The organism is Paracoccus sp. (in: a-proteobacteria), from assembly GCF_047973135.1.
Classification (GTDB): domain Bacteria; phylum Pseudomonadota; class Alphaproteobacteria; order Rhodobacterales; family Rhodobacteraceae; genus Paracoccus.
The window spans coordinates 1-45,635 of record NZ_JBKEBL010000241.1; the positions used below are offsets into that span (position 1 = coordinate 1).

Below are 45,635 nucleotides of genomic sequence, written 5' to 3' on the forward strand. Positions count from 1 at the left end.
ATGGCAACCGCGTCGCAGTCTATCTTGCCGGTGGGCCGCCCCTCGCCGGACTGATCGCACAGGATCACCCCCTCGACATGCCGCCAGCCCCTGACGTTGGCGATGGCACTGCCGGTATGGATCGCGATCCCCAGATCGCGCACGGCGCGCGGCAGATCGCCATCGGCGCGCGGGCGGGCGTCGATCACCGTGACCTCAAGCCCTGCCTCATGCCCGGTCAGCGCGGTACGATAGGCGTCGTCGTTATTCGTGACGACAACGATCCGCCTGCCCGGCGCGACACCGTAACCGGCGATGAAATCGCGCATGGCCGAGGCCAGCATGACGCCCGGCACATCGTTGCAGGCGAAGGACAGGGGGCGTTCCAGCGCGCCGGTCGCGGCGATCACATGGCCCGCACGGATGCGCCACAGCCGCTGACGCGGGATGCCCGCATCCGGGTCGTGATCGGCCAGCGCCTCGCGGGCCAGCAAATAACCGTGATCGTAAAGCCCCGTCGCCATGGTATTCCGGCGCAGGGTCACGTTATCGCGGGCGCGCAGATCGGCCAACAGCGTTTCGATAAGCGCCGCGCCCCCGGCATGATCGACCGGCGTGCGACCGCCCCAGACCGGATCCTGTTCCAGTACCAGCACGCTCAGCCCCCGGTCAGCGGCATTCCGCGCCGCCCCCAACCCTGCGATGCCGCCGCCCACAACCGCCAGATCGGCAAAGCCGTAAGCCTGTTCATAGCTGTCAGGGTCAGGGTCAGCCGGGGCGCGACCAAGGCCAGCGCTGCGGCGGATCATCGGCTCGAACAGGTGTTTCCAGAACGGGCGCGGATGGATGAAGGTCTTGTAATAGAACCCCGCCGGCAGCATCGGCGACAGCCAGCCATTGACCGCGCCCAGATCTGCCTCAAGCGAGGGCCAGCAGTTCTGGCTTTGCAGCACCATGCCCGGCACAAGCGGCGTGGTGGTGGCGCGCTGGTTCGGTTCGAACCGGCCCGCCTGCCCCAGACCGAACAGCGCGTTCGGCTCTTCGGCCCCCGAGGCGACCGGGCCGCGCGGGCGGTGATACTTGAACGACCGGCCCATCAGCATCTGGCCATTGGCCAGCAGCGCCGAGGCCAGCGTGTCGCCCTGAAGCCCGCGCAGATGGCGGCCCTCGAAACGGAAGGGCACCTGAAAGGCGCGGTCGATCAGGCGGCCGCCCTGTGGCAACCGGAAAGGGGGCGTGCGGGTCATTCGGCGTTTGTCCGGTCTGGCATCCAGTCGGGATGGGTCTTGCGAATCGCGGCGACAACATGATCGGGCGGGTGCGGAATCTGGGCCTTGTAGGTGCCAAAGACCTGCAAACTCGCCGTGTCACGCGCGGCCAGAAACCACTTGCCGCAGCCATAGGCGTGACGCCATCGCTCGAAATGCACGCCCTTGGGATTTCGACGGGCAAACAGATAACCCTCGAACTCGTCGTCCGAGCCCTCGGGGCCGACCCGCTTCAGATGCGCCTCGCCACCCGGTTGCAGCTCGGACTCTTCGGCGGGGATACCGCAAAACGGGCAGGTCAGGATCAGCATATGTTACTCCTTCACAGGCAGGTCGTCAGCGTTTTCAAGGGCAAACATCAGCAGCGTCGCGCGCAGATCGTCATTGGCCTGCGCCTCGTCCGCAAGCATGACAAAGCCGCCCATGACCCGCCCGCCATGTTCCATCAGCAATACGCCGGGTATCGCCAGCGCCCGGTCCTGCCGGGGCTTGCCCACGCGATACAGCAGCGCGCCCGTGGACATGATCCCGGTCAGCATGTTGCCGCGCAACATGAAACCCATGCCGCCGAACATCTTCTTTTCGGAAATACCGTCTATGGCAGCCAGATCGCCGCGCATCAGTTCCGCCGCGCCGGGATCAATCGCCATGACATCCCCCGCGCATGCGAAAGGCCGGGGGCTGGTTGCCCCCGACCGTCTGCCGGTTCGTCAAATCCCGTGCGGGCAGCGTCAGCCGCCCCAGGGCCGCTGTCTCAGTTGCCGCTGTCTCAGTTAGCGGGTGCAGGCGCGGCAGGATCGGCAGGAGCCGCAGGATCGGCCGGCGCGGCGGGATCGGCCGGAGCCATGTCGGCATCTGCGGGTGCCGACTCGGTTGTTTCGATCGCGGCATCCGTTCCGGCCTGTCCGGCGGTGTCGTCGCCGCTTCCTGACATGAACAGGAAGATGAGCACAACGACGATAACTGCGACGATGATGTAAATAAGACTTTTACTACCAGCCATGTTTGATCCTTTTGGTACGAATACACCTGTGGGTCTAACACAACTGTCCGGAAATGCGTTCCGCCGCATTGTCGCATTGGCAATATGTCGCTTGGCAGAACTTTGCGCAAAGCGGTGCCGACGGCCCGCTTCGCCGTTTGTCGCGGGAACGGGATCATGATCGCCACCCCGCGCAAGGCATCGGAAAATCGCCGCCTGTTGCTGGCTGGCCCAGACCATCCCGGACCCGCAATACCCCAGGGTCCGGCACCTGTCGGCAGGCCGCAAAACAGCGCCGCGGCAAACCCTGCCGCAACGACCGCGATGATCGCAAACCACGGTGGGACGACGCGCAGAACGCGAAAGCGAATATCGCCTCGGGACAGGAAAAAAACGCCTCGGAACCGGCATTTTTCCGTTCAAACACCTTGGCAGAGGCCCAGGTTCCGTATGCTGTCTGAACCATCGTTTCGGACCTAATGCGCCACGCCCGCCGCAACGGATTCGTCGATGAACCGCCCCTCGCGAAAACGGTTCAGCCCGAAAGCAGAGGCCAGCGGGCCGGGCTGTCCTCTGGCGATCAGTTCGGCCATCGCCCAACCCGATCCGGGGATCGCCTTGAACCCCCCCGTGCCCCATCCGCAATTGACATAAATTCCGCCGACCGGGGTGGCCGAAAGGATCGGCGAACGGTCGCCGGTCATGTCCACAATGCCCCCCCATTGCCTCAGCATCTTGAGCCGGGACAGTATCGGAAAGGTCTCGACCAGCGCGCGGACGGTTTCCTCGACATGGTGCCATGACCCGCGCTGAGTGAAATTGTTGAACCCGTCCGTGCCGCCGCCGATCACCATCTCGCCCTTGTCGGATTGCGAGATATAGCCGTGGACAGTGTTGGCCATCACTACCACGTCAAGGCAGGGCTTGACCGGTTCGCTGACCAGCGCCTGCAACGCCACGCTTTCGATGGGCAGCCGGAACCCCGCCATATCCGCCAACTGGCTGGAATGCCCGGCCACGACCAGCGCCAGCTTGTCACAGCCGATACGGCCCTTCGCGGTGTTCACCGCCTGGACCCGTCCGCCTTCGGTCTCGATCCCCGTGACCTCGCAATTCTGGACGATATGCATGCCCATGGCACTGCAGGCCCTCGCATAGCCCCAGGCCACCGCGTCATGCCGCGCCGTACCGCCCCGCGCCTGATACAGGCCCCCAAGAACCGGATAGCGCGGCCCCGCAAGGTTCATGATCGGCACCAGTTCCCCGACACGTTCGGGCCCGATCCATTCGGTCGCGACGCCCTGAAGGTGATTGGCATGGACGGTGCGGCGATAGCCCCTGACCTCGTGTTCGGTCTGGGCCAGCATGATCAGGCCACGCGGGCTGAACATCACGTTGTAATTCAGATCCTGCGACAGGGTTTCGTACAGTTTCAGTGCCTTGTCGTAAATCGCTGCCGAAGGATCCTGCAGGTAATTGCTGCGGATGATCGTGGTGTTCCGCCCGGTATTGCCGCCGCCCAGCCAGCCCTTTTCGATCACCGCGACATCGGTGATGCCGAAATTCCGCCCAAGGTAATACGCCGTGGCCAGCCCGTGCCCGCCCGCGCCGACGATGACGACGCGATAACGGGCGCGGGGCGCTGGGCTGGTCCACGCCTTACCCCAGCCCGAATGCTGACGCAGCGCCTCGCGCGCAAGGGCAAAAACGGAATAGCGGCGCGGGCGCGGCGTCACGGTCATGGGAACCCCATCCTCATTTGCAGCCAGCATGGCGGGCTGCCCGGACCCTGACAACCTGCATTGCGGCCTTCTTGCGTCAAAATGCGACACCCCATCGCAGGCTTGTCAACGCAGGCAGGCTTTCGCCATGCAAGGAAACAGGCTAACCCGGTTGCGCATCACCAAGGAGGCCCGATGTTCTGGTTGCTCTGCGCGCTTGTGACCCTGATCATCGGCACCGCGATTGCCGCGCCGCTGCTGCGACGTGACCGGTCCGGGGCCGAGCCTGCCGCCGCCTATGACCTGCGCGTCTATCGCGACCAGTTGCGCGAGGTCGAACGCGATCTGGAACGCGACGTGATTACCTCGGACGAGGCCGGGCGGCTGCGCAACGAAATCGGGCGCAAGGTGCTGGATGCCGACCGGCGCATGTCCGGCGAGGGCGCGGCCTCGGACCATGGTGCGGGTCTGGCCGCCATAGCGGTGCTGGCGGCGCTGATGGCGGGCGCCGTTGGGCTGTATCTGCGCGAGGGTGTGCCCGGCGCGCCCGACCTGCCGCTTGCCGAACGCCTTGCCATGGCCGAACGCGCCTATGCCGCGCGCCCCGCTCAGGCCGAGGCCGAGGCGCAGGCACCGGCGCGCCCCGCGCCCGCGCCCGCGCCCAATCCAGTATATGCCGCGCTGGTCGAAAAGCTGCGCGAGGCCGTGGCAAAGAAACCCGACGATCCGCAGGGCCTGACCCTGCTGGCCACCAGCGAGATGCGCCTGGGCAATATGGTTGCCGCCCGCAAGGCGCAGCAGCATCTGGTCGAACTGCGCGGCAAGGATGCCAGCGCCGGGGAACTGATGCAGCTCTCGGCGCTGATGATGGAGGCGGCTGGCGGCCTGATCACGCCCGAATCCGAACAGGCGCTGGCCCGATCGCTGCAAAAGGATCCGGCTCAGCCGCAGTCGCTGTATCTTCTGGGCATGCTGCAACTGCAGAACGGACGGCCCGACCGCGCTTTTCCGATCTGGCGTCAGTTGCTGGAACAAGGCCCCGAGGACGCAAGCTGGATCGCCCTGGTCCGCAACCGGATGCCCGAACTGGCCTGGCTGGCAGGGCAGCCCGACTACGTCCCTCCTGGTCCACGTATGGCCGCCCTGCCCGGCCCCGACGCCGCCGCTGTCGAGGCCACGCAGGACATGACCCCCGCCGAACGACAGCAGATGATCGCGGGCATGGTCAGCCGGCTTGAGGACCGGCTGGCCAGTGAGGGCGGCTCGCCCGAGGAATGGGCGCGGCTCATCTCGTCTCTGGCGGTCATCGGCAATGCCGGTCACGCGCACGAAATCTGGACCGAGGCGCAAACCCGCTTCGCCGACAAGCCCGAGGCGCTGGCGACGGTCCGCGCAGCGGCACAACAGGCGGGGCTGACAGAATGATCCATGACGACATCGCTGGTTTCGCCGCAGCCCTGCCCCGGACGGGCGCAATTGCGGGGCTGGATCTGGGGACGAAAACCATCGGCGTGGCGGTCAGCGACGGGCTGCGTCACGTCGCCTCGCCCCTGACAGTGGTCCGGCGGCGAAAATTCACGCTGGACGCCGCCGAGCTACTGCAAATCGCTTCGCAGCGGCAACTGGCCGGGCTGATCCTCGGCTTGCCGCGCAACATGGATGGCAGCGAGGGCCCGCGCGCCCAATCCACCCGCGCCTTCGCCCGCAACCTGTCTGGGCTGACGGACCTGCCCATCGGATTCTGGGACGAACGCCTGTCCACCGTCGCCGCCGAACGCGCCTTGCTAGAGGCCGACACCTCGCGCCGCCGCCGCGCCGAAGTGATCGACCAGGTCGCCGCGGGCTATATCCTGCAAGGCGCACTGGACCGCCTGCGTCATTTGGGCTGACCGAAACTTCCTGATTTTTCTTCGTAATATCAACGACACTGACGATAACCCCTATCTACCCCGGACACGAGGCTGATCCCTTGCCAGCCATTCCGGACACAGGGCCAGATCGCTGCGAAAACACCGCGCGAGTCTTCTCGGGCCAGTTTCAGGCCGGAATTATAGCTGATGCCAGAGCCGCGCGCTCGCACGTCCGGTTCGGCGAGGGGGGGGGAAGAAACCTGCCCCGGCAACGGGACAAGGCGCCTCATCCCTACGCTGCCGGAAATCCCGCCGGCACTTTAGCTCTCAAGAGGCGCAACGCCAGAGGAAGCGCGCCGGGTCTGCAACCCTCTGCGCATGAAAGCGGCCAGAAAGAGGGCCGTCAGGATCAGCATGATCGTCGGCGCGGGCGCACTGTCGAGGAAAAAGCTGAGATAAACCCCGGCCAGCATCGAGATCATGCAGACCGCAACCGAAACCGCCAGCATCTTGCCGAAGCTGCGCACCAGAAGGAAGGCGATTGCTCCGGGGGTGATCAGCAGACCAACGGCAAGGATCAGCCCCGTGGCCGAAAGGGTCGCCACGATTGTCAGCGACAGGATGGTCAGCAGGCCGTAGTGCAACAGCCCGACCGGCAGCCCCGAAGCCCTCGCCTGCGCCGGATCGAATGCGTGCAACATCAGATCCTTCCATTTCAGAAGCAGCGCAACGGTGACAACGGTCGAAATCAGTCCCGCCGTCCACAGATCTTCTGCGCCCACGCCCAACATGTTCCCGAACAGAATGTGGTCGAGATGCACATTTGTGTGGATCGAGACATAGAGAACGATCCCCAGCCCGAACATGCCCGAGAAGACCACACCCATGACGGTGTCCTGCTTCACGCGACTGTTCTCGGAGAGATAGCCGGTGGCGAGAGCCGTCACCATGCCAGCGCCAAACGCCCCTACGATCAACGGGAAGCCAAGGATATAGGCCAGAACGATGCCAGGCAGCACCGCATGGCTGATGGCATCCCCCATCAGGGCCCAGCCCTTGAGAACCAGAAAACACGACAGCAGCGCCGTTGGCACGGAGACGATCAGCGAAATCCAGAAGGCGTTCTGCATGAAACCGAACTGGAAGGGCAAAAGAAGCGTATCCATCATCACATACCCTCCGCCTGAAGCGCCGCCGCCGCCTTGCGTCGCGCAGCCAGAAGCCCGTGCTTGGGCGACCAGATGAACACGCCCAGAAAGATCAGCGTTTGCAACACGACAATGACCCCGCCAGTCGCGCCGTCGAGGAAATAGCTGACATAGGCACCGACGAAGCTTGTCACCGTGCCGATGGCGACAGATGTGACGATGAGCCGTGGAAAACGATCGCAAAGCAGATAGGCAGTGGCACCCGGCGTCACGACCATGGCGATCACCAGAAACGCCCCGACCGTCTGCATCGCCGCCACCACGCAGGCCGACAGCAACACGAAGAACACGGCCTTCAGCAAGCCGGGGCGCAGCCCGATCGAGCGCGCGTGGCTTTCATCGAAAAAGACGACCATGAGGTCTTTCCATTTCAGAAGCAGGATACCCAGCGAGACGAACCCGATGATCGCCAGTTGCAGCGTGTCTTCTGGCGTGATCGCGAGGATGTTACCCATGGTGATGGTCTGGATCGAGACCGACATCGGATTGACCGAGGCCATGAACAGGCCCAGCCCGAAAAAAGAGGTGAAGATGATCCCGATGATCACATCGACCTTCAGCCCGGAGCGGTCCGACAGGAACAGCATCGCCGCTGCCGCCAGCCCACCGGAAATGAAGGCGCCGAGTGCAAAGGGCAGGCCAAGGATATAGGCCCCCGCGACGCCGGGTACGACCGAATGAGAGAGCGCGTCACCGATCAGCGACCAGCCCTTGAGCATCAGGTAGGACGAGAGAAAGGCGCAAACCCCGCCAACCAGGGCCGAGACCCACATTGCGTTGGTCATGTATCCATAGGTGAACGGCTCAAGGAGAGTGGTCATTTCCGCTCCTCCGCAAGCTTTGTCTTTTCACCGTATTGCACGAAGGGCCGTTCGTCGTCGGTCAGAATCGACAGCTTGCGCGCATCGCCGTCATCGTGCAGATCCGCACCGCCCAAGGTGAAGTGCCGCAGCACACCCCCGAAGGCTGCCTCAAGGTTTTCGCGGGTAAAGGTCGTCTCGGTCGGACCATAGGCCAGCACCGTGCCCTTCACCAGGACAGTCCGGTCGCAGAATTCCGGGACGGTCCCGAGATTATGGGTTGAAACCAGCATCACCCTCCCCTCGTCGCGCAGCTCGCGCAGCAGCGCAATGATCTGCTCTTCGGTCTTCACATCGACCCCTGTGAAGGGCTCGTCGAGAAGGATCACCTGACCGTCCTGCGCCAATGCACGGGCAAGAAAGACCCGCTTTTTCTGCCCGCCGGACAGCTCACCGATCTGGCGGTGGCGATAGTCCTGCATGTTCACGCGCCCAAGCGCTGCGTCCACGGCCTTCCGATCAGCCTGACCGGGGCGGCGCAGGAAGCCCATATGCCCGTAGCGGCCCATCATCACCACATCCTCGACCAGCACCGGAAAGGACCAGTCAACCTCTTCGGACTGCGGCACATAGGCGACGAGATTGCGTTTCAGCGCCTGTTTCACGCTGAGACCGACGAGCCGGATGTCCCCCTTGGCCACCGGAACGAACCCCATGATCGCCTTGAACAGGGTGGATTTTCCGGACCCGTTTACCCCTACAAGGGCCGTCACCGTGCTGCGGGGGATCTCGAACGAAGCGTTGCGCAAGGCCGTATGGCCATTGCGATAGGTCACGGTAACGTCCCGCGCCTCGATACCGCCCCCCGGATCGCAATTCTTCTGCGCCATTGATCCGTCCATCTGCTTGCCTTGCTTCATATCCTGTTTTCTGCCGGAAAGGTTGGTGCCTGAAACGGCAAAGACCTGTCTGGCGGATACCGCGCCCGACAGGTCGCTCGGTCAAGCAGGGTCTTAGTTGGTGCCCGCTGTCAGACCATCGGCCACGATCTGTGACGTGACCCTGAGCAGATCGAGATAGGTCGGGACCGGACCATCGGGTTCCGACAGGCTGTCGACGTAGAGAACACCGCCATAATGCGCGCCGGTTTCACGCGCCACCTGCTCGGCCGGTGCCGTATTGACGGTGCTCTCGCAGAACACCACGGGAATGTCGTTCTCGCGCACACCATCAATGACCGCCCGCACCTGCTGCGGCGTCCCCATCTGATCGGCGTTCATCGGCCAGAGATACAGCTCCTGCATGCCGAAGTCACGGGCAAGATAGCTGAAGGCGCCTTCGCAGGTCACAAGCCAGCGCCGCGCCTCGGGGATTGCGGAAATCTCGGCTCTCAGAGGCTCAAGGGTGGCACGCAATTCGTCCTTGTAGGCCGTGGCGTTCGCGACATAGGTCGCAGCATTCCTGGGATCGTGCTCGACCAAGGCTTCCAGGATGTTGTCAATATAGATCAACGCATTGTCGAGGCCCATCCAGGCGTGAGGGTTGGGAAGCCCTTCATATGCACCCGCAGCAATTGGAATCGGGTCGATGCCCTCTGTAAGCGTGGCCGAAGGCACATCGCCCAAGTTGGTGAGGAACTGTTCGAACCACAGCTCAAGGTTCATGCCATTCCACAGGATGAGATCTGCATCCTGCGCTCGGACGATATCCTGAGGGGTGGGCTCATAGCCGTGAATCTCGGCGCCGGGCCGCGTGATCGAGACGACATCCGCCGCATCACCGGCCACATGCTGAGCCATATCCGCCAGAACCGTGAAGGTGGTGACCACCTTCATCCGGTCCTCGTCAGCGAAGGCGGCGCCTGCCATCAGCGCGGTTGCAGCCAGCGCCCCCATCAGCCGCGTCATCGTCAAAGTCATAGCCGGATCCTTTCCTGGTTTTCCTGCTCCAATCCAATCTCGGACACCCGCTTGCAGCACACAAACTGCGAGTGAATCGCAATAGTGATACCCTATCGCCTCAACTTTGCAACTGCAATTCATTCGCAATAAAAGCCTGACGCCGCCAGCCTTCCCCGACACCATATATTGCGAATCACTCGCAACAAATGGGATTTGCGATGACGCTGTGCCATGATACCCGCCCCACCCCTGAGGACGCGCGCCGCATCCTGACGGATGCCGGGCTGCGGGCCACCCGGCAGTGCATGGCGATCATCGACATCCTGTCCGGCAAGGCGCCCCGCCATGTTTCGGCAAAGAAGCTTTATGACGAAGTGCGCCGACACGGTGCCCTGGGATCGTTGAGCCGCGTCTACGGCCGTCTGAAACATTTCTGCGCCGCCGCCTCCTCTGCCGGGTGCCGATCTATGGCAACACGGCCTGGCATGAAATCCGGGGTGAGGATCATCATCACTTCCATGTCGAGGACGAAAACCGGTTGGTCGATATTCCCGCAGAGATGATCCTGCTCGGAGACCTGCCCCCGCCTCCGGCAGGGTACATGCTTTCCGGTGTCGATGTGCTCTGCTTTTCGCTCGAAGTTGGTAGACCCCACATATTTTTCGGGGTTCTGAGAAGCTTACACGCAAGAATGCAATCGCCTGCGAATGAAGAGCCGTGCTGGAATTTCAAGTGCTGACAGAGGTGACTCGCCACACCATCGAACCGGGCAGAAAGGGCCTTGCTCATCGCGCTGTCAACCGGCTTGATCGGATCGACACCAGAACAGATACCGTCAAACCCGTCCAGGCGGCTTGACGGCTTTCCCCACAAGGAATTGATTTTTCTGGATTATTTTTATAAATTGGCGGACCCGGAGCGATTCGAACGCCCGACCCCCAGATTCGTAGTCTGGTGCTCTATCCAGCTGAGCTACGGGTCCGTTGTAGGGCGGCATTTAGACCTGCGGTTCGGGGGATGCAAGGGGCTATGCGCAAATAGATCCAAAAAAATGGACGGGTCTGCCGGGGCGATTACAGCGCGCCCATGTCGTCATGCAGGTGGATCATGAATTCGCTGCCTTCGGCATCGCTGCGCAGCAGTTCCAGCCGACCGCCATGGCCGCGAATCAGGTCGGCGGCGATGCTGAGGCCCAGTCCCGTGCCGCCCTTGCGGGCGCTGCCGGTGAAGGGCTGGAACAGGTATTCGCGGGCCTTTCCGGGCAGGCCCGGCCCGGTATCTCCGACGCGGATCCACCATCCGGCATCGCTGTCCCCGGCACCGATTTCGATCGTGCCGGGCTGGCCGGTTCCCTCGATCGCCTGTCTTGCGTTGCGGGTGAGGTTGCTGATGACGCGGTAAAGCTGGTCACGGTCGGCGCGGATGATCAGGTTCGGCGGGATGTCGGTCAGAAACTCGACCTGCCCCGCCGCCTCGCCGGCCAGCGTCTCGGCCTCGACCACCTCGGCGACAAGCCGCGACAGGCTGAAGCGGGTCAGCGAGGGGGCGGGTTCCTCGGCTTTGCCGAAGGCCAGCGTCGTCTCGCACAGGGTCACGGCGCGGGTGATCGAGTTCACCAGCTTGGGCGCGGCGCGGCGGACCTTGGGGTCGGCGCTGTCCTCCAGCCGGTCGGCAAAGATCTGTGCCGTGGTCAGGATGTTGCGCAGGTCATGGCTGATCTTGGCAACCGCCTGACCAAGCTGGGCCATCCGTTCCTTTTGCTTCAGCGACGAGGTGACGGTCTTTTGCATTTCCTCCAGTGCGGCCTCGGCCTCGCGCAGTTCGGCCAGCCGTGCGTCGGGGCGGATGATGTGGCGCGGATCCTCGGGTGCGCTGGCATAGGCAGTCATGTGATTGATCACGCGCCGGATCGGGACCAGGATCAGCCGCTGTGCGGCAAGGTTCAGCAGGATCGCGGTCAGGACCGAAAAGGCCGCAGACATGGTCAGCAGGCGCAGGCCGAAATCGATCATGCCGTCGCGCAGGGGCGCGGTCTCCATGGTGATCTCGATCAGTTGCCCGGCCTGATTGACCGGCGCGCCGATCACCCGGATCACCCGGTTCTCGCGGTCCCACAGCGCCGCCACGGCGTCCTGGACGGATTGCCACAGCGTATGTTCGCGCAGGTCATAGGTTGCCGCGACCGGCCCCGGAATGGGCGAGGACAGAACAAGCTGGCGGATATCGTTGCGGCGCAGCACGACGTTGAACACCCCGGCATTCTGCAGCAACTCGGATTCCAGATCGCTGGCCAGCGATTCATCGGTGGCCAGCAAGGCGAGGCTGGCGATCTGGGCGCGTTCCAGCCGCGATTCCAGATAGTCGCGGCGAAACCCGGCAAGGGCGGGCAGCAGGATGAACAACTCGGCCAGCACGACGAAGATGATCGTCAGTGCAGCGAATCGGCCGGAAATCGTGTTCAATCGCATCTTGCCCCGGTTCTCAGCTTCTCTGACCCGCTTTTCAGCCGGACGAGGCATATTTTGCACATCAAACGAATGTGATCGCCAGCCGGTTTCCCGTCACGTTTTGTTTCGCGAACGCAATGTTTGTCCTGCTTTCGGGCCGGTATCTTAGCGGTTGACGGCACGGGCGGTCTGCACTATCCACCGGGCTTCGAACAAACCGGCGCATTCGCGCGGGGTCGTGATGTTATTGTCATGACGCCGCCGGTCGCCACCCGCAAGCATACGATCCGGAGACCTGACCATGAAGCGCACCTTTCAACCGTCGAACCTCGTTCGTGCGCGGCGTCACGGCTTTCGTGCCCGCATGGCCACCAAGGGCGGCCGCCGCGTGCTGAATGCCCGCCGCGCCAAGGGCCGCAAGCGCCTGTCGGCCTGATCTTCCCTGATCGCCCCGGCGGGATGCCCGCCGCAGAAATGGCCCTGCCCATGCCGCCCCTGCCTCATCCCAAAGCTGACAGCCAGCCCGAGGATGCCGGTCGGGCGGCATTTCGCATGCCTCCGGTCATAAGCAAACGCGCAGATTTCCTGGCCACCGCCAAGGGGCGGCGTCAGGGGACCGATGGGTTTTTGCTTCAGGCCCGCGACCGGGGCGACGATCTGCCCGCGCGGGTCGGATTCACCTGTTCGAAAAAGGTCGGCAATGCCGTCATGCGCAACCGCGCCAAGCGGCGGTTGCGTGAAATCGCGCGGCTGCATCTGGTCCGGACGGCGCGTCCGGGGTGGGACTATGTCCTTGTCGGGCGGCCGGGCGCAACGGTCAGCCGCGACTTTGCCGCGCTTTGCGACGATTTGTCCCGCGCCCTCCGCAAGGTGCACGGATGAGCCCGCTGGCCCATATCCTTGCGCTGCCGGTCAGGGCCTACCGGCTGGTCGCCTCGCCCTGGGTCGGGCACGGCTGCCGGTTTCAGCCGACCTGCTCGGCCTATGCGCTTGAGGCGCTGGAGCGGCATGGCGCGATCCGGGGCGGCTGGCTGGCGATCCGGCGTATCGGTCGCTGCCATCCCTGGGGCGGGCAAGGGTTTGATCCGGTTCCTGGGGCAACCGGACATGATTGCGAAGGGCATGAGGATGCTTGACGACGGCGACGATATCGACATCCACCCGCTGTTTTCCGGTGCGCCGGGCTCGACCGAGTTTCGCAAGCTGCGCAAGCGGCTGGTCCGCGACACCCGCGCCGCGATCGAGGATTTCGGCATGGTCAGGCCAGGAGACCGCTGGCTGGTCTGCCTGTCGGGCGGCAAGGACAGCTATACCCTTCTGGCCATCCTGCACGAACTGAAATGGCGCGGCCTCTTGCCCGTCGATCTGCTGGCCTGCAATCTGGATCAGGGCCAGCCGGGCTTTCCGGCGACGGTTTTGCCCGAATTTCTGACCGCGCGCGGGGTAGCCCACCGCATCGAATATCAGGACACCTATTCCATCGTCACCGAAAAGGTGCCGCAAGGCCGGACCTATTGCGCGCTGTGTTCGCGGCTGCGGCGCGGCAACCTGTACCGGATCGCGCGGGAAGAGGGATGCTCTGCCGTCGTTCTGGGCCATCATCGCGACGACATTCTGGAAACCCTGTTCATGAACCTGTTCCACGGCGGCAGGCTGGCCACGATGCCGCCCAAGCTGCTGAACGAAAACGGCGATCTGACCGTGCTGCGCCCGCTGGCCTATGTGGCCGAGGCCGATTGCGACCGTTTCGCGCGGGCCATGCGCTATCCGGTCATCCCCTGCGACCTGTGTGGCAGCCAGGAGGGGTTGCAGCGCATACAGGTCAAGAAGCTGCTGGACGAATGGGAAGCGCGCAGCCCCGGACGGCGGCAGGTCATGTTCCGGGCGCTGATGAATGTGCGGCCCTCGCATCTGCTGGACCCGCGTCTGTTCGATTTCGCGGGCCTGTTTCCGGGCGATCCGGCAGATATATCAAATTCGACGGAAATTCCGCAGCTTCGCCCCGAAGAACATTAACTGAACAACAACCTTCCCCCGCTAATCCTGCCAGAGTTGGTAATGCCGGGGGCAATATGTCGAACAGTTTTCCAGTCAGGGCATGGCGCGCGTTGTGTCAGCACCTGTCCCATGCCGAGGCCGAGGGCAACAAGCGGTTTTTCATCCTGTTGCTGCGTCTGGAAAACCTGCCTCTGCTTTCGCAGCATCTGGGTCAGTCCGGCATTGCGCATCTGATGGTGCGCCTGTCGATCAGGCTGGGCGGCGCGCTGCGCCCCCATGACGCGGTCGAAATCGTCGCGCCGGGCGTCTTTGCGATCCGCCTGCGCGGCAAGACCGACGCCCATGCGTTAAGTATCGGGCAGCGTTTGCAGGAAAAGGGGCAGGCGGCGCTGTCGGTCTCGGAACAGCGGGTGACGCCTGTGCTGACCGGTGTGGTAATCGCCGGGAACGGTGTGACCAAGGTGATGATGATCGATCAGGGCCTCCAGCAACTGACCCGCCTGCGCCCCGGCGAGCTTGGCCGCATCAATATGTTCGAGGCGCATCCCGACAACCTGCCCCAGCAATTGCCCGTCTCGATCGCGCAGGCGGCCCAGACCGGGCAGATGGTCGCCTATTTCCAGCCTCAGCTTTGCTGTCATACCGGCCGCGTCACCGGGTTCGAGACGCTGGCCCGCTGGCATCATCCCAGCCGGGGCACATTGCCTCCGGGTGCGTTCATGCCGGGCATGACCAATGCCGATCATCACGCCCTGACGCTGGCGATACTGCAACAGGCGCTTTCGGCGCTGAAACACTGGGACGAGGCGGGCCATGATGTGCCTACCGTGGCGCTGAACGTGTCTAACTGCGAACTTGGCAAGGCCGATTTCGCCGACAGCCTGCTGCAAGAGCTTGAAAGGCGCAATCTTGCACCTGAACGACTGGTGCTGGAAATTCTGGAAAGCGTCGGTCCCGTGACCAGCAGCGGCGAGGCGCGCGAGAACCTGTCGCGGCTGGCGGCGGCGGGCTGCCGGCTGGATCTGGACGATTTCGGCACCGGCTATGCAAGCCTGGATGCGATTCGCAAATTCGGCATCCACCGGATCAAGATCGACCGCAGCTTTATCATTGCCTGCGACGTGGACCCGGCCCAGCAACGGATGGTTCTGGCCATTCTTGCGCTGGCGGAACGTCTGGGCATCGCGGCGCTGGCCGAAGGCGTCGAGACGCAGGAAGAACACAGTTTTCTGGCGCAACTCGGCTGTGACGAGGTGCAGGGCTATGCCATCGCCCATCCCATGCCGCTGCGCGAAACCATGGACTTTCTGACTGCCCATGCGAATCGGGTCGAACGCCTGCCCCGGCTGGAGCAGCGCAAAACCGGCTAAGCAGATATTCGTGGCTTTGCCCACGAATGCCTGCTTAGGCTTGTTTGATTTTGCGGGATTTTTATCCGAAAACCGGTGGCCACTTTTCGGAAATCCTGCTTAGGCCGGACGGCGCAGCAGTCGGCGCGGCGCGATCCGGCAAGAGGGTGATCCGGGGTAAAAGCTTCGGGATTTGCGGCCCAAACGCGCCGGATGGGGCAAATCCGCTTGACCTTTGATGGCCTGTTCTGTTGAACCGGCGCGACTGACGCGATCACGGTGGTAGTGGAATGGAAGACAATAACCGCAATCTGATCCTGGCGACGGTTCTGTCGTTTCTGGTGATCCTGATCTGGTACACGGTCTTCACCCCGGAACCGCCAGCACCCGCGCAACCCGATCAGCCGGTCGCCGCGCAGGGCGCGGATGGCTCGGTCGTAACGCCTGCCGTTCCAGCGGGCACGACCGCAGCAACCACCGATCTTGCGGCCGCCGCCACGGGCGAGGCCGAGGTGAAGGCTGCGCGCATCCAGATCGAATCTCCCTCGCTCAAGGGCTCGATCTCGCTGGCGGGGGGGCGCATCGATGATCTGCTGATGACCCGCTATCACGAGACGCTGGATGACAACTCGCCCGCCGTCAGGCTGCTGGCGCCCTCCTCGGCGACGGCGGATCCGGCCATCGACACGACCGGATCGAAACCCTATTACGCCATTTACGGATGGACGCCCGGCACCGGCACCGATCCGGCGCTGGTACCCGGCCCGACGACCGTCTGGTCCGTGGCCAGCGGCGACACGCTGGCCCCCGGCAAGCCGGTCACGCTGGTCTGGGACAATGGCGCGGGGCAGATCTTCAGCCGCGTTTTCGAACTGGACGACAATTACCTGTTCACCGTCACGCAATCCGTCCAGAATAACGGCAGCGCCGCTTTCAGCGCTGCGCCCTATGGCTTGATCGCCCGCCATGGCCGCCCCGACACGCAGAATTTCTATGTCCTGCACGAGGGCGCGGTCGGGATGCATGATGGCGAGCTGATCGAACTGAAATACAAGAATATCGCCGATCTGGACCCGGTCGCCCGAGAGGGGCGGGCCGAGGTGGTCGAGGTCAAGGAAAACGGCTGGGTCGGCTTTACCGACAAATACTGGATGACGACGCTTGCGCCCGCGCCCGGCCAGCCCTTCACGGCGGTGGTCAAATACGCCGATGGTGCCGACATCTATCAGACCGAGGCGCGCTATCCGATGCAAACGGTACAACCCGGCGCGACGGCCACGAACAAGGGCTATCTGTTCGCCGGCGCGAAGGTCTGGGAACTGATCAACGGTTATCAGGAAACCCCCGGCATCCAGCGTTTCGTCGATTCCATCGACTGGGGCTGGTTCTATTTCCTGACCAAGCCGATCTTCCGCATCCTGCACTGGCTGCATGGCTTTATCGGCAATATGGGCTGGTCGATCATCGCCCTTACCTTCATCCTGAAGCTGCTGGTCTTTCCGCTGGCGCGCAAATCCTATGTCTCGATGGCGAAGATGAAGGAATTGCAGCCCGAGATGGAGGCAATCAAGGAACGCGCTGGCGATGACCGGATGAAATACCAGAAAGAGGTGATGGAGCTGTACAAATCCCAGAAGGTGAACCCCGCCGCGGGTTGCCTTCCGGTGCTGTTGCAGATCCCGATCTTCTTTTCGCTCTACAAGGTGATATTCGTCACCATCGAACTGCGTCACGCCCCTTGGGTCGGCTGGCTGCGCGACCTGTCGGCACCCGACCCCTCCAGCCTGCTGAACCTGTTTGGCCTGCTGTCCTTTGCGCCCCCTGCGCAAGGCACGTTGCTGCATTCGCTGTCGCTGCCCGCGCTGGCCATCGTTCTGGGCATCAGCATGTGGATGCAGCAAAAGCTGAACCCGGCCCCCGCCGATCCGGCGCAAAAGATGATCTTTGCCTGGATGCCGTGGATTTTCATGTTCATGCTGGGCGGCTTTGCCTCGGGTCTGGTGCTGTACTGGATCACCAACAACACGATCACGATCATCCAGCAATATACGATCATGACCATGCACGGCCACCGGCCCGATTTCTTCGGCAATATCAAATCCTCGATGCCGAAACGGCCCAAGGCCGTCGCCAAGGGTGGCAAGGGCAAGGACAAGTGAGCGCATATCTGGCCCATATCCGCCGCCATCCGGTCAAATCGGTTGGCGGCGAGGGGCTGGCGCATGTAACCCTGCGGGCGGGCCAGCGCCTGCCCGGAGACCGCGAATGGGCGGTGCTTACCGAGGCTGGCGAACGCAACGCGCGGGCCAGCGAGACTGACGGGCAGCCGGATCGCTGGCTGCCCAAAAGCTGTTTCCTGCGCGGAGTCGTCTCGGCCTCGTTGCAGGCGGTCAGCGGCGGCTGGCAGGGCACCCGCCTTGTGCTGAGGCACCCCGACCGGCCCGATCTGAGCGTCGATCCCGAAACGCAAGGCGCGGCGCTGATCGACTGGTTGCGCCCGCTCTGGCCTGCCGACCAGCCGGCGCCGACGCGGCTGGTCCGGGGCGCGGGCATCTGGACCGACAGCCGGGCGCCCTTTGTTTCGATCCTGTCGCTGGACAGCCTGGCGGATCTTGAGGCCCGCTGCAGCCAGCCGCTTGGCATCGACCGCTGGCGCGGCAATCTGTGGGTTTCGGGCTGGCGCGCCCATGCCGAACGAGATCTGATCGGGCAGGTGATCCGCATCGGTGCGGTCAGCCTGCGCGTGACCGAACAGATCGGCCGCTGCCACGCCACCAGCGCGGACACTGCCACCGGTCGGCGCGACATCGATATGATCGCAACGCTGGAACGGCTGTACGGCCACACGGATTTCGGCGTTTATGCCGAAATTCTTACCGACGGCACCATTGCCACCGGAGACGGGATCACCGCATGAAAGTCGCCTTCCCCACCGCCCCTGAACCCGAGGCCGAGGCCGCCGAGAATGCGCGTCTGCTGTTCGCGGGGCCGGTCGATTTCCTGAAAGGCGTAGTCGCGATGGACGGCCTGCCGTCCGCCGACCGCCCCGAGGTTTGTTTTGCCGGGCGCAGCAATGTCGGAAAATCAAGCCTGATCAATGCGCTGACGGGCCGCAAAGGGTTGGCGCGCGCCAGCAATACGCCGGGGCGGACGCAGGAAATCAACTATTTCACCCTTGGGGATCGCGGCTATCTGGTCGATCTGCCCGGCTATGGCTTTGCAAAGGCACCGGTCTCGGTGGTGGCGAAATGGCAGGCGCTGCTGAAAACCTATCTTGCGGGCCGCCCGACCCTGCGCCGCGCCTTTTGCCTGATTGATTCTCGCCATGGCATCAAGCCCGTGGATCACGAAATCATGACCCTGCTGGACAAATCCGCCGTGCCCTTTCAGGTGGTGCTGACCAAGGCTGACAAGCTGGGGCCGAACGCGATCACTCCGGTTCTGGCGCAGGTCGCGGACGAATTGCAGAAACATCCGGCCGCATTTCCGCAACTGGTCGTGACCTCTTCCGACAAGGGACAGGGCATCGCGACGCTGCGCGCGATCATTGCCGGTCTGGACTGATCCGCCGATGCGTCCTAGGGTCCGTCCCGAGTCATAAGGGCCCCAGAATGAGAACGCAGAACATGAACCGTGACTGGATCGCTACCGCCCGTACCTTGTCAGAGGCCCTGCCCTATCTTCAGCGCTATTCCGGCGCGGTGGTCGTCGTGAAATTCGGCGGCAATGCCATGGGCGATGACGAGGCAATGGCCGAATTCGCGCGCGACATCGTGCTGATGAAGCAAGTCGGCATGAACCCCGTCGTGGTGCATGGCGGCGGGCCGATGATCAACGAGTTGCTGGGCAAGCTGGGAATCGAAAGCAATTTCGTGCGCGGCAAGCGCGTGACCACCAAGGAAACCGTCGAAGTGGTCGAAATGGTGCTGTCCGGCCTTGTGAACAAGCGAATCGTGCAGGCGATCAACGATCAGGGCGGGCGCGCAGTGGGGATCAGCGGCAAGGATGACGACCTGATGGTCTGCGAGGCGGACGACCCTGAACTGGGCTTTGTCGGCCGCCCGGTCGAGCTGAATGTCCAGATCATCCGTGACCTGTACAGCGCCGGAATGATTCCGGTCATCGCGCCGGTCGCGACCGGAATGGCCGATAACGAGACCTTCAACGTCAATGGCGACACCGCTGCGGGCGCGATTGCCGGGGCATTGCAGGCCGACCGGCTGTTGCTGCTGACCGATGTGGCGGGGGTCAAGGATGCGTCGGGACAAGTGGTGACGGCGCTGGATCCGGCACAGGTGAGGGCGATGATCGGCGATGGCCAGATCGCAGGGGGCATGATCCCAAAGACGGAAACCGCGCTGAAGGCCCTGGAAGACGGGGTCCGGGCAGTGGTGATTCTGGATGGACGGGTGGCCAATGCCTGCCTGCTGGAACTGTTTACCGAACATGGCGCGGGCAGTCTGATCCGCTCGACCGAGCCGCGGGTCAAGCCACGCGGGCTGCGGCAGGGTGAAAGCGGGTTGTAACAGCGACCGCTGCGACAATCCTAATGCTTGCCCCTTCGGCAAGTGCTGTGGCAGGCTGCCGGAATATTCGGCATGGACCATGAGGCAGTTCCAACCATGACCCCACTTGGACATCGACGGCTGATCCTGACCCGTCACGCGAAATCGGCCTGGGACGATCCGGGGCTGGCCGATCACGACCGGCCGCTGAACAATCGCGGTCGCCGTTCGGCGCTGGCTCTGGGGGACTGGATGGTCAGCCGGGGCTATGAGCCCGAAGAAGTGCTGTGTTCCACCGCCCGCCGCACGCGCGAGACATGGGACATGATCGCCGGTGCCCCCCTTGAGGTGCGCCCCCTGATCCGGTTCGAGCCCGGCCTGTATCATGCCAGCGCCGAAAAGATGCTGACGATCCTGCGCACCGCCTCGCATCCCTGCGTGGTGATGCTGGGACATAATCCCGGCATCGCGGAACTGGCGGCGCTGCTGCCCGCGCGACCGCCGCTGGAGCCGGATTTCCGGCGCTTTCCGACCTGCGCGACGCTGGTGGTGGATTTCCAGATCGACACCTGGGCCGAGGTCGAACCCCGGCAGGGCAGTGTGATGGATTTCGTCCGCTTCGAGGGGCGCGGATAGGATCCTGCGCCGCCTCCACCGCAGCAGCAGCCGTCACGCGGGGGCTGCCGCCGCCAACCTCTCCAGCGCGTGCAGGGCGTGGTCCAGACATTCGGCATTGTGGCGGTCCATCATCAGGTTGTGGCTGCCGCCGGGGGCAATTTCGGCCACCGTGTCGATCAGACACGCGCGCCCTCCGGTGGCGGTCAGGCTGTCCACGAAGGCATGCCATTCGGCACGCCGCGTGATCCAGCGATCCTGACGGTCCAGAAAATCGCCCTGAAGGATCACCACCGGAATATCCCGGATCCGCGCCAGATCGCGGGCGAGGGTCGAGGGTTCGACGCCGATGATCCCGGCCACGCGCCGGGGGTGCCGTTCGGTGGCGTCAAAAGCGATCTGGCCACCTTGCGAATGGCAGACCAGCACCGCGCGCCCCAGCCGTTCCAGCACCGAGGCCAGCCCGTCGATCTGCAACGCCGTGGTGCTAAGCCAGCGCGGAACGGTGGACCGGGCCAGCGCCTCCAGGGCTTCGACCGGGAATTTCTGGTTGGCAAAGGGCCGACGCGTGGCGAAATCGGCAGCCTCGCCCAGCCGATACAGATCCCAGGTTTCCTCCATCGTGCGGATGATCGGATCGCCTTCGAAATGCAGGGGCGCAAAGCCGGAACGGCCGCGTTCGACATTGTCCAGCACATGCACCTCGTATCCCCGCCCGACCAGCAGGTTGACCCAGCCGGGCCGACCGTCGGGGGTGGTCTCCCAGGCCGAACCATGCATGCCGCCGCCATGAACCAACACGAAAGGCGGGCCGGGGCGGCGGTCTTCGGGGATGAAATACTGCACATAGACATGCCCGACCGAATAATGCCCGCGCGGGTCGTGGACATAGCCGCTGTCACGCGAAAAGCGCACGGGCCGACGCTCGCCCCGGTCGGATTTCACGATGGAACCGCCGACCGTATAAGACCCGAATTCGCGAAGTTTGACCGCCATCCGTCCGACCCGGTTGAAGAATTTCCCTCACTATTCCGAAAGTCAGACGATAGAAGAAATCTTTTGTTCCTATGGTTTGATCAGTCGTTCCTATCAACTAAGGTGATAGCCATTTTCGTCTGCCCTATATGTGTAACAGGCAATCGAACATGGCAAAAAGGACATCTACGACCGTAGAATGGGGTGCAAACGCCGCCGCGCAATGAGATAATGATAAAATCATGAAGTATCAGGAACATATACTATCCGTTGCCCCGATGATGGATTGGACCGACCGGCATTGCCGGTTCTTTCACCGGCTGATGTCGCGGCGGGCGTTGCTTTATTCCGAGATGGTCACGGCTCTGGCGGTGATTCATGGTGATCGGGGGCGGCTGCTGGGTTTTGACGCGGCCGAGCATCCGGTGGCGTTGCAGCTTGGCGGCTCGGATCCAGGGGAATTGCGGCAGGCTGTGCGGGCAGCGGCGGATTGGGGCTATGACGAGATCAACCTGAATGTCGGTTGTCCCAGCGACCGCGTGCAATCGGGGTGTTTTGGCGCGGTCTTGATGAAAACACCCGCGCTTGTCGCGGATTGTGTGGCCGGGATGCGCGAAGTCAGTCCCGTCGAAGTGACGATCAAGTGCCGCATCGGGGTGGACGATCAGGATCCGCAAGAGGTTCTGCCCGCCTTTCTGGATGGGATGCGTGCGGCGGGCATCCGACGGGTCACGATCCATGCGCGCAAGGCATGGTTGCAGGGCCTCAGCCCGCGCGAGAATCGCGAGGTGCCGCCGCTGGATTACCCGCTGGTGCATCACATGAAGGCGCAGTTTCCCGACCTGCATCTGTCGGTGAATGGCGGGATTGGCGATCTGGACGCGGCGCGCGATCATCTGCGGGTCATGGACGGGGTGATGATCGGGCGGGCTGCCTATCACCGACCTTGGGATATTCTGGGGCAGGCCGATGCGCTGTGGGGGCAGGCACCGCGCTTTGGTTCGGCCACGCAGGTGGCCGAGGCGATGCGGCCCTATATCGTGACCCATTTGTCCGGTGGCGGGCGGCTGCATCAGGTCACGCGTCACATGCTGGGCCTGTTCCATGGCCAGCCCGGTGCACGCGGCTGGCGGCGGGTGTTGTCCGAGGGTGCGTCCTCTGGCGGGATCGAGGTCTATGACGCGGCTCTGGCGCAGGTCGGGCGCGCGGCGGCTTGAGGTCGGCTCTGGCATCTGCCGGGCGGGTAAGCTAAGCGGCGGGGCATGGCTGAATATGTTTTCCCCCTTGTGCTGCTGATGGCGACCGGTGCCTTTGCCGGAGTGCTGGCCGGGTTGCTTGGCGTCGGCGGCGGTATCGTGCTGGTTCCGGCCTTTCTGTATGTGTTCACACAGGCGGGCTATGGCGGGCCGGATGTCATGCAGGCCTGTCTGGCGACATCGCTGGCGACGATCATCGTCACCTCGGCGCGGTCGGTTCTGGCGCATAACCGCAAGGGGGCTGTCGATTGGCAGGTGCTGAAAGGGTGGGCTGCGGGCATCGGCATCGGTGCGCTGGCCGGAGTGCTGCTGGTCGGGTCGTTGCGCACCCATACGCTGCAACTGATCTTTGCAGGGCTGGTCATCGTGATTTCGACCTATATGGCGCTGTCACGGCCGCATTGGCGGCTGGCCGATGACATGCCTTCGGGGTGGCGGCGGGCGGTGATGGCCCCGGCGACGGGCTTTGTCTCGGTGCTGCTGGGGATCGGCGGCGGCAGCATCGGCGTTCCGCTGATGACGCTGCATGGCCGGCCCATTCACCGCGCGGTGGCGACGGCGGCGGGGTTCGGGGTTCTGATCGCGGTGCCCTCGGTCGTGGCCTTTCTGTTCCTGCCGGTCGGAAACCCGCCGCCGCTGACCGTCGGATCGGTCAATTTGCCGGCTTTTCTGATCACCATTTCCATGACCCTGCTGACTGCCCCGATCGGTGCCAACCTGGCCCATCGTACCGACGCGGCGCGGCTGAAGCGTTATTTCGCATTCTTCCTGATGCTGGTCGCACTGAACATGCTGCGCAAGACGCTGATCGGGTAGGCAAATGCCGCCAGTCGCGGTGGTCAGCCGACTCGGATCCTCTGTTTCGGCGAATTGTCGCAAATAAGTGGCAGCTTGCTTGCAACAGCTTGCACGAAGGGCGGTTATTACGGCCAATGGCTTCAACCGAAAGCCGTGTATAAGGTAGCCGACAGTGCCGTCCGGAAGCAGAACCCCGCCTCGCATGGGCAGCTTGCGCCCGCAAATGCGGTCTGACACCATTGATGTGCCGGATTGCAGAAATTTGACCGGAATTGCCTGACAAGATGCTGGGCTGGTTAAAAGACAGATTGTTCCGCAGGGAATGGCGGTCCGGGTTCGAGCCACGTTTTTCTGATGCACTGCACGAACAGGGAAACTATGCGGTAGAGTATGGCGACTGGCGGCCACTGTCCCTGCCCGGCGATCCGGTTATTTCGCATGTCATGCCGCCCGAGCTTGCCCTGCCTGCCTGTGATCGCCTTTTCGCCATGGCGGAAGGGCGGGCGCGGATCGGCAAGGCATTTCTGGCGCGCTATAATCTGCGTCCCCGCCCCTGTCCGCAGGACTGGGAAGAGGTTGAACACCTGCTGGCAAGGCTGGCCGAACCCAGTCAGGAACCGCAGCACAAGGCGCTGCATGGCACGGTCCCGCGCCCGAAATTCTGGGCGCTGACCTTCGATCTGGGATGTTTCTACGCCGAAGCCCTGTGCAAGTCCGCGCCCGGTTCGCGGCTGGTGCCTGCGCATTTCGGCCGCGACAAGCCCGAAGGCGTGTGCCCGCCCTTCCCACGGGTCGCAGTGCCCGGTCGTCCCTTCCTGATCAATGCCGTCGAAACGGCGATGAAGGCCGGCGCTGCGGCGGTCGTACAGGGGTGGAGCAACAGCCTGCCTCAAGGATTTTCCCTGCTTGCGCCTTCCGAACCTGCGGCACCCGCACGAGAAATCAGACCCACAGCCCTGACGGCCGAGCGTTCCGGAAAACAGGCCATGCCAGGCAGGGTTGGTGGCAGATATAGCTGATGAAAACAGTTTTGATCACAAACGCTGCGCAGCATCCGCGTCAGATCAAAAGGTTATAACCCGAAATCAGGGGTCGTCTCAGGCGGGCTGGTTACAGCGGGCCGGTCTGCCACAGCCGGACCTTCAGGCCGCCATGAGCGATGATCGGGCCAGGCGGCTGAAATGGCAGGCCGGTTGCCTTGGCAAGTCCCGCCTCGCTGGTCACGATGCCAACGCGCCAGCCCTGAAAGCGGTCGCGGAACACCTGTCCCATCGCGGCATGCAGCCCGAACAGCGGTCCCTTGTTGCCGATCCGCGCGCCATAGGGCGGGTTGACCACGATCAGCCCGGCAGGCCCTTCGGGGCGCATCAGGTCGCTGACCGGGCAGCAGGCAAAGCTGGTGTATCCGGCCACGCCTGCCCGCGCGGCGTTGGCCGTGCTCATCCGAATCGCGCCCGCGTCGCGGTCTCTGCCAAGGAACCGCAGGCCAGACGCGCGCGAGGGGGCTGCGCCGCGCATTGCCTGCCATGCTGCGGGATCGAAGCTGGCCAGATCCTCGAAGGCAAAGCGGCGGCTGCGACCGGGGGCAAGGCCAAGAGAGATTTCGGCGGCCTCGATCACGAATGTGCCCGATCCGCACATCGGATCCAGAACCGGCTGGCTGCCATCAAAACCCATCTCGCGCAGGAACATCGCGGCCAGGGTTTCGCGCATCGGGGCCTTGGCGACGGCCTCTTTATGGCCGCGCTTGTGAAGCGATTCACCCGAGCTATCCAGACTGATCGTGACCAGATCGTCCTCGATCCGCACCTTGACCACGATCCCGGCATCCGCCGAAACGGGCGCACCCAGTTCCTCGCGGATGGCGCGTTCGATGCGTTGCGTGGCCGCGCCCGCGTGATAGATGCGGCTGGCACGGCAGGTCGTTTCGACCCGGATCGGCAGATCGGGGCGTAACACCTGATCCCACGGGAATTTGCGCGACCGCTTGTCCAGTTGCGCCAGATGCAGCGCGCGAAAGCTGCCCACCCGCGCCAGAACCCGCGTCGCCCCACGCAGCATCAGATTTGCACGCCACACATCCGGCCAGCCGCCCCGGATCGTCACCCCGCCCGGCTGCGGCACAGGGGACCAGCCCAAGGCCCGCGCCTCGGCGGCAAGCGGAGCCTCAAGTCCGGGGGTGGCAACCAGAAAGATCTCGAAATCGGGGGGCGGGGTCATCGCGGGAACTGGTCATCCCCGAACAGATCATTCTCGGGCAGGTCCGGGCCTTCGTCCCCCTCCCCGTCCCCGTCACTCTCACTGTCCGGTTCGGGCCGGATCAGACCCAGCCCGTCCGAAGGCGGACGCGCTTCAAGCAGACCCGCCGCCCGCAATTCGGCCAGCCCCGGCAAATCGCGCGCCGATTCCAGGCCGAAATGATCCAGAAACCCCTCGGTCACGACAAAGGTGGCGGGGCGACCGGGGGTCATCCGGCGGCGGCCCATGCGCACCCATTCCATCTCGATCAACTGGTCCAGCGTGCCCCGGCTGACGGCGACGCCCCGTATTTCCTCGATCTCGGCGCGGGTGACGGGCTGGTGATAGGCGATGATGGCCAGAGTCTCGATCGCGGCGCGCGACAGGCGACGCTGTTCGACCGTTTCGGCCTGCATCAGGAAGGACAGATCCGCCGCCGTGCGAAAGGTATAGCCATCGCCGATCCGTTCCAGCGCAACCCCCCGCCCGTCATAGCGGCGGCGTAGCGTGGCGATGGCTTCGGCGGGGTCACAGCCATGGGGCAGGCGCTGGCTCAGGTCGCGTATGCTGACCGGCGCGGCGGCAGCGAACAGGATCGCCTCGACCATGCGTTCCTGCTGCGCCATGGGCGGTGGCGGGAAATCCGGCGAATTGGCGGGCGCGTCGGGCGCAGAGGGGGGAATATCGTCGGTCAGATCGGTCACGTCGGCTTGCGTCGGATGGTGATGGGTGAAAAGCTTTGGTCCTGCCGTATCTCCAGCTTGCCCTGACGTGCAAGCTCTAACGAGGCGGCAAAGGTGGCGGCTGTGGCGGAACGGCGGCGTTTTCCGTGGTTTTCCCAGCCATCGGGCAGGAAATCCGACAAATCGGTCCAGTCCCCGGCAAAGCCGATCAGATGGCGCATGCGATCAAGCGCCTGTTCCATACTATAGACGTTCTGCCGGTCAAAGGCATAGGGACGAAATTCTTCCTTTGTTTTCAATCTGGCATAGGCGCGCATCAGGTCGATCAGCCCGGCCTGCCATTCGGTGCGACGCTTGCGCGCCACGGTTTCGGGCGCGCCGCGCTGAAACCGGCTGATCCCCAGCCGGTCACGTCCCATCAGCCGCGCCGCCGCTTGCCGCATCGCGTCCAATCGTTCAAGCTGAAACGCCAGATGCGCGGCCATTTCCTCGGCCGAGGGGCCTTCGGCTGCGGGGTCAGGGGGCAGCAGCAGGCGCGATTTCAGGAAAGCCAGCCAGGCGGCCATGACCAGATAATCTGCGGCCAGTTCGATGCGCAGCTTGCGGACCTGTTCGACGAAGGCCAGATATTGTTCCGCAAGATGCAGGACCGAGATCTTCATCAGATCGACCTTTTGCGTCCGCGCCAGTGTCAGCAGCAGGTCCAGCGGCCCCTCGAACCCGTCCACATCGACAATCAGCGCCTCTTCGGCGCGGCGCTGCGCGACGACATCCACGGCGTCCGGCCCGCCGGGGGCGGGGCGCAGGAAGGGAACGATCTTGTCGGCATCGGCCACGCGGGTCTCCTTGTTCCGGGGGCAGAGTCGGCGCTTGCCGCGCCCGAGTCAAGCAGTCGCGGCGTCAGGTACCAATACGCGGTATTCGGCCAGCAGGGCGGCGGCGTCGCAGGTTTCGGGCGCGCGGCGCATCGCCAGCGCGGCATCGGCGCGGCGCTGTGCCTGCGGCGTCATCGGGCCAGCGGCCGCAACGACATATTCCATGTCGGCCACACCGCGATTGCAGTGCAGCACCAGATCGCAACCGGCACCGATGGCGGCTGCGGCACGTTCGGCCTCGGATCCCGACAGGGCGTTCATGGTGATGTCATCGGTCATCAGCAGCCCGTCAAAGCCAATCCGGTCGCGGATCACCGACACGATCCGGGCCGAGGCGGTGGCGGGCGCGTCGTCCAGCGCGGCGAAACGGATATGGCCGGTCATCCCCATCGGCAGGTCATTCAGTGCCCGGAACGGCGCGAAATCCACCGCGTCCAGATCATCCGCCTCTGCCATCACTACCGGCAGGTCGTGGTGGCTGTCGGAAACGGCGCGGCCATGGCCGGGCATGTGTTTCATCACCGGCAGAACACCGGCGGCCAGCAGGCCATCCGCCGCCGCCCGCCCCAGTTCCGCGACACATGCCGGGTCAGAGCCCAGACAACGGTTCAGCAGAAACGGGTGGGTGCCGGGCTGCGCCACGTCCAGGCCGGGCGCGCAATCCGCGTCGATGCCCACGGCGCGCAATTCCGCGCCGATCAGCCGATAGCGCAGCCACATCGCCCGAGCACCCGCCCCGGCCTGATCCAGCGGCGGGCTCCATTCGCGCCAATGCGGCGCACGAAGGCGCTGGACCCTCCCGCCTTCCTGATCGACCATGATCACCGCGTCGCGGCCCACCGCCTCGCGCAGATCCCCCGTCAGGCGGCGCAACTGACCGGGGCTTTCGACATTGCGACCGAAAAGGATAAAGCCCCACGGATCGGCGGCGCGGAAAAAGTCGCGCTCGTCCGGGGCGAGGCTGGTCCCGGCGATGCCGCCGAGGATCGTGGCGTTGCAGGTCACGGCGTTACGGATCAAGGCGCGGCGATTGCGATGCAATCGGTCCCGCCGGCCTTCATCGCCGCGCAAAAACTTTGCGCATCCGAGCGGGTGTCAAAGCCCGCCACGCGCAGCCGCCAGAAAGTGCGGCCATTCGACTGATGTTTCTGGATCACCTGCCCCTTGCCGGAAAACAACGAGCCGAACTTGCCCGACAGCCGACCCCATTCCTTTTGGGCGATGGTATCGCTGTCGAAGGCACCGATCTGGACCAGCGGCGCACCCGAGGCGACACTGGCCGATTTCGGCGCCTCGTCGGGTGCCGACGTGGGCGCAGCCTCGGCCGGGCGGGCCTGCGGTGCAGCCGGGGCCGGGGCAGCGGCGGCAGGTGCCGCTGCGGCGACGACACGGGCACCGCGCGGGCGCGGGGACGGTCGGGCCGAGCTTGTCAGGGCAGGCGTCGCCTGCGCCTCGGCAAGGGCGGCAGCAATGGCATCGGCCTCGGCGGGGGCGCCGTTCTCGTCGGTCACGACCTCGTTCACCGGGCCTTCGGTGGCCGGAGCATCCACGATGGTGGCATCCTCGACGGCAAGGGCTGCGGCGGCGCGGGCCGCGGCGGCAGCCGCCTGAGCCTCGGCCAAGGCTTTGGCTTCGGCGTCGGACATGGGAACTGCCGGTTCGCCGTCAAAGTTCAGCGGCGTTTCCGACGGGTTTTCGGGCTGTCGCGCCGTCGCGCCAAGCTGACCCATCGGAACATCGGCATCGGTCAGATCCGTCGCTGTCGGGGCGATCGCCACACGGTCGGTCGGCGCGGGCTCGGCCCCGCCCGCAACCTGATTGACGGCATAGCCGGTATAGCTGGCCAGCTTGCCGCCCGGATCATCGGGGGTTGTGCGGGCTTCGCCCTGAATCGCCTTGATGACGGGCACGCCCGACACATCACGCGACACAAGCTGAAAGCCCCAGACCAGCAGCCCGACCATCAGCCCGACCGAGGCCAGCGCGCCAAGATAGTGAGTCAGACGCGCCAGACGCGCCGACAGGCTGCCATTGCCTTCGGGATCTGCCGCGAAACGCATGTCGTCAGCCTGCGAGACATCGCCGTCCCAGCCGTCCTGTTCATAAGAAAATTCGCGCCGCACCTTGTGCCGCGAAAATACATATCCGCCCTCGCGGAAATCCATCACTGCCATAGCCTGCCTGCCTGCCGGTTGATCCGGTTTTCACGTTGACTGCTCTTTTTCCCCGACGCGCGGCGCATGTTGAATCAGCGCATCTCCTGTACCGGAGTCACCCCAAGGATAGCGAGACCGCCCGAAATGACAACGCCAACCGCCCGAACCAGCGCGATTTTTGCCTGAGTCGTGGCAGAATCGTCCTCTTGCACAAAGCGCAGGCTGGCCTCTTCGTTGCCCCGATTCCACAGCGAATGCAGGTCAGACGCTATGTCATAAAGAAAAAATGCGATGCGGTGCGGCTCGTGCGCACGGGCGGCATGTTCGACAAGGCGTGGCCATTCGGCAACTTTACGTGCAACGTCAAGTTCGGCCTGATGGTTGATTTTCGTCAGATCGGCGGCGATCAGCGCATCGTTGGACACATCGATTCCCGCCTCATGCGCCTTGCGCAGCACCGAATGAACGCGCGCGCTGGCATACTGGACATACCAGACGGGATTGTCGCGCGACTGTTCCAGAACCTTTGCAAAGTCGAAATCCAGCGCAGCGTCATTCTTGCGCGTCAGCATGATGAAGCGGGTGACATCGGCCCCGGCCTCTTCAACCACGTCGCGCAGGGTCACGAAAGTGCCCGCGCGTTTCGACATCTTGAAGGGTTCGCCGTTCCTGAACAGCTTGACAAGCTGGATCAGCTTGATGTCCAGCGGCACACGCCCGTTCGACAGCGCCTGCACGGCGGCGTTCATGCGCTTGACATAGCCACCGTGATCGGCACCGAACACGTCGATCAACTGATCAAAGCCGCGTTCGATCTTGTCCCAGTGATAGGCGATGTCAGGCGCGAAATAGGTCCATGCACCGTCGGATTTCTGGATCGGGCGGTCCACATCGTCGCCAAAGGCGGTCGAGCGGAACAGCATCTGCTCGCGCGCCTCCCAATCCTCGGGCAGCTTGCCCTTGGGCGGCTCCAGCACGCCGCGATAGATCAGCCCGGCGCTTTCCAGCCGGGCGATGGCGGCCTCGATCCGGCCAGTGCCATACAGGGCCTTTTCGCTGGAATAGACATCCATGGTGACGCCAAGCGAGGCCAGATCCTGACGGATCATCTGCATCATGGCTTCGGTGGCAAAGTCACGAATCGCGGCCAGCCATTCCTCTTCGGGCTTTTCCAGCAGAGTGTCGCCATATTTCTCGCTGAGCGCCTCGCCCACGGGGATCAGGTAATCGCCGGGGTACAGACCTTCGCGGATTTCGGGTTCCAGACCGTTGGCCTCGCGGTAACGTTCATAGGCCGACCGCGCCAGAACATCGACCTGGGCGCCGCCATCGTTGATGTAATATTCGCGCGTGACGTCATGGCCCGAGAAAGCCAGCAGATTGGCCAGCGCATCGCCGAATACCGCGCCGCGCACATGGCCCACATGCATCGGCCCGGTGGGGTTCGCACTGACAAATTCGACATTGACCCTTTCGCCTGCACCGATCCCCGAACGACCGAAATCTGCCCCCTGCCGCAGGGCGGCGACAATGACCCCCTGCCAGACCGACGGGGCAAGGCGCAGGTTCAGAAAGCCCGGTCCCGCGACCTCGGCACCGGCGATGCGGGGGTCGGTCAGCCGCGCGGCCAGCTTTTCGGCAATGTCGCGCGGCTTCATGCGGGCGGGCTTGGCCAGCACCATCGCGGCATTGGTCGCCATATCGCCATGCGCCGCGTCGCGCGGCGGCTCGACCGCGACATTTGTGTAATCAAGGCCCTGCGGCAGATCGCCCGCCTGCGCCATCTGATCCAGCGCCTCGACAACGACGCCGCGAAGATCGGTGAAAAGGTTCATGATCCGCTTCCTGATATGTCAGTGCGGGTTAACCTCTGGCCGGGGGAAAGGTCAACAGGCCCGCACGTGTCGGGGCCGCGCCCGGCAGGCACCGGTGTGCCGCGCGTGTCGGGGTTCGGTCAGGGTCATCACATGGAGAGCGGTTTCTGCATAGCACTACTTTGGCAGATTTTTTGCCGATACGGTAATCTCCGGATTGTGGGAAGGTTTGGTTTCTGAAGACCAACCTTTCATCAAGAGACCATCCATGGCCGATGCTGCGCCAATTTGATGATCAAATTGGCTTCCGTCAGCTATACTGGCCGGAGAGGCCGGGTTCGACCCGATCGAGGAGCGGCTGCGAGCCAGCGTCCGCGCGACCATCGAGGCCGTATTCGAGGAGGAACTTGTCGGCTTTCTCGGCCGACTGCGCTACGGTCGGGGCGAGGGTCCGGCGAAAGGGTATCGCCACAGGCACCGCGAACGACAACTCACCGGCACCTTCGGCACCGAAACGGTGCGGGTGCCGCGCGCCCGGATCGAGGACGAGACGGGCAAGGTGACGGAGTGGCGGTCGAAGGCGCGGCTCGTCACCTTCAACCGCCTTGATCCCGCGCAATGGAAGTCCGCCCGGACCACAAACGCCATCGAGCGCCTGAACGGGGAATTCCCACAGCATTCGCGACACGACCGAATGCGGGCGGGCTTTCCCGGCCTCGGCACAGCAATTCCCTTCGCCGATCCCCTGCCGCAACGCAATCGCGACAAGGGAAATGCGGGCTCAGAAGGTGAAATCGCCCATGTCCAGATGCGCAATGTCGAAACCGGACAGGACAATGGTGGAACTGACGCCGATGTGCAGGATCGTGTTGCCGTTCACATGGTCGGCATTGTCAATGACGCCCTGAATATCGGCCTGGCCGAACCCGTCCAGATGCAACCGGTCCTGACCATCCATGAAGCGGGCGATCCGGTCGCGGCCATCGCCGAGATCGAATTTGAACTCGTCTGCGCCGCGCCCGCCGACCAGAAAGTCATTGCCGGTACCGCCTTCGAACGTGTCGCTGCCATTGCCGCCGAACAGCCGGTCATTGCCCGCATCCCCTTCCAGGTCGTCATTGCCGGCCCCGGCGCGCAGCACATCCTTGTCCGCTCCGCCTTCGATACTGTCATGGCCGCCACCACCAAGCAGGATGTCGGCACCGACGCCGCCCTCAATGGTGTCATTGCCGCCGCCGCCGAACAAGCGGTCATTGCCGTCATCGCCCTCGACGCTGTCGTGCCCGGCGGCACCCGACAGGGTATCATTGCCGATGCCGCCTTCCATGGTGTCGTCGCCGCTGACTCCGATCAGGCGGTCATCGCCCGCGTCGCTTTCAAGGTCGTCGTTCCCGGCACCGCCGTTCAGCAGGTCGTTATCCGTTCCTCCCTCCAGGCTGTCATTGCCGTCGCCGCCGGACAGGTTGTCGCTGCCGGAATCGCCAGTCAGCTCATCGTCACCAGCATGCCCGGCCAGTACGTCATTGCCGTCACCGCCCTGTGCTTCGTCATTTCCGGCAAGCCCGTGAAGGATATCATCCCCGGAAAGCCCGGATATTTCGTCTGACAGGCTGGTGCCTGTCAGAGTGTCATTGCCGATAGTGCCATAGATTTCTGCCATGATGCCTTGTCCCCGGGCTGGAATGGAATGTGACATTGCCAAAAGACCATTGACCCGGCAACGGGCGCGAAAGGAGGGGCAGGATCACATTCGCGTTCCCGAATATCTGACAGAATCCGAAGGAATCCGGTGTCAGAAGGCGAAGTCGCTGATGTCCAGATCCGCCGCGCTGACGCCAGTCAGAGTGATGGAGGTGCTGTCGTCCAACTGCAAAAGCGCGTCGCCTGCGCCTTGTCGGGCCCTGCCGATAACGGCCTGCACCTCGGCCCGGCTCAGATCGTCGATATGCAGCTTGTCCTGGCCCCTGGTGAAATCGGTAATCCGGGCGCTGTCATCGCCGAGATCGAACCTGAACAGATCCGGGCCGCGCCCGCCGGTCAGCACGTCATGGCCCCTGCCGCCCTCAAGAATATCGCTGCCGTCACCGCCAAACAGCCGGTCATCGCCCGAATCGCCTTCCAGAATGTCGCGGCCCGCACCCCCGCGCAGCAGATCGTTATCCGCGCCGCCTTCAAGGCTGTCGCGACCGGCACCTCCGAACAGGCGGTCATTGCCGATCCCGCCCTCCAGACTGTCCCTGCCCTTTCCGCCGAACAGGCGGTCGTCCTCGGCCCCGCCCTCCAGATCGTCATGGCCCACGCCGCCGCGCAATATGTCATTGCCCGCGCCACCCTCCAGGCTGTCCTTTCCGTCCCCGCCTCTCAACAGGTCATTGCCGTCGTCGCCATAAAGCCGGTCACCATCGCGACCGCCAATCAGGGTATCGTTACCGCTGTCGCCATGCAGCTCGTCGCGACCGCCCAGTCCCCGCAGGATGTCGTTTCCGGCGTAACCCCACATAAGATCGCCATTGACCGAACCTTTCAGGATATTGTTGCCTTCGTTCCCTTCAACCAAACGCAACCCGTCTGTCGAATTTCTGTCCGCCATGTAACCCAGTCTCCTACCGTTGAAAACACAAGGAAACATGACGCAACGGCAGCGGTGGCGCAACCGCCGCCACTGCCATTGCCGGGATTCGGGCCTGTTCCCGCCGGTGCCGGGGCCGGGGCGTTGTCAGCCCGTCGCGCCTTTCGCCTCGTCCTCGAACTTGTCGCCCCGGCCCAGCAGGCGGCGCATCAGCACATAGAACAGCGGCGCGAAAAGGATGCCGAAACAGGTTGCGGCCAGCGTGCCGCCCATCACCGTCGCGCCGATGGCATTGCGGCCATTCGCGCCCGCGCCGGCGGACAGAACCAGCGGCAGAACCCCCAGCGAAAAGGCGATCGAGGTCATGATGATCGGGCGGAAACGCTGCCGCGCGGCCTCGACCACGGCCTTGAACAGCGGCACACCATGCTGCGATTGTTCGCGGGCAAATTCCACGATCAGAATGGCGTTCTTGCCGGTCAGGCCGATCACGGTCAGCAGCCCGACCTGAAAGAACACGCCATTGTCGAAACGCCCCAGAAAGGCCCCGATCAGCGCGCCCAGAATCCCGATGGGCATGACCAGAATCACCGCCAGCGGGATAGACCAGCTTTCGTACAGCGCCGCAAGGCACAGGAACACCGCCGCCAGCGACAGCGCGTAAAGCAGCGTCGTCTGATCGCCGGAATCGCGTTCCTCAAGCGAGAGGCCGGTCCACGCGACATTGAACCCTGAGGGCAACTGGCTTGCCAGACGCTCGATCTCGGCCATGGCCTCGCCGGTGGCCACGCCGGGCGCGGGACCGCCCTGAATCTGCATCGCCGGCACGCCGTTATAGCGGCTGAGGCCCTGGGGACCAAAGCTCCATTCGCCCTCGGCGAAATTGGCAAAGGGCACCAGTCCGCCGGTCGCGTTGCGCACGCGCCATTTATCGAAATCCGATGGCACGGCACGGCTGTCGGCCTGACCCTGAACATAAACCTTCTTGATACGCCCGCGATCAAGGAAATCATTCACATAGGAACCGGTCCATGCCACCTGCATCAGGCCAGCCACATCCGAGGCCGTGACCCCCATCGCCCCGGCCTTGCGCCAGTCGATATTCAGCCGGTACTGGGCTGCATCCTCCAGCCCCGAGGGACGGGCCTGCGCGATCAGCGGGCTTTGCGCCGCCATGCCCAGCATCTGGTTGCGCGCCTCAAGCAATTGTTCATGCGACTGACCGCCGCGCGCCTGCAAATACATGTCGAAGCCGGACACATTGCCCAGTTCGATCACGGCGGGCGGCACCACCGGGAACACCATTGCATCGCGGATCTGCATCATCGCCGGGAAAGATCGGCCCGCGATGGCCTGTACCGATTGCGCGGGATCCGGGCGTTCGCTCCAGTCCTTCAGGCGGACAAAGGCCATGCCGGTATTCTGTCCCTGTCCGGCAAAGCTGAAGCCGGCGACGGCGAACATCGATTCCACCGACTCGGCCTCTTGCGTCATGAAATAGCCCGAGACCTGTTCCAGCACCGCAGTCGTGCGCTCGGTTGTGGCTCCGGTCGGGCCCTGCACCAGCACCAGCAGAACGCCCTGATCCTCATCAGGCAAAAAGCCCTGCGGCGTGCGCAGGAACAGCATCGCCATCAGCACGCCCATTCCCGCATAGACCAGAAGAACCCGCAGCGGACGGCGCACGATCCAACCGACCGCTCCGGTATAGCCCCGGCTGGTCCGGTCAAAACCGCGGTTGAACAGGCCGAAAAGCCCCTTGCGCGGGCCATGCGCCGGTTTCAGCATCGAGGCGCACAGCGCCGGCGTCAGCGTCAGTGCGACAACCACCGACAGGCCCATGGCCGACACGATAGTGATCGCGAATTGCTGATAGATCACCCCGGTCGAACCGCCAAAGAATGCCATCGGCACGAATACCGCCGACAGGACCAGCGCGATCCCGATCAGCGCGCCGGTGATCTGGCCCATGGATTTGCGCGTCGCCTCGCGCGGGGGCAGGCCCTCTTCCTCCATGATGCGTTCGACGTTTTCCACCACGACGATGGCGTCATCGACCAGCAGACCAATGGCCAGCACCATGGCCAGCATGGTCAGCGTGTTGATGGTAAACCCAAAGGCCGCCATGATCCCGAACGTTCCCAGCAGCACGATGGGCACGGCCAGAGTCGGGATCAGCGTCGCCCGCCAGCTTTGCAGGAACACATACATGACGATAAAGACCAGAACGATGGCTTCGATCAGTGTCTTGACCACCTCTTCGATCGAGATCTGCACGAAGGGCGAGGTGTCGAACGGGATGACATACTGGACGCCCTCGGGGAAGAATTGGGAAAATTCCTCCATCCGTTCCTTGACACGTTCTGCCGTGTCCAGCGCATTCGCGCCCGGCGACATGCTGAGCGCCATGCCGGTGGCGGGGCGGCCGTTATAGGTCGCCTCGGCGGCATAGTTTTCCGCGCCAACCTCTACCCGCGCAACATCCTGCAAAAGCACAAGCCCGCCATCCGGCTGAGCGCGCAGCACGATCTGGCGGAAATCCGCAGGCGTGTTCAGCAACGATTGCGCGGTGACGGTGGCGTTCAGTTGCTGGCCGTCCAGCGCGGGCCGGTCGCCAAAGGCCCCCGCCGAAATCTGGGTGTTCTGCGCCGACACCGCCGCCACCACATCCGAAGGCGTCAGCTCGTAGGCGGCCAGTTTGGACGGATCCAGCCAGATGCGCATGGCATATTGGGCACCAAAGACCTGCACGCCCCCGACGCCCTCGATCCTGGACAGGTCATCGACAAGGTTCGCGACCATGTAATCGGCAAGGTCGGTCTGGTCATAGCTGTCATTGCCGATCAGCCCGATCACCATCAGAAAGCCCGCCGCCGATTTCTCGACCGTGATCCCCTGCCGCTGCACGGGCTGGGGCAGCAATGTCGTCGCGCCCGACAGCTTGTTCTGCACCTGCACCTGGGCGATATCGGGGTCTGTCCCGGTCTCGAATGTCAGTGTGGTGGTCGATCTGCCCGCCGCATCGGAACTGGAGGACATATAGCGCAGCCCGTCCAGCCCGGTCATCTGCTGTTCGACGATCTGCGTGACCGTGTTCGCCACCGTTTCAGCCGAAGCACCCGGATAGTTTGCCCGGATCGTCACCGAGGGCGGGGCGATTTGCGGATATTGCGCGATCGGCAGCGACAGGATCGACAGGACGCCAACGCCCATGATGATGATCGAGATCACCCATGCGAAAACCGGTCGGTCGATAAAGAAACGTGCCATGACTTGCCTCGCTGGTCCGGGGCTTAATTTCCGCTGCCGTTCTGATCCGCCGCGCCACCCGGCGCATCCGCGTCACCGCCACCCTCGCCCCCGGCGGCTGGTGCCTCGGGCTCGCCGCCCTGTGCGGGGGCTTCCGGGGCATCGGGTACCGCCGCGCGTTCTTCGGGGGTGACGGGCATGCCAACGCCGATCTTTTGCAGCCCTTCGACGATCAGCCGGTCACCAGCCTTCAGCCCCTCGCGCACGATCCAGGTGTTCCCGCGATCCTGAACGATATCGAGCTGCCGTTCCTCGACCATGTTCTGATCGTTCACCACCATCGCGACGGGGCGGCCCCTGCGGTCGCGGGTCACGCCCTCTTGCGGGGCCAGAACGACATCCTTCAGTTCGCCCTGCGGGATCTCGGCCAGCACATACATGCCCGGCAGAAGGAAGGCCTCGGGGTTGTCGAATTCCATCCGCAGGGTGACGACGCCCGTCGTCTCGTCCACATTGGCCTCCGCCGCCGTCAGCAAGCCGGTATGCTCATAGACCGAGCCATCGGCCAGATGCAGCTTGACAGTCCGGTCAATGGTTTCGGGCACGCTGCGGCGCGCGCCAAAGCGTTGCCAGCGGATGATTTCCGCCGCCGACTGGGTCACATCGACGCGCACCGGGTCGATGCGCCGGATCACCGCCAGCGGTGTCGGCTGACTGGCCGTCACCAATGCGCCACGCGTGGTCTGTTCCAGCCCGATCACCCCGTCCAGAGGCGCGGTGATCGTCGTCCGCTCAAGGTCGATGCGGGCGGTCAGCAATTGCGCCTCGGCAACCTTGACAGCGGCCTCGGCGGCCTCACGGGCGGCGACTGCGCTGTCCTGGGTCTGTTCGCTGGCCACGCGCCGGTCACGCAATGCAGCCACGCGGTCGGCCTCGCGCCGGGCGGAACCTGCCGTGGCCGTGGCCTGCGCCAGCGCGGCCTCGGCCTGCGCCACGGCGGCCTCATATACGCGCGGATCGATCCGGTACAGCGGATCACCCTGTTTCACAAAGCTGCCTTCGTCAAACAGCCGCTCGGTGATGATGCCGTTGACCTGCGGGCGCAATTCCGCCTGGGCCGAGGCCAGAACCCGCCCCGGCAGGGTCGCGGTCAGCGTGACATCTTCGGATGTCATCGTCACCACGGTGACGGCAGGCGGCGGTGGCGCGCCCCCCGGCGGCTGCTGAGCCTGCACCGCAGCGGCGGCCATTGTCAAAGCCGCCACGGCAATCGCGGTGCAAAATCGGAAATGTCTCATCATGCCTGCGACCCGCATCCTGAAACCCATCAAATAAATCATCTCACCGGCGCGATGCCGTTCAGCTTTTCTGCCCCGAGACCTATGCTGCCAAGACCCGAGACACAACCTCGGGCTGGCCATTTCGCCAAATTTTGACCTAAAAAAGCGTTTTCTGGGCAGGCCCGTCCGTTTTCCGGGCAGGTTGCGAGGGCGGGTTTTCGGGACGCGCGGTCAAGCGCCCATCCGCGAATTCGATCTCGAACCGGGGTTGTTTCGCCCCGTCAGCAACCGACGTCACCACGCCGCCCCGGCCATGCACCACCGCGAAACCGCGCTTCAGCGTTTCGGTATAACCCAGTGTCTGCCGCATCCGGTCCAGCCGCACCAAAGCCTCGCGACGGACCGCCAGATCGCGCCGCGCCGCCATTTGCAGCCGCCGCGTCAGCCCGTCAAGCCGTCCGGTCTGGGTGTCGATCGCCTTGCGCGTCGCCGCCACGGTGCGCCGCAGCGAATTGTCCAGCCGCTGTTGCAACTGCGCCAGCCGGTCGCTTCGTCGCTCAAGCCACCGGTCGCGCGCCATGTCCAGCCGCGCCGAGGCCCGTTCCAGCCCGTGCCGCTTGGCGGCGGTGAACTGGCGAAGGGTCGCCGCCGGGATCGCGCGCGACAGCAGCACCTGCCGCTTGCTTCGCACCAGCCCGCGCAAGGCGGGTTCCAGCCGCGCGCCCCACAGATCCAGCCGCTGCCGCGCGCCCTCGGTCAGCGCGCCTGGCCGACCAAGCGAACGGCCCAGATCGTGCAGCCGCTGGCGGGGCCTGTCGATCCGCAGCGCGCTGGCGCGGGTCATGCGCGCGCCAGCCTCGGCCAGCCGTACGGCCAGATCGGCGCGCACCGGAACCGCCATCTCGGCTGCGGCGGTGGGCGTCGGGGCGCGACGGTCCGAGGCGAAGTCGATCAGCGTCGTGTCGGTTTCATGCCCGACAGCGGAAATCAGCGGAATCCGGCTGGCGGCGGCGGCACGCACCACGGATTCTTCGTTGAAGCCCCACAGATCCTCAAGGCTGCCCCCGCCGCGCGCGACGATGATCAGATCGGGGCGTGGAACCGGCCCGCCCTGCGGCAAGGCGTTGAACCCCGCAATCGCCGCCGTCACCTGCGGCGCGCATGCCTCGCCCTGAACGGCGACGGGCCAGATCAGCACGCGGGTCGGGAACCGGTCACGCAGGCGGTGCAAAATGTCGCGAATCACCGCGCCCGAGGGCGAGGTGACAACCCCGATCACGCGCGGCAGAAACGGCAGAGCCTGCTTGCGGTCCTGATCGAACAAGCCTTCGGCAGCCAGCGCCTTGCGGCGCTTTTCCAGCATCGCCATCAGCGCGCCGGCCCCGGCGGGTTCGATCTGATCGACGATCAACTGATATTTCGACTGCCCCGGAAAAGTGGTCATGCGACCGGTGGCGATGACCTCCATCCCCTCTTCTGGGCGCTGCGCCAGACGCGCCGCCTGCCCTTTCCAGGTCACGGCAGCCAGAACCGACCGGTCGTCCTTGAGATCGAAATACAGATGCCCCGAGCCCGGCCGCGACACGCGCCCTATCTCTCCGCGCACGCGGACACGGCCAAACTGATCCTCAATGCTGCGCTTGACCGCGCCCGACAGCTCGGACACGGTGAATTCATGGGCATTGCTGCCCGGTTCGTCTTCCAGCAGATCCATGCGGGATTTCTAGACCACGCTTTCGCGCCCCGCCACCGCAAAAGCCCCTCGCCCCTGATGTGATGCTGCGATTGCAGACCGGAACCTCGATACAGGTCGCAAAGCCAAAGCCGGTGGGATCCGAGTGCAGCCGGATGGGAAACGCCGAAACCCCCGGACGGCGGCGCGATACGCCTTGCGTCCGGATTGGCCCTGGCTCAATCGCCGCCACCGCCCCCATCGCCACCGCCCCCATCGCTGCTGCCGCCATCGAAGCCGCTGCCCCCGCCATCAGCGTCGCCGATATCGGCAAACAACCTGTCATCGTCCCGGCGGGCCGAGTGCGACGGCACCTGCAATCCGTCGATCCCGCCGACAAAGCCGGAATCGCCGCCGCGCCGCGATGACCGCGTCAGTTTGAAGGGCTGCAGCAGACCGCTAAACGGAACAAGCGCGAAAACACCGATCATCATGGGCAGGAACAGCCAGTAATAACCCGGCCCGAACCAGTACACCGCATACAACATCACAATGGGCGCAACCATGCCCGCGACCAGCACCTTTGTCGCGATACCGGGGATGGGCCAGTATTGATGCGGCGGTTTCTGCCCGAACTCTGCCGCATAAAGCCGTTTCGTCCTGCGATAGGCACGCCCCTGCCCCGGCTCGTCATTAATCCACCGATCAAGCGCCCTGCCCGTCACAGCCTGACCAAATCGCTGCCATTCCCCGGCCACCCCCTGATGCATTCGCAGCAGATCGTGAATGACATCCGACGGCAGGACGGCCCCCTGCGCCGAGACGATGAACAAATAGAGAAACCGGCGATATTCTCGGATCAGCTCGTCCGCTTTCTGACCGGAACAGTAAAAGCGTTCCGAAAGCACCTCTTTGATGTCTTGTCTGACGTTGCCCACAATGACTGGCTGATGTTCAATTCGCGACCATAGGTCCGGATCACGCAATACACACCTCAAGAACTTGTCGAAATACATGCGCAACACTAGAAGTCGCGCTGACAAAGGCAAGCGAAAGGTCGGCTCATGAATATCCTGATCCTTGGCGGCGGCGGGCGCGAACATGCGCTGGCCTGGGCGATCCGGCAGAACCCGAAATGCGACCGGCTGATCGTCGCGCCTGGAAATGCGGGCATCGCCGGGATTGCGGAATGCGCCACAATCGACATCAATTCCCGCGCCGAAGTTCTTGAATTTGCCGAGGATAATTCGATAGATTTCGTCGTTATCGGCCCCGAGGCGCCGTTGGCTGCGGGCGTGTCCGACGCGCTGCGGGATTCCGGTTTTCTGGTCTTTGGCCCCTCGCAGGCCGCCGCCCAGCTAGAGGCCAGCAAGACCTTCACCAAGGAAATCTGCGATGCCTGCGGTGCCCCCACTGCCGCATGGGCGCATTTTGACGACGCCGCAGCCGCGCATGATCATGTCCACAAGCAGGGTGCCCCCGTCGTCATCAAGGCTGACGGGCTTGCCGCCGGAAAGGGGGTCGTGGTCGCCGAAACGGAGGAACAGGCCTACAACGCAATTGATCTTGTTTTTCAAGGTGAGTATGGAAAAACCTCAGTTGTTATCGAGGAATTCATGGCTGGTGAGGAGGCCAGCTTTTTCGTGCTCTGCGACGGCACGGATTGCCTGCCCATCGGCACCGCGCAGGATCACAAGCGGGTCGGAGACGGCGATACCGGCCCGAATACCGGCGGCATGGGTGCCTATAGCCCCGCGCCGGTCCTGACCGAGGCATTGCAGGCGCAGGTGATGGACCGGATCATTCGCCCGACGGTCGAAGAAATGTTGCGTCAAAACAAACCCTTTCAGGGGGTTCTTTACGCTGGCTTGATGATTGAGGACGGTCAGGCGCGGCTGGTGGAATACAATGTCCGCTTTGGCGATCCGGAATGTCAGGCGCTGATGATCCGGCTGGGGGCTCAGGTTCTGGACCTGTTGCTGGCCTGCGCCGAGGGACGGCTGGCCAGCGCCGCAGTGAGTTGGGCCGACGATCACGCGCTGACAGTGGTGATGGCTGCCTCGGGCTATCCGGGTTCATATATAAAAGGAAGTATTATCAGTAATTTGGAAAATGTTGCTGAGGATAGCTTCGCGACCGTTTTTCATGCCGGGACCAGTGAAAGCGGCGGCCGGATCACTGCGACGGGCGGCCGCGTGCTAGCCTGCACGGGACGCGGCGCGACTCTGGTCCAGGCGCGTCAGCGCGCCTATGCTCTGGTCGATCAGATCGACTGGCCGCAGGGCTTCTGCCGCCGTGACATTGGCTGGCGGGCACTGCCGCCCGGTTGATATTTGCTGCATTGCAGCGAGGTAAAAAATCCGTCAGGAAAGCGGCGCGAGTCCACCTCGGGTCGCTTTTTTTCATATTTTTTATCAATATATTAAGAACTGATGCGCCAAAATTCGCCGGTTCCGGCTCTGGGATTGAAAGATCGGCCCACAATGACAATCTTACATTAATGCCGCGACGCAGAAAAACCTGCCGCGGATATTTCGGGCCGGTCCCCGGACCGGCGGTCATAACAGGAATTGACGATGCTGCGATATAGTGACAGCGACGAATACAGTGACGAAACCGACGCGCAGGAAGCCGGGCTTCTGACTTCGCTGAACGACCGGCTGGATGTACGCGGGCTTGAGGCAAGGGACGCCCCCCGCCTTGCCGCGCATCTGCTGCGGCTGTCGCCCGCCGACCGCGCCTCGCGCTTTCATGCCGGGATGAGCGATAGCGCGATTGCCGCCTATGTGGCGCAGATCGACTGGAAAAAGGTCTATATCTTCGGCGCATTCATCCGGGGAACCCTGCGCGGCGTGGCTGAACTGGTCCCCGATCAGGACGCAAAATCCGGCGAAATCGCGGTCTCGGTCGAAACCAAGGTCCAGCATGCGGGATTGGGCAGGCTGCTGGTCCTGGCCGCGATGCTTGCGGGACGGCGGATCGGGGCGACGACGCTGCGCCTGCAATACCAACCCGGCAACCACACCATGCGCAGCCTTGCGCGGGACATGGGCGCGCGAATGGGAAAACCGGGCGAATGCGTGATTTCGCTGCCGCCGGTGCCAGAGTGACATTTGACGTAAAAACAGAAAACTCTGCCACTTTAGGGAGAGTTTATTATGTCGAGATCAATTTTGACTATTGCCATGTGTGGTGTGATCGCCCTGTGGACCGCGATGTTTGTCGTTCCCGGCAGACCTGCCTCGCTGAATGAATTTGGCGACAGCTTCGGCATTGTGAATGCGCTGTTTTCTGGCCTTGGGCTGGTCGCCATCGTGTATTCCCTGCATCTTCAGGCGCGCGAGATCGGTGCATCGGCCCAAACGACCGATGAAACCCGTCAGACCGTCGAAAAGCAGAATGCCGAGCTGAAGCGATCTGTCATTGCCCAGACCGCACAGGCAAATGCGCTGGAGGCATTGGTCGATCAATACCGCAAGCACCTGTCTGAACTTGGCCGGCAATCACAGATCATGGCCGAACGATTGCAACACGAGGCGAAACGCGACGCCGTGATCCAGGAATTCCAGCTACGCACCGCGCTGCATGATGCATGGGAACGGCTGGAAGCACTGTTGCCGGACTGTCAGACATATGACGACCAGCGCGATCAGTTCGAGGCCTCGCGGTATCGCGATGCTGTGGGGGTCGCCATCGCCTTCAGGGAAAACAATCCGGCTTCTTCCATTCTTGGCGCCTTGACCCCGCCAGAGCAGGAGTTTCTGAAAACGCACCTGTATCGCGCCGACAGAGAGCAGACCTATTTCAGCCGCGAAGCGCAGGCTTTGGCGTATTTCGGCGTGCTGGCAGAGGTCGAACCCGGACAGCGTTTGCGAAATTACATGTCCGCCAAGGACAAGTACCAGGAAAATGCGTGATTTCCCTGCCAACCCTTCCGGGTTGACGCAGGGGTCAGTGCTGGAAATGTCCTTCGGCGAGGAAGGTTCTGACCTGCCGGATCACCTCGGCATTGTTCATCATGAATGTGTGGCTGACCGGCAGGGTAATGTGATCGGCCATCCCCTCGACCCGCGTGGCGGCAACCGCGACCTTGCCGTCATCGGGTCCGGGGATCAGCGCCGATGAGACCGGGTTCACCGACCCGTCGCCTGCGATCACGCCAAGTTCGAACGTCACCGGACCAAGGGATCGCGGCAGCGAATCCGCGCCGGTTCCCAGTTGCAGCCCCGCCGGCCCGTTGAACAGCCTGAAGCCAGGCAGCCCCCCCAGCCGGTCCACCAGCGGCGATCCGTCATTCGGCGGTGCCAGCATGACCACGCGCCCCATGGCCGCGGGGCGGTGCTCGGCCAGCCACAGCCGCGCCAGAATACCGCCCATTGAATGCGTGACCAGATGCACCGCTTCACCTTCGGGGCATTGATCTATCCCCTGCCCGACCACCGGGGCCAGATCGGCCAGCGGCGCAGCGCGTGACGGATAGCCCTGATTGACCACGGCATGGCCATCCGTGGTCAGCGCCCGTTCCAGCGCCCACAGCGAGGCAGGGCTGCGCGCCAGCCCGTGCAGCAGCACCACGCAATCCGCCGCCGCCGGCACCGCAGACAGCATCAGCACCAGAAAGCAGCGGATCAGGTCAGTCGCGATTGTAAAATCCTTCGTAAATCGGCAGCAGGGTATCGGTCTCGAACAGGCTGGACACCGAAGTGCCGTTCCAGATGTTCAGGATCGCCTGGGTGAACATCGGCGCAGTCGGGACGATGCGGATGTTCGGGGCGGAGTTGATGGCTTCGGTCGGCTGGATCGAATCGGTGATGACCAGCGATTTCATCACCGAATTGCTGTCCCTCTCGACTGCGGGGCCGGACATGACGCCATGGCTGATATAGGCGTGCACCTCCGATGCACCGGCATCGGTCAGGGTCTGGGCGGCCTTGACCAGCGTTCCGGCGGTGTCGCACATGTCATCGACGATGATGCAGGCCTTGCCCGAAACATCGCCGATCACCGTCATTTCGGCCACCTCGCCGGCCTTTTCGCGGCGCTTGTCCACGATCGACAGCGGCGCGCCGATCCGGGTCGCCAGTTCGCGCGCGCGCGCCACGCCGCCGACATCGGGCGACACGACCATCAGATCGCCCATCCTGCCCTTGAAATGATGCTGCACATCCAGCGCAAAAACCGGCGCGGCATAAAGGTTGTCCACCGGAATGTCGAAAAACCCCTGAATCTGGGCGGCATGCAGATCCAGCGTCAGGACACGGTCCACCCCCGCCTCGGTCAGCAGGTTGGCGACCAGCTTGGCCGAAATCGGCGTGCGGGCCTTGGCGCGGCGGTCCTGACGGGCATAGCCGAAATAGGGAATTACCGCCGTGATCCGCGCCGCCGAGGAACGCCGCAGCGCGTCGGTCATGATCAGCAGCTCCATCAGGTTGTCATTGGCCGGGTTC

44 protein-coding genes, 1 tRNA gene and 1 pseudogene are annotated in these 45,635 nt (G+C 63.8%); 20 read left to right on the forward strand and 26 right to left on the reverse strand.

Going from position 1 to position 45,635, the window contains the following annotated elements; all coding sequences use genetic code 11:
* From ACK5L9_RS17945 to ACK5L9_RS17965, 5 genes are all read right to left on the reverse strand, one after another.
* On the reverse strand, positions 1 to 1,226 hold a 1,226-nt coding region (locus ACK5L9_RS17945; RefSeq protein WP_416912824.1), incomplete at its 3' end, for an FAD-dependent oxidoreductase.
* Positions 1,223 to 1,558: a sarcosine oxidase subunit delta gene (locus ACK5L9_RS17950; protein WP_416912825.1), complete on the reverse strand. Its 336-nt coding sequence runs from the start codon at positions 1,556 to 1,558 to the stop codon at positions 1,223 to 1,225. The genes ACK5L9_RS17950 and ACK5L9_RS17945, both read right to left, overlap by 4 nt.
* A 3-nt stretch (positions 1,559 to 1,561) precedes the next feature.
* Positions 1,562 to 1,897 carry a TfoX/Sxy family protein gene (locus ACK5L9_RS17955; protein ID WP_416912826.1) on the reverse strand — a complete coding sequence of 112 codons (336 nt, stop codon included), beginning with the start codon at positions 1,895 to 1,897 and terminating at the stop codon, positions 1,562 to 1,564.
* Between the two features lie 119 nt (positions 1,898 to 2,016).
* Positions 2,017 to 2,250: a hypothetical protein gene (locus ACK5L9_RS17960; protein WP_416912827.1), complete on the reverse strand. Its 234-nt coding sequence runs from the start codon at positions 2,248 to 2,250 to the stop codon at positions 2,017 to 2,019.
* Between the two features lie 455 nt (positions 2,251 to 2,705).
* Positions 2,706 to 4,001 (reverse strand): sarcosine oxidase subunit beta family protein, encoded by a 1,296-nt coding sequence (locus ACK5L9_RS17965; RefSeq protein WP_416912828.1) that lies wholly within the window; start codon positions 3,999 to 4,001, stop codon positions 2,706 to 2,708.
* 144 nt (positions 4,002 to 4,145) lie between these two features.
* Between ACK5L9_RS17965 and ccmI the strand changes: the two genes are divergently transcribed.
* Together ccmI and ruvX are read left to right on the forward strand one after the other, a co-directional pair.
* Positions 4,146 to 5,375, forward strand: a complete 1,230-nt coding sequence (gene ccmI / locus ACK5L9_RS17970; protein ID WP_416912829.1) for a c-type cytochrome biogenesis protein CcmI — start codon at positions 4,146 to 4,148, stop codon at positions 5,373 to 5,375.
* A complete protein-coding gene (ruvX, locus tag ACK5L9_RS17975) occupies positions 5,372 to 5,839 on the forward strand; it encodes a Holliday junction resolvase RuvX (RefSeq protein WP_416912830.1) in 468 nt (155 codons plus the stop codon). The genes ccmI and ruvX overlap by 4 nt, the downstream gene beginning before the upstream one ends.
* Before the next feature lie 281 nt (positions 5,840 to 6,120).
* Here the strand turns inward: ruvX and ACK5L9_RS17980 are convergent, their stop codons facing one another.
* The 4 genes from ACK5L9_RS17980 to ACK5L9_RS17995 all read right to left on the reverse strand — a co-directional run bounded on the left by ACK5L9_RS17980 (position 6,121) and on the right by ACK5L9_RS17995 (position 9,727).
* A complete protein-coding gene (locus ACK5L9_RS17980; protein WP_416912831.1) occupies positions 6,121 to 6,969 on the reverse strand; it encodes a metal ABC transporter permease in 849 nt (282 codons plus the stop codon).
* Complete coding sequence (locus tag ACK5L9_RS17985; protein WP_416912832.1) at positions 6,969 to 7,829, reverse strand: metal ABC transporter permease; 861 nt, start codon at positions 7,827 to 7,829, stop codon at positions 6,969 to 6,971. Before ACK5L9_RS17985 ends, ACK5L9_RS17980 begins: the two co-directional genes overlap by 1 nt.
* Positions 7,826 to 8,698, reverse strand: a complete 873-nt coding sequence (locus tag ACK5L9_RS17990; RefSeq protein WP_416912833.1) for a manganese/iron ABC transporter ATP-binding protein — start codon at positions 8,696 to 8,698, stop codon at positions 7,826 to 7,828. The genes ACK5L9_RS17985 and ACK5L9_RS17990 overlap by 4 nt, the downstream gene beginning before the upstream one ends.
* 123 nt (positions 8,699 to 8,821) lie before the next feature.
* On the reverse strand, positions 8,822 to 9,727 hold the full coding sequence (locus ACK5L9_RS17995) for a metal ABC transporter substrate-binding protein (protein ID WP_416912834.1): 906 nt from the start codon (positions 9,725 to 9,727) through the stop codon (positions 8,822 to 8,824).
* Between the two features lie 200 nt (positions 9,728 to 9,927).
* On the opposite strand from ACK5L9_RS17995, the gene ACK5L9_RS18000 reads away from it, so the two are divergent.
* The gene (locus tag ACK5L9_RS18000; protein WP_416912835.1) at positions 9,928 to 10,272 is read left to right on the forward strand and encodes a transcriptional repressor; all 345 of its coding nucleotides are present in this window, start codon (positions 9,928 to 9,930) and stop codon (positions 10,270 to 10,272) included.
* 342 nt (positions 10,273 to 10,614) lie between these two features.
* On the opposite strand, the gene ACK5L9_RS18005 is transcribed toward ACK5L9_RS18000, so the two are convergent.
* A tRNA-Arg gene (locus tag ACK5L9_RS18005) sits at positions 10,615 to 10,691 on the reverse strand.
* A 91-nt stretch (positions 10,692 to 10,782) separates the two neighbouring features.
* On the reverse strand, positions 10,783 to 12,177 hold the full coding sequence (locus tag ACK5L9_RS18010; protein ID WP_416912836.1) for a sensor histidine kinase: 1,395 nt from the start codon (positions 12,175 to 12,177) through the stop codon (positions 10,783 to 10,785).
* Positions 12,178 to 12,457: 280 nt separating this feature from the next.
* Between ACK5L9_RS18010 and rpmH the strand changes: the two genes are divergently transcribed.
* From rpmH to ACK5L9_RS18060, 10 genes are all read left to right on the forward strand, one after another.
* The gene (gene rpmH, locus ACK5L9_RS18015; RefSeq protein ID WP_028725980.1) at positions 12,458 to 12,592 is read left to right on the forward strand and encodes a 50S ribosomal protein L34; all 135 of its coding nucleotides are present in this window, start codon (positions 12,458 to 12,460) and stop codon (positions 12,590 to 12,592) included.
* Positions 12,593 to 12,615: 23 nt separating this feature from the next.
* Complete coding sequence (rnpA, locus tag ACK5L9_RS18020; RefSeq protein WP_416912837.1) at positions 12,616 to 13,038, forward strand: ribonuclease P protein component; 423 nt, start codon at positions 12,616 to 12,618, stop codon at positions 13,036 to 13,038.
* Positions 13,035 to 13,292 (forward strand): membrane protein insertion efficiency factor YidD, encoded by a 258-nt coding sequence (gene yidD / locus ACK5L9_RS18025; protein ID WP_416912838.1) that lies wholly within the window; start codon positions 13,035 to 13,037, stop codon positions 13,290 to 13,292. The genes rnpA and yidD overlap by 4 nt, the downstream gene beginning before the upstream one ends.
* Positions 13,285 to 14,172: a tRNA 2-thiocytidine(32) synthetase TtcA gene (gene ttcA / locus ACK5L9_RS18030; protein WP_416912839.1), complete on the forward strand. Its 888-nt coding sequence runs from the start codon at positions 13,285 to 13,287 to the stop codon at positions 14,170 to 14,172. The genes yidD and ttcA overlap by 8 nt, the downstream gene beginning before the upstream one ends.
* Positions 14,173 to 14,228: 56 nt before the next feature.
* Entirely contained in the window at positions 14,229 to 15,524 is a 1,296-nt protein-coding gene (locus tag ACK5L9_RS18035) for an EAL domain-containing protein (protein ID WP_416912840.1), read from the forward strand.
* A gap of 269 nt (positions 15,525 to 15,793) precedes the next feature.
* Complete coding sequence (yidC, locus tag ACK5L9_RS18040) at positions 15,794 to 17,662, forward strand: membrane protein insertase YidC (RefSeq protein ID WP_416912841.1); 1,869 nt, start codon at positions 15,794 to 15,796, stop codon at positions 17,660 to 17,662.
* The gene (locus ACK5L9_RS18045) at positions 17,659 to 18,420 is read left to right on the forward strand and encodes an MOSC domain-containing protein (RefSeq protein ID WP_416912842.1); all 762 of its coding nucleotides are present in this window, start codon (positions 17,659 to 17,661) and stop codon (positions 18,418 to 18,420) included. Before yidC ends, ACK5L9_RS18045 begins: the two co-directional genes overlap by 4 nt.
* Entirely contained in the window at positions 18,417 to 19,067 is a 651-nt protein-coding gene (gene yihA / locus ACK5L9_RS18050) for a ribosome biogenesis GTP-binding protein YihA/YsxC (protein ID WP_416912843.1), read from the forward strand. The genes ACK5L9_RS18045 and yihA overlap by 4 nt, the downstream gene beginning before the upstream one ends.
* A 62-nt stretch (positions 19,068 to 19,129) precedes the next feature.
* Entirely contained in the window at positions 19,130 to 20,029 is a 900-nt protein-coding gene (gene argB, locus ACK5L9_RS18055) for an acetylglutamate kinase (protein WP_416912863.1), read from the forward strand.
* 96 nt (positions 20,030 to 20,125) lie between these two features.
* The gene (locus ACK5L9_RS18060; RefSeq protein WP_416912844.1) at positions 20,126 to 20,644 is read left to right on the forward strand and encodes a SixA phosphatase family protein; all 519 of its coding nucleotides are present in this window, start codon (positions 20,126 to 20,128) and stop codon (positions 20,642 to 20,644) included.
* A 33-nt stretch (positions 20,645 to 20,677) separates the two neighbouring features.
* Here the strand turns inward: ACK5L9_RS18060 and ACK5L9_RS18065 are convergent, their stop codons facing one another.
* A complete protein-coding gene (locus tag ACK5L9_RS18065; protein ID WP_416912845.1) occupies positions 20,678 to 21,619 on the reverse strand; it encodes an alpha/beta fold hydrolase in 942 nt (313 codons plus the stop codon).
* 221 nt (positions 21,620 to 21,840) lie between these two features.
* On the opposite strand from ACK5L9_RS18065, the gene dusA reads away from it, so the two are divergent.
* The 3 genes from dusA to ACK5L9_RS18080 all read left to right on the forward strand — a co-directional run bounded on the left by dusA (position 21,841) and on the right by ACK5L9_RS18080 (position 24,671).
* Positions 21,841 to 22,815, forward strand: a complete 975-nt coding sequence (dusA, locus tag ACK5L9_RS18070; protein WP_416912846.1) for a tRNA dihydrouridine(20/20a) synthase DusA — start codon at positions 21,841 to 21,843, stop codon at positions 22,813 to 22,815.
* A gap of 45 nt (positions 22,816 to 22,860) precedes the next feature.
* Complete coding sequence (locus ACK5L9_RS18075; protein WP_416912847.1) at positions 22,861 to 23,670, forward strand: sulfite exporter TauE/SafE family protein; 810 nt, start codon at positions 22,861 to 22,863, stop codon at positions 23,668 to 23,670.
* A 290-nt stretch (positions 23,671 to 23,960) separates the two neighbouring features.
* Positions 23,961 to 24,671 (forward strand): hypothetical protein, encoded by a 711-nt coding sequence (locus ACK5L9_RS18080; RefSeq protein ID WP_416912848.1) that lies wholly within the window; start codon positions 23,961 to 23,963, stop codon positions 24,669 to 24,671.
* 91 nt (positions 24,672 to 24,762) lie between these two features.
* On the opposite strand, the gene ACK5L9_RS18085 is transcribed toward ACK5L9_RS18080, so the two are convergent.
* From ACK5L9_RS18085 to argS, 6 genes are all read right to left on the reverse strand, one after another.
* Positions 24,763 to 25,872, reverse strand: a complete 1,110-nt coding sequence (locus ACK5L9_RS18085; RefSeq protein WP_416912849.1) for a THUMP domain-containing class I SAM-dependent RNA methyltransferase — start codon at positions 25,870 to 25,872, stop codon at positions 24,763 to 24,765.
* A complete protein-coding gene (gene scpB / locus ACK5L9_RS18090; RefSeq protein ID WP_416912864.1) occupies positions 25,869 to 26,516 on the reverse strand; it encodes an SMC-Scp complex subunit ScpB in 648 nt (215 codons plus the stop codon). The genes ACK5L9_RS18085 and scpB overlap by 4 nt, the downstream gene beginning before the upstream one ends.
* Before the next feature lie 74 nt (positions 26,517 to 26,590).
* Positions 26,591 to 27,379 (reverse strand): segregation and condensation protein A, encoded by a 789-nt coding sequence (locus ACK5L9_RS18095; RefSeq protein WP_416912865.1) that lies wholly within the window; start codon positions 27,377 to 27,379, stop codon positions 26,591 to 26,593.
* A 78-nt stretch (positions 27,380 to 27,457) separates the two neighbouring features.
* The gene (locus ACK5L9_RS18100) at positions 27,458 to 28,468 is read right to left on the reverse strand and encodes a glycoside hydrolase family 3 N-terminal domain-containing protein (RefSeq protein ID WP_416912850.1); all 1,011 of its coding nucleotides are present in this window, start codon (positions 28,466 to 28,468) and stop codon (positions 27,458 to 27,460) included.
* Complete coding sequence (locus ACK5L9_RS18105; RefSeq protein WP_416912851.1) at positions 28,465 to 29,622, reverse strand: SPOR domain-containing protein; 1,158 nt, start codon at positions 29,620 to 29,622, stop codon at positions 28,465 to 28,467. The genes ACK5L9_RS18100 and ACK5L9_RS18105 overlap by 4 nt, the downstream gene beginning before the upstream one ends.
* Positions 29,623 to 29,696: 74 nt before the next feature.
* Positions 29,697 to 31,439, reverse strand: a complete 1,743-nt coding sequence (argS, locus tag ACK5L9_RS18110; protein ID WP_416912852.1) for an arginine--tRNA ligase — start codon at positions 31,437 to 31,439, stop codon at positions 29,697 to 29,699.
* Between the two features lie 295 nt (positions 31,440 to 31,734).
* Between argS and ACK5L9_RS18115 the strand changes: the two are divergent.
* A pseudogene (locus ACK5L9_RS18115) lies at positions 31,735 to 32,025 on the forward strand (transposase); the annotation flags it as partial.
* A 174-nt stretch (positions 32,026 to 32,199) separates the two neighbouring features.
* Here ACK5L9_RS18115 and ACK5L9_RS18120 read toward each other — a convergent pair.
* From ACK5L9_RS18120 to ACK5L9_RS18145, 6 genes are all read right to left on the reverse strand, one after another.
* Positions 32,200 to 33,078: a calcium-binding protein gene (locus tag ACK5L9_RS18120; RefSeq protein ID WP_416912853.1), complete on the reverse strand. Its 879-nt coding sequence runs from the start codon at positions 33,076 to 33,078 to the stop codon at positions 32,200 to 32,202.
* A 132-nt stretch (positions 33,079 to 33,210) separates the two neighbouring features.
* Positions 33,211 to 34,008: a calcium-binding protein gene (locus ACK5L9_RS18125; RefSeq protein ID WP_416912854.1), complete on the reverse strand. Its 798-nt coding sequence runs from the start codon at positions 34,006 to 34,008 to the stop codon at positions 33,211 to 33,213.
* A gap of 126 nt (positions 34,009 to 34,134) precedes the next feature.
* On the reverse strand, positions 34,135 to 37,257 hold the full coding sequence (locus tag ACK5L9_RS18130) for an efflux RND transporter permease subunit (protein WP_416912855.1): 3,123 nt from the start codon (positions 37,255 to 37,257) through the stop codon (positions 34,135 to 34,137).
* 23 nt (positions 37,258 to 37,280) lie between these two features.
* On the reverse strand, positions 37,281 to 38,534 hold the full coding sequence (locus ACK5L9_RS18135) for an efflux RND transporter periplasmic adaptor subunit (RefSeq protein WP_416912866.1): 1,254 nt from the start codon (positions 38,532 to 38,534) through the stop codon (positions 37,281 to 37,283).
* A 139-nt stretch (positions 38,535 to 38,673) separates the two neighbouring features.
* Positions 38,674 to 40,230 carry an exodeoxyribonuclease VII large subunit gene (xseA, locus tag ACK5L9_RS18140; RefSeq protein ID WP_416912856.1) on the reverse strand — a complete coding sequence of 519 codons (1,557 nt, stop codon included), beginning with the start codon at positions 40,228 to 40,230 and terminating at the stop codon, positions 38,674 to 38,676.
* Positions 40,231 to 40,427: 197 nt separating this feature from the next.
* Positions 40,428 to 41,126, reverse strand: a complete 699-nt coding sequence (locus tag ACK5L9_RS18145) for a hypothetical protein (protein WP_416912857.1) — start codon at positions 41,124 to 41,126, stop codon at positions 40,428 to 40,430.
* A gap of 126 nt (positions 41,127 to 41,252) precedes the next feature.
* On the opposite strand from ACK5L9_RS18145, the gene purD reads away from it, so the two are divergent.
* The 3 genes from purD (at position 41,253) to ACK5L9_RS18160 (ending at position 44,105) form a co-directional block, all read left to right on the forward strand.
* Positions 41,253 to 42,518, forward strand: a complete 1,266-nt coding sequence (gene purD, locus ACK5L9_RS18150; RefSeq protein WP_416912858.1) for a phosphoribosylamine--glycine ligase — start codon at positions 41,253 to 41,255, stop codon at positions 42,516 to 42,518.
* A 246-nt stretch (positions 42,519 to 42,764) separates the two neighbouring features.
* Entirely contained in the window at positions 42,765 to 43,298 is a 534-nt protein-coding gene (locus tag ACK5L9_RS18155; protein ID WP_416912859.1) for a GNAT family N-acetyltransferase, read from the forward strand.
* A gap of 48 nt (positions 43,299 to 43,346) precedes the next feature.
* Positions 43,347 to 44,105 (forward strand): hypothetical protein, encoded by a 759-nt coding sequence (locus tag ACK5L9_RS18160; protein ID WP_416912860.1) that lies wholly within the window; start codon positions 43,347 to 43,349, stop codon positions 44,103 to 44,105.
* A gap of 34 nt (positions 44,106 to 44,139) precedes the next feature.
* Here ACK5L9_RS18160 and ACK5L9_RS18165 read toward each other — a convergent pair whose 3' ends face one another.
* A complete protein-coding gene (locus ACK5L9_RS18165) occupies positions 44,140 to 44,796 on the reverse strand; it encodes an esterase/lipase family protein (protein WP_416912861.1) in 657 nt (218 codons plus the stop codon).
* 25 nt (positions 44,797 to 44,821) lie between these two features.
* The coding region (locus tag ACK5L9_RS18170) for a ribose-phosphate pyrophosphokinase (RefSeq protein ID WP_416912862.1) at positions 44,822 to 45,635 on the reverse strand (814 nt) is incomplete at its 5' end.

Bases quoted from the DNA above. Each gene is read 5' to 3' on its own strand.
- yidD (WP_416912838.1), top strand. From the start codon at position 13,035: ATGAGCCCGCTGGCCCATATCCTTGCGCTGCCGGTCAGGGCCTACCGG.
- ACK5L9_RS18085 (WP_416912849.1), bottom strand. From the start codon at position 25,872: ATGACCCCGCCCCCCGATTTCGAGATCTTTCTGGTTGCCACCCCCGGA.
- ACK5L9_RS18120 (WP_416912853.1), bottom strand. From the start codon at position 33,078: ATGGCAGAAATCTATGGCACTATCGGCAATGACACTCTGACAGGCACC.
- ACK5L9_RS18130 (WP_416912855.1), bottom strand. From the start codon at position 37,257: ATGGCACGTTTCTTTATCGACCGACCGGTTTTCGCATGGGTGATCTCG.
- argS (WP_416912852.1), bottom strand. From the start codon at position 31,439: ATGAACCTTTTCACCGATCTTCGCGGCGTCGTTGTCGAGGCGCTGGAT.
- ACK5L9_RS17955 (WP_416912826.1), bottom strand. From the start codon at position 1,897: ATGGCGATTGATCCCGGCGCGGCGGAACTGATGCGCGGCGATCTGGCT.
- ACK5L9_RS17990 (WP_416912833.1), bottom strand. From the start codon at position 8,698: ATGGCGCAGAAGAATTGCGATCCGGGGGGCGGTATCGAGGCGCGGGAC.
- purD (WP_416912858.1), top strand. From the start codon at position 41,253: ATGAATATCCTGATCCTTGGCGGCGGCGGGCGCGAACATGCGCTGGCC.
- ccmI (WP_416912829.1), top strand. From the start codon at position 4,146: ATGTTCTGGTTGCTCTGCGCGCTTGTGACCCTGATCATCGGCACCGCG.
- ACK5L9_RS18135 (WP_416912866.1), bottom strand. From the start codon at position 38,534: ATGAGACATTTCCGATTTTGCACCGCGATTGCCGTGGCGGCTTTGACA.
- yihA (WP_416912843.1), top strand. From the start codon at position 18,417: ATGAAAGTCGCCTTCCCCACCGCCCCTGAACCCGAGGCCGAGGCCGCC.
- rnpA (WP_416912837.1), top strand. From the start codon at position 12,616: ATGCCCGCCGCAGAAATGGCCCTGCCCATGCCGCCCCTGCCTCATCCC.
- yidC (WP_416912841.1), top strand. From the start codon at position 15,794: ATGGAAGACAATAACCGCAATCTGATCCTGGCGACGGTTCTGTCGTTT.
- ttcA (WP_416912839.1), top strand. From the start codon at position 13,285: ATGCTTGACGACGGCGACGATATCGACATCCACCCGCTGTTTTCCGGT.
- rpmH (WP_028725980.1), top strand. From the start codon at position 12,458: ATGAAGCGCACCTTTCAACCGTCGAACCTCGTTCGTGCGCGGCGTCAC.
- ACK5L9_RS17965 (WP_416912828.1), bottom strand. From the start codon at position 4,001: ATGCTGGCTGCAAATGAGGATGGGGTTCCCATGACCGTGACGCCGCGC.
- ACK5L9_RS17950 (WP_416912825.1), bottom strand. From the start codon at position 1,558: ATGCTGATCCTGACCTGCCCGTTTTGCGGTATCCCCGCCGAAGAGTCC.
- ACK5L9_RS17960 (WP_416912827.1), bottom strand. From the start codon at position 2,250: ATGGCTGGTAGTAAAAGTCTTATTTACATCATCGTCGCAGTTATCGTC.
- ACK5L9_RS18075 (WP_416912847.1), top strand. From the start codon at position 22,861: ATGGCTGAATATGTTTTCCCCCTTGTGCTGCTGATGGCGACCGGTGCC.
- ACK5L9_RS18160 (WP_416912860.1), top strand. From the start codon at position 43,347: ATGTCGAGATCAATTTTGACTATTGCCATGTGTGGTGTGATCGCCCTG.
- ACK5L9_RS17995 (WP_416912834.1), bottom strand. From the start codon at position 9,727: ATGACTTTGACGATGACGCGGCTGATGGGGGCGCTGGCTGCAACCGCG.
- ACK5L9_RS18125 (WP_416912854.1), bottom strand. From the start codon at position 34,008: ATGGCGGACAGAAATTCGACAGACGGGTTGCGTTTGGTTGAAGGGAAC.
- dusA (WP_416912846.1), top strand. From the start codon at position 21,841: ATGAAGTATCAGGAACATATACTATCCGTTGCCCCGATGATGGATTGG.
- ACK5L9_RS18105 (WP_416912851.1), bottom strand. From the start codon at position 29,622: ATGGCAGTGATGGATTTCCGCGAGGGCGGATATGTATTTTCGCGGCAC.
- ACK5L9_RS18060 (WP_416912844.1), top strand. From the start codon at position 20,126: ATGACCCCACTTGGACATCGACGGCTGATCCTGACCCGTCACGCGAAA.
- ACK5L9_RS18035 (WP_416912840.1), top strand. From the start codon at position 14,229: ATGTCGAACAGTTTTCCAGTCAGGGCATGGCGCGCGTTGTGTCAGCAC.
- argB (WP_416912863.1), top strand. From the start codon at position 19,130: ATGAACCGTGACTGGATCGCTACCGCCCGTACCTTGTCAGAGGCCCTG.
- ACK5L9_RS18010 (WP_416912836.1), bottom strand. From the start codon at position 12,177: ATGCGATTGAACACGATTTCCGGCCGATTCGCTGCACTGACGATCATC.
- ACK5L9_RS17985 (WP_416912832.1), bottom strand. From the start codon at position 7,829: ATGACCACTCTCCTTGAGCCGTTCACCTATGGATACATGACCAACGCA.
- ruvX (WP_416912830.1), top strand. From the start codon at position 5,372: ATGATCCATGACGACATCGCTGGTTTCGCCGCAGCCCTGCCCCGGACG.
- ACK5L9_RS18165 (WP_416912861.1), bottom strand. From the start codon at position 44,796: ATGCTGTCTGCGGTGCCGGCGGCGGCGGATTGCGTGGTGCTGCTGCAC.
- xseA (WP_416912856.1), bottom strand. From the start codon at position 40,230: ATGGATCTGCTGGAAGACGAACCGGGCAGCAATGCCCATGAATTCACC.
- ACK5L9_RS18000 (WP_416912835.1), top strand. From the start codon at position 9,928: ATGACGCTGTGCCATGATACCCGCCCCACCCCTGAGGACGCGCGCCGC.
- ACK5L9_RS18065 (WP_416912845.1), bottom strand. From the start codon at position 21,619: ATGGCGGTCAAACTTCGCGAATTCGGGTCTTATACGGTCGGCGGTTCC.
- scpB (WP_416912864.1), bottom strand. From the start codon at position 26,516: ATGGCGCAGCAGGAACGCATGGTCGAGGCGATCCTGTTCGCTGCCGCC.
- ACK5L9_RS18155 (WP_416912859.1), top strand. From the start codon at position 42,765: ATGCTGCGATATAGTGACAGCGACGAATACAGTGACGAAACCGACGCG.
- ACK5L9_RS17980 (WP_416912831.1), bottom strand. From the start codon at position 6,969: ATGATGGATACGCTTCTTTTGCCCTTCCAGTTCGGTTTCATGCAGAAC.